Origin of the sequence: Martinezella rhizogenes (genome assembly GCF_007002745.1) — a bacterium.
Lineage (GTDB): Bacteria > Pseudomonadota > Alphaproteobacteria > Rhizobiales > Rhizobiaceae > Agrobacterium > Agrobacterium cucumeris.
Map to the genome: position 1 here is coordinate 287,014 of NZ_SGNY01000005.1, position 57,671 is coordinate 344,684.

At 60.5% G+C, this 57,671-nt stretch carries 52 protein-coding genes (2 of these 52 only partly in view); 30 read left to right on the forward strand and 22 right to left on the reverse strand.

What is annotated here, in order from left to right:
- The 3 genes in view from EXN68_RS17025 to EXN68_RS17035 are tightly spaced (at most 56 nt apart) and all read right to left on the reverse strand, a layout consistent with a single transcriptional unit that may run on beyond the window.
- Positions 1–818: the 5' portion of a dihydrodipicolinate synthase family protein gene (locus EXN68_RS17025; RefSeq protein ID WP_142841992.1), read on the reverse strand. 79 nt of this gene lie to the left of the window's left edge; 818 of the gene's 897 nt are visible here — the first part of the coding sequence; the start codon lies at positions 816–818; its stop codon lies off the left edge, out of view.
- A 29-nt stretch (positions 819–847) separates the two neighbouring features.
- Complete coding sequence (locus EXN68_RS17030; RefSeq protein ID WP_142841993.1) at positions 848–1,729, reverse strand: SMP-30/gluconolactonase/LRE family protein; 882 nt, start codon at positions 1,727–1,729, stop codon at positions 848–850.
- 56 nt (positions 1,730–1,785) lie between these two features.
- On the reverse strand, positions 1,786–2,505 hold the full coding sequence (locus EXN68_RS17035) for a FadR/GntR family transcriptional regulator (RefSeq protein WP_142841994.1): 720 nt from the start codon (positions 2,503–2,505) through the stop codon (positions 1,786–1,788).
- A 302-nt stretch (positions 2,506–2,807) separates the two neighbouring features.
- Between EXN68_RS17035 and EXN68_RS17040 the strand changes: the two genes are divergently transcribed.
- The 13 genes from EXN68_RS17040 (at position 2,808) to EXN68_RS17100 (ending at position 19,597) form a co-directional block, all read left to right on the forward strand.
- Positions 2,808–4,757: an ABC transporter substrate-binding protein gene (locus EXN68_RS17040; protein ID WP_142841995.1), complete on the forward strand. Its 1,950-nt coding sequence runs from the start codon at positions 2,808–2,810 to the stop codon at positions 4,755–4,757.
- Positions 4,758–4,879: 122 nt separating this feature from the next.
- Complete coding sequence (locus tag EXN68_RS17045) at positions 4,880–5,866, forward strand: ABC transporter permease (protein ID WP_142841996.1); 987 nt, start codon at positions 4,880–4,882, stop codon at positions 5,864–5,866.
- A 9-nt stretch (positions 5,867–5,875) separates the two neighbouring features.
- A complete protein-coding gene (locus tag EXN68_RS17050; protein WP_142841997.1) occupies positions 5,876–7,000 on the forward strand; it encodes an ABC transporter permease in 1,125 nt (374 codons plus the stop codon).
- 8 nt (positions 7,001–7,008) lie between these two features.
- On the forward strand, positions 7,009–8,733 hold the full coding sequence (locus EXN68_RS17055; RefSeq protein WP_161991370.1) for an ABC transporter ATP-binding protein: 1,725 nt from the start codon (positions 7,009–7,011) through the stop codon (positions 8,731–8,733).
- A 44-nt stretch (positions 8,734–8,777) separates the two neighbouring features.
- The gene (locus tag EXN68_RS17060; RefSeq protein ID WP_142841998.1) at positions 8,778–9,965 is read left to right on the forward strand and encodes a galactarate dehydratase; all 1,188 of its coding nucleotides are present in this window, start codon (positions 8,778–8,780) and stop codon (positions 9,963–9,965) included.
- Entirely contained in the window at positions 9,952–10,818 is an 867-nt protein-coding gene (locus tag EXN68_RS17065; RefSeq protein WP_142841999.1) for an aldose epimerase family protein, read from the forward strand. Before EXN68_RS17060 ends, EXN68_RS17065 begins: the two co-directional genes overlap by 14 nt.
- 135 nt (positions 10,819–10,953) lie before the next feature.
- Complete coding sequence (locus tag EXN68_RS17070; RefSeq protein WP_142842000.1) at positions 10,954–11,754, forward strand: FadR/GntR family transcriptional regulator; 801 nt, start codon at positions 10,954–10,956, stop codon at positions 11,752–11,754.
- A gap of 78 nt (positions 11,755–11,832) precedes the next feature.
- Positions 11,833–13,341: an ABC transporter substrate-binding protein gene (locus tag EXN68_RS17075; RefSeq protein ID WP_142842001.1), complete on the forward strand. Its 1,509-nt coding sequence runs from the start codon at positions 11,833–11,835 to the stop codon at positions 13,339–13,341.
- A gap of 67 nt (positions 13,342–13,408) precedes the next feature.
- Positions 13,409–14,356 carry an ABC transporter permease gene (locus EXN68_RS17080; RefSeq protein WP_006311351.1) on the forward strand — a complete coding sequence of 316 codons (948 nt, stop codon included), beginning with the start codon at positions 13,409–13,411 and terminating at the stop codon, positions 14,354–14,356.
- Between the two features lie 10 nt (positions 14,357–14,366).
- Positions 14,367–15,239, forward strand: coding sequence for an ABC transporter permease (locus EXN68_RS17085; protein ID WP_003505690.1), 873 nt, complete (start codon positions 14,367–14,369; stop codon positions 15,237–15,239).
- Between the two features lie 20 nt (positions 15,240–15,259).
- Complete coding sequence (locus EXN68_RS17090; protein ID WP_142842002.1) at positions 15,260–17,044, forward strand: gamma-glutamyltransferase family protein; 1,785 nt, start codon at positions 15,260–15,262, stop codon at positions 17,042–17,044.
- A 4-nt stretch (positions 17,045–17,048) separates the two neighbouring features.
- A complete protein-coding gene (locus tag EXN68_RS17095) occupies positions 17,049–18,860 on the forward strand; it encodes an ABC transporter ATP-binding protein (RefSeq protein WP_142842003.1) in 1,812 nt (603 codons plus the stop codon).
- Positions 18,861–18,985: 125 nt separating this feature from the next.
- Entirely contained in the window at positions 18,986–19,597 is a 612-nt protein-coding gene (locus tag EXN68_RS17100) for an ankyrin repeat domain-containing protein (RefSeq protein WP_237681423.1), read from the forward strand.
- A gap of 30 nt (positions 19,598–19,627) precedes the next feature.
- Here EXN68_RS17100 and EXN68_RS17105 read toward each other — a convergent pair whose 3' ends face one another.
- Together EXN68_RS17105 and EXN68_RS17110 are read right to left on the reverse strand one after the other, a co-directional pair.
- The gene (locus tag EXN68_RS17105; RefSeq protein WP_142842005.1) at positions 19,628–21,745 is read right to left on the reverse strand and encodes a sensor histidine kinase; all 2,118 of its coding nucleotides are present in this window, start codon (positions 21,743–21,745) and stop codon (positions 19,628–19,630) included.
- Positions 21,742–22,488, reverse strand: a complete 747-nt coding sequence (locus tag EXN68_RS17110) for a response regulator transcription factor (RefSeq protein ID WP_142842006.1) — start codon at positions 22,486–22,488, stop codon at positions 21,742–21,744. Before EXN68_RS17110 ends, EXN68_RS17105 begins: the two co-directional genes overlap by 4 nt.
- Before the next feature lie 240 nt (positions 22,489–22,728).
- Between EXN68_RS17110 and EXN68_RS17115 the strand changes: the two genes are divergently transcribed.
- The 4 genes from EXN68_RS17115 (at position 22,729) to EXN68_RS17130 (ending at position 28,242) form a co-directional block, all read left to right on the forward strand.
- Positions 22,729–23,727: an ABC transporter substrate-binding protein gene (locus EXN68_RS17115; protein ID WP_065116807.1), complete on the forward strand. Its 999-nt coding sequence runs from the start codon at positions 22,729–22,731 to the stop codon at positions 23,725–23,727.
- A 114-nt stretch (positions 23,728–23,841) separates the two neighbouring features.
- On the forward strand, positions 23,842–24,867 hold the full coding sequence (locus EXN68_RS17120) for an ABC transporter substrate-binding protein (protein ID WP_046801267.1): 1,026 nt from the start codon (positions 23,842–23,844) through the stop codon (positions 24,865–24,867).
- An 85-nt stretch (positions 24,868–24,952) separates the two neighbouring features.
- Positions 24,953–27,184 carry an ABC transporter permease gene (locus tag EXN68_RS17125; protein WP_142842007.1) on the forward strand — a complete coding sequence of 744 codons (2,232 nt, stop codon included), beginning with the start codon at positions 24,953–24,955 and terminating at the stop codon, positions 27,182–27,184.
- Entirely contained in the window at positions 27,181–28,242 is a 1,062-nt protein-coding gene (locus EXN68_RS17130) for an ABC transporter ATP-binding protein (RefSeq protein WP_142842008.1), read from the forward strand. The genes EXN68_RS17125 and EXN68_RS17130 overlap by 4 nt, the downstream gene beginning before the upstream one ends.
- 6 nt (positions 28,243–28,248) lie before the next feature.
- Here the strand turns inward: EXN68_RS17130 and EXN68_RS17135 are convergent, their stop codons facing one another.
- Complete coding sequence (locus tag EXN68_RS17135; protein ID WP_142842009.1) at positions 28,249–28,449, reverse strand: hypothetical protein; 201 nt, start codon at positions 28,447–28,449, stop codon at positions 28,249–28,251.
- A gap of 185 nt (positions 28,450–28,634) precedes the next feature.
- Here EXN68_RS17135 and EXN68_RS17140 point away from each other — a divergent pair, with 185 nt between their 5' ends.
- The 4 genes from EXN68_RS17140 (at position 28,635) to EXN68_RS17155 (ending at position 34,159) form a co-directional block, all read left to right on the forward strand.
- A complete protein-coding gene (locus tag EXN68_RS17140) occupies positions 28,635–28,973 on the forward strand; it encodes a GCG_CRPN prefix-to-repeats domain-containing protein (RefSeq protein WP_046801270.1) in 339 nt (112 codons plus the stop codon).
- A gap of 175 nt (positions 28,974–29,148) precedes the next feature.
- On the forward strand, positions 29,149–30,138 hold the full coding sequence (locus EXN68_RS17145; RefSeq protein WP_142842010.1) for a Bug family tripartite tricarboxylate transporter substrate binding protein: 990 nt from the start codon (positions 29,149–29,151) through the stop codon (positions 30,136–30,138).
- Between the two features lie 463 nt (positions 30,139–30,601).
- The gene (locus EXN68_RS17150; RefSeq protein ID WP_142842011.1) at positions 30,602–32,392 is read left to right on the forward strand and encodes an ABC transporter ATP-binding protein; all 1,791 of its coding nucleotides are present in this window, start codon (positions 30,602–30,604) and stop codon (positions 32,390–32,392) included.
- Between the two features lie 180 nt (positions 32,393–32,572).
- Complete coding sequence (locus EXN68_RS17155; RefSeq protein ID WP_142842012.1) at positions 32,573–34,159, forward strand: ABC-F family ATP-binding cassette domain-containing protein; 1,587 nt, start codon at positions 32,573–32,575, stop codon at positions 34,157–34,159.
- Here EXN68_RS17155 and EXN68_RS17160 read toward each other — a convergent pair.
- The gene (locus EXN68_RS17160; protein WP_142842013.1) at positions 34,140–34,469 is read right to left on the reverse strand and encodes a tetratricopeptide repeat protein; all 330 of its coding nucleotides are present in this window, start codon (positions 34,467–34,469) and stop codon (positions 34,140–34,142) included. The two genes, EXN68_RS17155 and EXN68_RS17160, sit on opposite strands and share 20 nt — an antisense overlap.
- A gap of 117 nt (positions 34,470–34,586) precedes the next feature.
- Positions 34,587–35,666 carry a LacI family DNA-binding transcriptional regulator gene (locus tag EXN68_RS17165; protein WP_142842014.1) on the reverse strand — a complete coding sequence of 360 codons (1,080 nt, stop codon included), beginning with the start codon at positions 35,664–35,666 and terminating at the stop codon, positions 34,587–34,589.
- Positions 35,667–35,903: 237 nt separating this feature from the next.
- Between EXN68_RS17165 and EXN68_RS17170 the strand changes: the two genes are divergently transcribed.
- The 8 genes from EXN68_RS17170 to EXN68_RS17205 all read left to right on the forward strand — a co-directional run bounded on the left by EXN68_RS17170 (position 35,904) and on the right by EXN68_RS17205 (position 44,151).
- Complete coding sequence (locus EXN68_RS17170; protein WP_046801275.1) at positions 35,904–36,881, forward strand: substrate-binding domain-containing protein; 978 nt, start codon at positions 35,904–35,906, stop codon at positions 36,879–36,881.
- Between the two features lie 119 nt (positions 36,882–37,000).
- Positions 37,001–38,491 carry a sugar ABC transporter ATP-binding protein gene (locus EXN68_RS17175; protein ID WP_142842015.1) on the forward strand — a complete coding sequence of 497 codons (1,491 nt, stop codon included), beginning with the start codon at positions 37,001–37,003 and terminating at the stop codon, positions 38,489–38,491.
- Positions 38,484–39,500: an ABC transporter permease gene (locus EXN68_RS17180; RefSeq protein ID WP_142842016.1), complete on the forward strand. Its 1,017-nt coding sequence runs from the start codon at positions 38,484–38,486 to the stop codon at positions 39,498–39,500. Before EXN68_RS17175 ends, EXN68_RS17180 begins: the two co-directional genes overlap by 8 nt.
- On the forward strand, positions 39,497–40,492 hold the full coding sequence (locus tag EXN68_RS17185; protein WP_142842017.1) for an ABC transporter permease: 996 nt from the start codon (positions 39,497–39,499) through the stop codon (positions 40,490–40,492). The genes EXN68_RS17180 and EXN68_RS17185 overlap by 4 nt, the downstream gene beginning before the upstream one ends.
- A gap of 1 nt (position 40,493) precedes the next feature.
- Entirely contained in the window at positions 40,494–41,342 is an 849-nt protein-coding gene (locus EXN68_RS17190; protein WP_142842018.1) for a sugar phosphate isomerase/epimerase family protein, read from the forward strand.
- Positions 41,343–41,371: 29 nt separating this feature from the next.
- Positions 41,372–42,037 (forward strand): nucleoside triphosphate hydrolase, encoded by a 666-nt coding sequence (locus tag EXN68_RS17195; protein ID WP_142842019.1) that lies wholly within the window; start codon positions 41,372–41,374, stop codon positions 42,035–42,037.
- A 64-nt stretch (positions 42,038–42,101) separates the two neighbouring features.
- Entirely contained in the window at positions 42,102–42,971 is an 870-nt protein-coding gene (locus tag EXN68_RS17200) for a D-psicose 3-epimerase (protein WP_142842020.1), read from the forward strand.
- A gap of 184 nt (positions 42,972–43,155) precedes the next feature.
- Positions 43,156–44,151 carry a hypothetical protein gene (locus tag EXN68_RS17205; RefSeq protein ID WP_142842021.1) on the forward strand — a complete coding sequence of 332 codons (996 nt, stop codon included), beginning with the start codon at positions 43,156–43,158 and terminating at the stop codon, positions 44,149–44,151.
- Between the two features lie 95 nt (positions 44,152–44,246).
- Here EXN68_RS17205 and EXN68_RS17210 read toward each other — a convergent pair whose 3' ends face one another.
- From EXN68_RS17210 to EXN68_RS17220, 3 genes are all read right to left on the reverse strand, one after another.
- The gene (locus EXN68_RS17210) at positions 44,247–44,645 is read right to left on the reverse strand and encodes a hypothetical protein (protein WP_142842022.1); all 399 of its coding nucleotides are present in this window, start codon (positions 44,643–44,645) and stop codon (positions 44,247–44,249) included.
- 214 nt (positions 44,646–44,859) lie between these two features.
- Positions 44,860–45,138 (reverse strand): Atu4866 domain-containing protein, encoded by a 279-nt coding sequence (locus EXN68_RS17215; RefSeq protein WP_404944527.1) that lies wholly within the window; start codon positions 45,136–45,138, stop codon positions 44,860–44,862.
- A 51-nt stretch (positions 45,139–45,189) separates the two neighbouring features.
- On the reverse strand, positions 45,190–45,915 hold the full coding sequence (locus tag EXN68_RS17220) for an SDR family oxidoreductase (RefSeq protein ID WP_142842024.1): 726 nt from the start codon (positions 45,913–45,915) through the stop codon (positions 45,190–45,192).
- Positions 45,916–46,028: 113 nt separating this feature from the next.
- On the opposite strand from EXN68_RS17220, the gene EXN68_RS17225 reads away from it, so the two are divergent.
- Complete coding sequence (locus EXN68_RS17225; RefSeq protein ID WP_142842025.1) at positions 46,029–46,937, forward strand: LysR family transcriptional regulator; 909 nt, start codon at positions 46,029–46,031, stop codon at positions 46,935–46,937.
- A 33-nt stretch (positions 46,938–46,970) separates the two neighbouring features.
- Here the strand turns inward: EXN68_RS17225 and ehuA are convergent, their stop codons facing one another.
- From ehuA to EXN68_RS17280, 11 genes are all read right to left on the reverse strand, one after another.
- Positions 46,971–47,750, reverse strand: coding sequence for an ectoine/hydroxyectoine ABC transporter ATP-binding protein EhuA (gene ehuA / locus EXN68_RS17230; RefSeq protein WP_142842026.1), 780 nt, complete (start codon positions 47,748–47,750; stop codon positions 46,971–46,973).
- Complete coding sequence (gene ehuD / locus EXN68_RS17235; protein ID WP_142842027.1) at positions 47,747–48,439, reverse strand: ectoine/hydroxyectoine ABC transporter permease subunit EhuD; 693 nt, start codon at positions 48,437–48,439, stop codon at positions 47,747–47,749. The genes ehuA and ehuD overlap by 4 nt, the downstream gene beginning before the upstream one ends.
- 12 nt (positions 48,440–48,451) lie before the next feature.
- Entirely contained in the window at positions 48,452–49,117 is a 666-nt protein-coding gene (gene ehuC, locus EXN68_RS17240) for an ectoine/hydroxyectoine ABC transporter permease subunit EhuC (RefSeq protein WP_142842028.1), read from the reverse strand.
- A 60-nt stretch (positions 49,118–49,177) separates the two neighbouring features.
- Positions 49,178–50,029, reverse strand: a complete 852-nt coding sequence (ehuB, locus tag EXN68_RS17245; protein ID WP_142842029.1) for an ectoine/hydroxyectoine ABC transporter substrate-binding protein EhuB — start codon at positions 50,027–50,029, stop codon at positions 49,178–49,180.
- Between the two features lie 61 nt (positions 50,030–50,090).
- A complete protein-coding gene (gene doeB / locus EXN68_RS17250; protein WP_142842088.1) occupies positions 50,091–51,104 on the reverse strand; it encodes a N(2)-acetyl-L-2,4-diaminobutanoate deacetylase DoeB in 1,014 nt (337 codons plus the stop codon).
- 4 nt (positions 51,105–51,108) lie between these two features.
- Positions 51,109–52,287, reverse strand: a complete 1,179-nt coding sequence (gene doeA / locus EXN68_RS17255) for an ectoine hydrolase DoeA (protein WP_142842030.1) — start codon at positions 52,285–52,287, stop codon at positions 51,109–51,111.
- Positions 52,284–53,297: an ectoine utilization protein EutC gene (gene eutC, locus EXN68_RS17260; protein WP_142842031.1), complete on the reverse strand. Its 1,014-nt coding sequence runs from the start codon at positions 53,295–53,297 to the stop codon at positions 52,284–52,286. The genes doeA and eutC overlap by 4 nt, the downstream gene beginning before the upstream one ends.
- Entirely contained in the window at positions 53,294–54,313 is a 1,020-nt protein-coding gene (gene eutB, locus EXN68_RS17265) for a hydroxyectoine utilization dehydratase EutB (RefSeq protein ID WP_142842032.1), read from the reverse strand. Before eutB ends, eutC begins: the two co-directional genes overlap by 4 nt.
- Positions 54,314–54,383: 70 nt before the next feature.
- Positions 54,384–55,832, reverse strand: coding sequence for a MocR-like ectoine utilization transcription factor EhuR (ehuR, locus tag EXN68_RS17270; RefSeq protein ID WP_142842033.1), 1,449 nt, complete (start codon positions 55,830–55,832; stop codon positions 54,384–54,386).
- Positions 55,833–56,000: 168 nt separating this feature from the next.
- Entirely contained in the window at positions 56,001–57,404 is a 1,404-nt protein-coding gene (locus tag EXN68_RS17275) for an aspartate aminotransferase family protein (RefSeq protein WP_142842034.1), read from the reverse strand.
- A 14-nt stretch (positions 57,405–57,418) separates the two neighbouring features.
- Positions 57,419–57,671 carry the final stretch of an NAD-dependent succinate-semialdehyde dehydrogenase gene (locus EXN68_RS17280; RefSeq protein ID WP_142842035.1) on the reverse strand. The gene runs 1,226 nt beyond the window's last position, so only the last 253 of its 1,479 coding nucleotides appear in the window; its start codon lies beyond the right edge, outside the window; the stop codon is at positions 57,419–57,421.

The window sequence follows — 57,671 nt, forward strand, 5'->3', positions numbered from 1 at the left end:
GGACCGACAGCGAGGCCGAGGATTTCCATCGCCTCTTTCACCACCGTCACATTTGCGCCATTGCGATAACGTGTCCGCAACCGTTCGAACAACTCGATCTTTTCGACGATCTTGCGCGCCGCGTCAAAATCCCCTGATGTCAGTGCGTCGAGGACCTGCAGTGAGAATTGCGGCGCAACGTTCACCAGACCGGATGTGAAGCCGCGTGCACCGGCGGCGCAAAAGGCGGGTGCCCAGCTTTCAGCCAATCCGCAGACATATAGTGCGCCGTTCGGATCGGAGGCGGCGATCGCGCGCGACAGAAGCATGATATCCGTCGTTGCGAATTTGATGCCGGCGACATTCTGGTGGCTGGAAAGCCTTACCATGTCATCGACCGAAAAACCGTCGGCCCTGACATAGGCCACCAGCGGCAATTCGCTGCCCTCTGCGAGGCCGAGAAAGTAGTCGATCTGCGATTGCGGGGCTGCAAACGGGTCGACCGGCTGATGCGACATGACGGCGGAAGCCCCCATGTCCTTTGCCTGCCGCGCCATGGACAGCGCTTCGCGCTGCGAGCGTCCGATCGCCGCCGTCACCGGGGCCTTCCCGTTTACGCCTTTTATCGCGGCCTCAAAAACCCGTAGAATTTCAGCCGGCGTCAGGGCGTAGAACTCGCCGGTATTGCCCGCCGCGACGATGTTGTGGATGCCTGCCTTTGCCACGCGGGCGTAAACCTCGGCGGTGACACCGGCGTCCACTTCGCCGCCTGCATCATAAGCCGTCACGGGAACGCCGGAGATACCCTGCAGGGCCTGGCGAAAATCGAATGTCGTCATCAATTTGTTCCTCAAGGTAAAAGGGCGTCTCAGATGGAGAATGTGTGAACGGGCGTGCCGGCGACAGGCGCATCGAACGCAACGACGGTGCCGGCCGTGGAGACACCGTCGGTTTCGGTCACCAGACTGGTGAGATAGATCGTCTTAAGGCCCGGACCGCCGAAACACGGCATGGTCGGCCCCTTGAAGGGCAGCTTGTATATCTCGAACAATTCGCCTTCAGGCGTAAAGCGGTTGAGCCGTCCGCCCTGAACGCCGGCGCTCCAGTAGCAGCCCTCGCTATCGGTCGCCGCGCCATCCGGCCTGCCTTCGTCGGGCGCAAAATCGTGAAGGCGTTCGGCCGGGCCGAGCCTGCCGGTTGCGACATCGAAATCGAACGCCTGATACATGAGCCCGCTGCTGTCGGAGTGATACATCCGCTTTCCATCCGGGCTCCAGGCAAGGCCGTTTGATGTGAACATATTGCCGTCGATGATACGCTCGATGCCGCCGTCAGGTGCCACCCTATAGAGGCGCGCATTGCCTGTGGGCACGGCGGCCTCGTCGCGGGTTCCCACCCAGAAATGCCCGTCCGGGCCAACCTTGCCGTCATTGAGGCGGCTATCGGGTCGTCCTTCGTCGGGGTCGCACAGAAGGTCGAGCCTGCCGCTTGCGGGGTCGAGCAGATGCACGCCCGTCTTGAGGCCCGCCACAACAAGGCCATTGTCGCAGAGACCAAGACAGCCCACCTGGGCGGGCATGTCGAACCGGTCCAGCTTTCCGTCCGGATGCAGGCGGAAAATCGCCGGGGCGAGAATATCGACGAACCACAGATTGCCCGTCCGCTCGTCCCATGCGGGCGATTCGCCAACCTTCAAAGGCGTATCGACGAGGGGACGGAGTTTTGGTTCTATGATGCGCGGCTGGCTCACTGATTATTCTCCATCGCCCCTTCAGGCCTCGTTTTCTTAGGATTGCGGGATTGGTTCTAGCCGCCGACGCCCTGAAACATGCGGGCGCGGGCTTTGAGGATGTGGTCTTTCATAGCGTCATGGGCCGCCTGCTCGTGGCGCGCAAAAATCGCTTCGACGATGGCGGTGTGCTCGTTCTGCACTTCACGCACATGCTGCGGTGTACGTTTGAGGCTGAGACTGCGTGTCACCGACTGGCCGATGGCGAAATGCGGTTTGAACCAGATGCGTACGGTGATGTGGAACTGGTTATGGCTTGCCCTGGCAATGGCTTCGTGCAGGGCGAAATCTTCCTCTGCGCCAAGATCGTTGCGCTCGAGACATTGTTCCAGCGCTGCGATGGCCTGCTCGATCCGCGTCTTGTCGGTCGCCTGCCAGTTGCGCGCCGCAAGTTCGGCTCCCGAGGCCTCAAGGCCGGCCCGGAACTCGAAGAAGCGCTGCACGTCGGCAAGCGAACCGACCGGCACCTGCTGCAACACCGAAGAGTCCGGTTGCTGGCGCACATAGGAGCCGGAGCCTTTTTGCGAAACGATAAGCTCGTCATTGCGCAGCCGCTCCAGCGCTGCGCGCACCACCGGCCGGGAAGCCCCGAACAGCGACGCCAGGCTTTGTTCGGACGGTAGCCGCTCGTTTATGGGAAACCGCCCGTCCGAAATCATGCCGACGATCTTTTCGTAGACGATGTCGCTGAGCCGGGTCTCGCCGCGTGCGGCCGACGATGTGGTCGTATTGTCCATCAGCACACCTTTCGTTGCAAATCGCTGAAGTTGAACGGTTTCCTGTATGTCATCCGCAACAGAAATACCGGGGTTTTATCAGCGTGGAGCGCTGCCGTTCCGATCTTTATCGTCAAACCTGTCTTCGAAAATCGCTCTACGAATAAAAAATATGTAAAAAGCTGTCAATACTTGTAATCATCTGAAAACGCCCATATGGTCTGCCCCTGCCGGTGGAGGATCGGCGTGCTGGCTGGCCGGGAGGGCCGCTGCGACACAGTGAAGGCTGTTTTGCTGCCGGTGATTTTTTGGGAGGATAATCGATGCGCGATGGGGATAAATTTTCGCTTGGCGTGACGCGCCGGACCTTTATGGCGGGGCTTGGCGGCGTCGCCGCCCTTTCCGTCATCGGGACTTCGGCGCGGGCCGCCACCGGCAAGGAAGCGCCGGAACTGGCTGCCTTGGTAAAAGACGGCAAACTGCCGCCCTTGGCCGAGCGCCTGCCGAAAAATCCGATGGTGGTGACACCGCATGAAAAGATCGGCACCTATGGCGGCACCTTGCGCCGTGGCCTGCGCGGTTCGTCGGACCATAACGGCATTCTGCGCATGGTCGGCAACCAGGGGCTGGTCCGCTGGAACATGGATTTCACCGAAGTTCTGCCGAATCTCGCTGAAAAATGGGAGGTCAATGACGACGCCTCGCAGTTCACCTTCCATCTGTTGCAGGGCGCGAAATGGTCTGATGGTCATCCCTTCACCGCAGATGACGTGGTGTTCGCCATCGAGGACTGCATCAAGAACAAGGAGCTTTACAGCGCCACCCCGGCCCAGCTTTCCGTTGCGGGTGAGGCCGTCGACGTCGAAAAGGTCGATGATTTCACGGTAAGGTTCAAATTCGCAGCGCCGAATGCCCTCTATCTCGAGAACCTCGCCACACCGCTCGGCCAGCATCCGACACTGTTTGCCAAGCATTATTGCAGCAAGTTCCTGCCGAAATACAACACCTCGCTCGATGCCGATGTGAAGGCAGCCGGCGTATCCAGCTGGACGGAGCTGTTCCGCGCCAAGTGCGGTGATATCGAAATCCCGTCGCGCTGGTCGAATGTCGACAAGCCGACGCTTGATCCGTGGGTGGTGAAGGAACCCTATTCCGGCGGCGCGACCCGCGTGGTCATGACCCGTAACCCTTACTTCTGGCAGGTCGATACCGAAGGCAACCAGCTTCCTTACATCGACGAAGTCAATTTCGGCATCTCGCAGGATGTCGAATCGCTGATGCTGAACGTCATTTCCGGCAAGATCGACATTCAGGAGCGCCATATCAGCGTTCTCGCCAACAAGCCGACGCTGTCGCAGAACATGAAAAAAGGCGATTATCGCCTGTTGACGCTGGTGCCGTCTGCTTCACAGCAGTGCCAGATTTACCTGAACATCACCCATAAAGACCCGGCAATGCGCAAGATGTTTGCCGACAAGTCCTTCCGCCAGGCGCTGTCCATTGCGCTCAACCGGCAGGAAATCATCGACATCGTCTATTTCGGCCAGAGCGAGGGATATCAGGCCGGGCCACGCCCGACCCACCCCTGGTACAATGAAAAGCTGGGGCGCCAGTACACCGAATATGATGCCGCCAAGGCGAATGAACTTCTCGACAAGGCCGGTTACGACAAGAAGAACGGCAATGGCATGCGGCTTCGTCCCGACGGCCAGCCGATCTTCTTCTCCATCGATGTCATCCCGACGCTTTATCCCGATCTGGTCGATGCGCTGGAACTGGTGAAGGCGCAGTGGGCGCAGATCGGCGTCGATATCAAGGTCAACACCATCGAACGCGCGCTCTATTACACGCGCGGCGATGACAACGCCCATGATGCGGCGGTCTGGCCTGGCCCGGGTGGCCTCGATCCAATGCTCGATCCGCGCGATTTCTTCGCCTTCCACCCGCAGGGATCGCGTTACGCCATTCCATGGGCGCTCTGGTATACGTCCAACGGCCAGAAGGGCGAGGAGCCGCCGGAAAGCCAGAAGAAACGCTTCAAACTGTTCGATGAGGCGCGTTCAACGGCCGACCTTGCCAAGCGCGGTGAGAAGATGAAGGAAATCTTCGATATCGCGGCGGAAGAGTTCGAGACGATCGGCCTCTGCCTTGCTGTCGGTGGTTTCGGCATCATTCGCAACAATCTGCGCAACGTGCCCGAGACCGAACCCGACAGCTGGTCGTGGCCCAATCCCGGCCCGGCGCTGCCGCAACAGTTCACCTTCACAAGCTGACACCACCATATGGGCGTCGCTGCCTCATCGCGGCGACGTCTCTCAGGTTGTTTCCACCGCCCACAATTCGTCTCCCTGGTTGGAAGGCGGCGGGTGCGGTCCAATGTGATTGCGAGAACGACATGCTGCTTTTTATCGTAAAACGCCTGCTGTGGATGATACCGTCCCTGTTTGCCGTCAGTTTCCTTGCCTTTGTCCTGATCCAGCTGCCACCCGGCGATTATGTGACGACCTATATCGCCACCTTGGCGGCTTCCAACGAGGTCATCGACCACAATACGGCGGCGCAGCTGCGTGAACGCTTCGGTCTCGATGACCCGATGATCGTGCAATATCTGAAATGGATATGGGGCATCATCAGCCGCGGTGATTTCGGCATTTCGTTCGAATGGCAGCAGCCGGTTTCCGGCCTCATCTGGGAGCGCATGGCGCTGACGCTGGTTCTGGCCGTCGCCAGCCTTCTCGCCACCTGGGCCATCGCCCTTCCGATCGGCGTTTTCTCCGCCGTGCGCAAATATTCGATCGGCGATTATCTCTTCACCGCCTTTTCCTTTTTCGGCCTGTCCATACCGTCGTTCCTGCTGGCGCTGGTGCTGATGTATGTCGCGGCGGTGGAGTTCGGGGCCGATGTCGGCGGGCTGTTTTCGGCGGAATATGAAACGGCGTCCTGGAGCATCGCCAAGATGATCGACCTGATGGCCCATATCTGGCTGCCGGTCGCCATCCTTGCCGTGTCATCCACCGCAAGCCTCATCCGCGTCATGCGCGCCAATATGCTGGACGAATTGCCCAAGCCCTATGTGACCACGGCGCGTGCAAAGGGATTGTCCGAGTTCAAGCTGCTGACGAAATACCCGCTCAGAATTGCGCTCAACCCGTTCATTTCCACCATCGCATGGCTGCTGCCCAATCTCATTTCGGGCTCCGTGGTGGTCGCCATCGTGCTCAATCTGCCGACGGCTGCACCGCTGCTTCTGCAGTCGTTGATGGCGCAGGACATGTATCTCGCCGGCGCTTTCGTGCTGTTGATCTGCGCGCTGACGCTGATCGGTTCGCTTATCAGCGACATCCTGCTTGCGCTGGTCGATCCGCGCATCCGTCTCGAATAGGAGGGCGCCATGAGCGATATCACCATGACCACCAATGCCCGGCAGGACCGCGCCGCCGTCGCTTCGCAGTGGCAGCTCATCTGGTGGGCCTTCAAGCGCCACAAGCTGGCCATGGCCGCCCTGTTCATCACCATCGCCATGTATATCGTCGCGCTGGTGCCGGGCTTCTTCGCCATCAACGATCCGGTGCTGCAGAATGCCCGCGCCACCTTCCATCCGCCGCAGCGCGTCCACTTCATCGATACGACCGACGGTTTGTCGCTCGGGCTGCATTATTATCCGCTGAAACTAACGCGCAATCCCGAGACGCTGGCGGCGGTGTTCGTCGAAGATACGGCAACGAAAATCCCGGTCCAGCTTTTCGGACGTGGTTACGAATATTCCGTGTTCGGCCTGTTCACCACGGATATCCACCTGCTAGCTTCCACCGACAAGACACGGCCGCTGTTTCTTTTCGGCGCGGATCGTCTCGGCCGTGATGTCTTCAGCCGCGTCGTGCAGGGGTCGCAGATTTCGCTGTCGATCGGTCTTGTCGGTGTGTTCTTCTCGCTGCTGCTTGGTGTCGTTCTCGGCGGCATCTCCGGTTATTATGGCGGACGCATCGATTTCGTCATGCAGCGTGTGATCGATTTCGTGCTCTCGCTGCCCACAATTCCCATCTGGCTGGCGATGGCCGCCGCGCTGCCGCAGGGTTGGCCGGCGACGCTGCAATACATGATGATCACCATCATCCTGTCCTTGACCGGCTGGGCGCAGCTTGCCCGCGTCGTGCGCGGCCGTTTCCTGTCGCTCAGAACCGAGGAGTTCGTGGCCGCGGCCCGGCTGGATGGTGTGCCGGAAGGGCGCATCATCTTCCGCCACATGCTGCCGAGTTTTTCGAGCCATATCATCGCCTCCGTCACGCTTGCGGTTCCGGCGATGATCCTTGCGGAAACCTCGCTGTCCTTCCTTGGCCTCGGCCTTCAGCCGCCGACGATTTCCTGGGGCGTTTTGCTTCGCGAGGCGCAGAATATCCGCTCGATCGCAACCGCACCCTGGCTGTTCCTGCCCGGCGTCGCTGTTGTCGTTGCCGTCATGGCGCTCAATCTGCTCGGTGACGGTCTGCGCGACGCAGCCGACCCCTATAACAAGTGAGGCCCCGGATGAGCGATATTCTCTCCATGAAGCCAGCAAAGCCGCTGCTTGAAGTCCGCAATCTGGTCACCGAGTTTCCGGTCAGAAACGGGGTATTCCGGGCGGTCAACGATCTGTCTTTCTCCATTGATCGTGGCAAGACGCTCTGCGTTGTCGGCGAAAGCGGTTCGGGCAAGTCCGTCACCGCCCGCTCGATCCTGCAGATCATCGACAGTCCCGGCTCCATCGCATCCGGGTCGATCATCCTCAACCGCGCCGATGGGACGTCGCTGGATCTCGCAAAGCTCGATCCGCGTAGCCGGGCGATCCGCTCGGTGCGCGGCGCAGATATCGCGATGATCTTTCAGGAGCCGATGTCGTCGCTTTCACCCGTGCACACCGTGGGTGACCAGATCACCGAGGTGCTGCGGCTGCATCTGAAGATGAGCAAGGCGCAGGCGCGGGCCGAGGCTATCGAGCTGTTGCGGCAGGTGGAAATCCCCAATCCTGAAAAGGCGCTGGATCGCTATGCCTTCCAGTATTCCGGCGGCATGCGCCAGCGCGCCATGATCGCCATGGCGCTGGCCTGCAAGCCGCAGCTTCTGATCGCCGACGAACCGACGACGGCGCTTGACGTGACGACACAGGCCGAAATCCTCGACCTGATATCGCGGCTGCAAAAGGCGCATGGCATGGCGGTGCTGTTCATCACCCACGACATGGGTGTGGTGGCGCAGATTGCCGATGACGTGCTGGTCATGCATCACGGTGTTGCCAAGGAATATGGCACCGTCGAGCAGATATTCCACAGCCCGCAGGACCCCTATACCCGCATGTTGATCGGCTCGGTGCTGAAACTGGAGCAGAAAGCGGAAATCCGGCTTGCCCGCCCGCCGCTCGATCTTGCCGCAGCGCCCATCCTGGAGGTCAACGACCTCTCCATGCATTTCGGCGAGATGAAGGCGCTGGATGGCGTCTCGATCAAGCTGTTGCCCGGCGAGACGCTCGGCATCGTCGGCGAAAGCGGTTCCGGCAAGACCACGATGGGCCGCTCCATCATGCGCCTTTACGATCCGACCAGCGGCGAAATGCGCTATCGCCGGGCGGATGGCACGGTGGTCGATTTGGCCAAAATCGAAGGTGCCGAGCTGAAAGCCGCACGGCGCGAATTGCGCATGGTCTTCCAGGACCCGTTCGGCTCACTCAATCCGCGCATGACGGTAGCGCAGGTGATCGGCGAGCCGTTGCTGGTCAATGGCATTGCCAGGGGCAGGGAACTGGATGAACGCGTCTGTGCGCTGATGGAGCAGGTGGGGCTGGACCCGACCGGGCGTGAGCGTTACCCGCACGCCTTTTCGGGCGGCCAGCGCCAGCGCATCGGCATCGCCCGCGCCATCACTCTGAAGCCGCGTATCATCGTGGCTGACGAGGCGACCTCGGCGCTGGATGTTTCGGTGCGGTTCCAGGTGCTGGATCTGCTCATGCGGCTGCAGGACGAGCTGGGGCTCGCTTACATCTTCATCAGCCACGATATCGGCGTCATCAGATACATGTGCGACCGCGTCGGGGTGATGTATCGCGGCAAGCTGGTGGAAGTGGGAGAGGCGGAAAAGGTCTGCAACGCGCCGGATCACCCTTATACGCAGGCGCTTCTTTCCGCCATTCCGCGCCCCGACCCACGCGACCGGGATCGCACCCGAAGGTTCCGTTATGTCGAGCCATCCGAGATCAAGAACGGGGTTGCGGCCCGATAACATCGCGGCCGTTGCATCCTGCAATTCATGAGGAAGACTAAAGCATGAAAATCGATCGCATGCGGGTATTCGTCACCCGCGACAAGGACCGTCCCCGCGTTGTCGTCGCTCTTGATACCGATGACGGTCTGACCGGCTGGGGCGAATGTTACAATCACGGCCCGGATCTCGCCCTGCCGCCGTTACTGGATTATCTCTATGGTTTCCTTGCCGGGCAGGATCCGACGCGGGTTGAATATCTCTACAATCTCCTTCTGCAGCAAAACCGTTTTCCGCCCGGCGCGCTCGGTCTCTCGGCCATCTCGGCGCTGGACCATTGCCTCTGGGACCTTGCCGCCAAGGCGGCGGGGGTGCCGGTCTACAAGCTGCTGGGCGGTGAAGTGCGCGACCGTATCAAGGTCTATGCCGGGGTCTACACGGCTCCGGACGCGCCGGCTGCAAAGGAAGAGTTCGATCGTCTGAATGAGGACTGGGGCTTCACGGCCTTCAAGCTCAGCCCGTGGCGCCTCGATATCCACGCCCATCGCTGGGGCGAGGTGGTGCGCAGTTCTGCCGAATATTTCCGCTCGCTGCGTGAAACCGTGCGGCCCGACTACGATATCGCCTTCGATGCCCATGCCAAGATTTTCGAACCTGCGGCCGCCCGCCAGCTCGGCAACGCGCTTGCCCCTTATGATCCGCTGTTCTTCGAGGAGCCGTTGCGTCCGGAAAACATCGAGATGTGGGGAGACCTGAAGCAGGGGCTGAACTGCACGCTGGCAACGGGGGAAAGTCTCTATCATCGCAATGAGTTCCTGCGTCTTCTTCAGGTAAAAGGTGCGGATATCATCCAGCCTGATATCTGCGTCGTTGGCGGCATTTCTGAGATGCGCCGCATCGCTACGCTTGCGGAAGCCCACTTTGTCAGCATCGCGCCGCATAACCCGATGGGGCCGCTCGCCACCGCCGTCAATGTGCATTTTTCCGCTGCCCAGCAGAATTTCCGAATTCTCGAATACCGGCTGCCGAAAGGGCAATGCTACGTCTATGGCGGCACCGATCTGGAAAAACGCGAGGATGAAACCCGTTATGTCGTCGACCCCTATCTGCCGAAGGATGGATATCTGGAACTGAGGCCGGATCGCCCCGGCTGGGGTGTCGAGATGGATGAAAAAGCCATGCAGGAAGATGGTTATGTTCACTGGCAAAGACGGGTGCCGAAACGGCCTGACGGATCCTATGCCTTTGCCTGAAACGGTTGCAATAAGCTGCGGGCCGTTTTCGGCCCGCCTGCGACCCGCATGGGGCGGCAGGATGACCCATCTGCACCATGCCGACCACGGCGATATTCTGGTGCCTACGGGCGAGGACGGTTTCGAGCCGCTCAACTGGCCGCGCGCCGGCGCATACCCGCTGTTCCCTTATCACAACCGGCTTTATGGCGGCTCATTCGTTCATGCCGGCATCCGCCATGACCTCCTGCCACACCCTGCGCTCGCGCCGGATGCCATGCATGGACCTGCTCACCGGCGCGCATGGGAGATTTCCGATCTGGATTTCGATCGGGCCGGGCTGGTACTCGACTATGAGGCTGACGGGGAATGGCCCTTTTCCTTCCGCGCCAAACAGTCTTTTCTGCTTGAAAACACTGGCCTCACCGTGGACCTGTCGATCACCAATCTGGCGGACGTGCCCGCGCCTATGGCGATTGGATGGCATCCCTATCTGGCTGCCGGCCTTGGTTGCGACGCGCGCACGGATGCAAGGCTGCAATATCCGCTGGACCCGCAGAACGTGCCGACTGGCCAGCCGGCAGTCCCTCGCCACAACACCGCCATTCCCGCCGCAACGGGATACACGTTGCATTACACCGACTGGTCAAATGCGCATGTGCAATTTGACAGGTTTTCGCTGCGGATCGAGGCCGATCCCGTTTTTGGCCATCTCGCCGTTCACCGCATGGACCGCTATCTTTGCCTCGAGCCCGTTTCCATGGCCGCCGGAGCGCTCGGTCTGCCGGAGATGCAGCGGGAAGTGTTTGGTGTGAGGATCATCCCGCCCGGAGAGCGCCTATCGGGACGCATCCGGCTTTCCATCGGGCCTTGAGGAGCACAGGGCGCGTGAGAACGTCATGCGCCTGCGACGCACTTCACTCTCAAAAAAACGCCACATGCCCATATTTTGAGCGTGAAAAATCGTCGCTCAAAAATGCGCTTGACGTCGGCAAAAATTTCTCACCAAATGAACCAATATCAGATTGGTTCAGACAAATGGTGCGGCGTGGCAGCAGGCCCTAACGACAATTCCAACTACGCCTTGGCGCGGTTGCGTGACTATATTCAGGCGAATCATCTCGCGAGGGATGGGCGTCTGCCGACGGAGCGGGCCTTTGCGGAGACTTTTAGCGTCGGCCGCCGTTCGATCCGTCGGGCGCTGGAGGTTCTGGAAGCCGAAGGCCTGATCTGGCGGCGGCAGGGGGCCGGAACCTTTGTGGGTGAAAAACCGGATGATTGGTCCGCCCAAGTCACGGAACTGGTTGCCGGAACGGATTTCATGGAAATCATGGAAGTGCGCCTGCGCATAGAACCGCAGCTGGCGCAGCTTGCGGCCATGCGCGCCAAACCGGCCGAGGTGGAACGCATGCGCGCGCTTGTTCAAAAGACCGGCCAGAGCACGGATGCCGACGCCAAGGAATTATGGGATGGCTCGCTCCATCGCCAGATCGCCCAGAGCGCCGGCAACAAGCTTTTCCTGTCGATCTTCGATGTCGTCAACCGCATTCGCCAGGACGATGCATGGCAGTCGATCCGCGAGCTTGCCCGGCGCAGCGGCACGAATGGCAGGGCGTCTTTCGAACAGCATATGGCCATTGTCGAAGCCATTGCCGACCGTGATCCGGCGCGTGCCGGTGAAGCCATGCGCCAGCATCTTCTCATGCATCAGGAAAGGCTGATCCGCGCCACCTCGCTCGGCTTTCTGGAGGAAAACACCGGGGAGGGCAATGCGGCCGAGGCCGATAATTCGCTGACTGAGGCCTCCTGAGGCCACGGATGAAAACTGTCGTCCCGCAAGGGGCGGCCAATGACAAAAAGTCAAAATAACCAGACCAGAGGAACGAACATGAAAAAGATCCAGACACTGACTGCGGCGCTGCTCGCCAGCGCATTGCTCGCCGCGCCGGCGCTATCATCCGAATTGCGCATCGGCCTCAATGACGATGCCGATGTGCTCGACCCCGCGCAATCGCGCACCTTTGTCGGCCGCATCGTCTACACCGCCATGTGCGACAAGCTGGTGGATATCTCGCAGGACATGAAGATCGTGCCCCAGCTTGCCACCGAATGGGCGTGGTCCGAAGGCGGCAAGGTGCTGACCATGAAAATCCGCGATGGTGTCAAATTCCACAATGGCGAGACGCTTGATGCGGCTGCCGTGGTCGCGACCATCGAGCGCAACATGACGCTGCCGGAATCGCGTCGCAAAAGCGAGCTCTCCTCGGTCGAAAAGGTTGAGGCGACGGGACCGCTGGAGGTGAAATTCAAGCTGAAGACGCCCGATGTTACCCTTCTGGCGCAGCTTTCCGACCGCGCCGGGATGATCGTTGAACCCAAGGCGGCCAAGGAACTGGGCGCGAATTTTGGTTCGAAACCGGTTTGTGCCGGGCCGTTCAAATTTGTCGAGCGTATCCAGCAGGACCGTATCGTGCTCGAGAAATTTGCTGACTATTGGGACAAGGACAAGGTCCTCGTCGACAAGGTCGTCTATCTGCCGATCCCAGATACGACCGTGAAGCTTGCAAACCTTCGCGCCGGCGACCTCGATATTGCCGAACGCATTTCGGCGTCCGATGCGGAATCCGTCAGGAACGACTCCAAGCTGACCTATGCCGATATAATCGGGCCGGGTTACATGGCCATGTATGTCAACATGAACAATGGCGCGCGTGCGGATAATCCGCTCGGCAAGGACAAGCGCCTGCGGCAGGCGTTCTCCTATGCCATTGACCGCGAGGCGATCGGCCAGATCGTCTTTGAAGGCACCTCCAAGGGTGGCAATCAGGCCTTCCCGCCCACAAGCCCCTGGTTCAACCAGAGCCTGCCGGTGCCGCCGCGCGATATCGACAAGGCCAAGCAGCTGATGAAGGAGGCGGGTTACGAGAAGCTTGACGTCGAGCTGCAGCACGCCAACAACACCACGCAGACGCAGATGATGCAGGTCATCCAGTCCATGGTGGCCGAGGCCGGTTTCAACGTCACCCTGAAGGCGACCGAATTTGCCACGCTGCTGTCCGAACAGACCGCCGGCAATTACCAGCTCAGCCGTTCCGACTGGTCGGGGCGTATCGATCCCGATGGCAACCTACACCAGTTCGTCACCTGCAAGGGCGGCATCAACGATGTGAAATACTGCAATCCTGAAGTCGACAAGCTGCTGAACGAGGCCCGCGCCTCGACCGAAGATGCGGTGCGCAAGGAAAAATACGATGCCGCAAGCGTCATCCTCAACGATGACATGCCGATCATCTATCTTGGCCACCAGCCTTATGCCTATGCCATTTCCAACAAGGTCAAGGGCTGGGCGCCGTCGCCCGATGGCATGATTCGCCTTCTCGGCGTTTCCAAGGACTGACAGCTTTGAACAGGTCGCACGGCTTGCCGTGCGGCCCCCAGCACCGGACTCAAACGGGGGCAATGCCATGCCTGTTTACATCGGCAAGCGACTGCTGGTCGCGATCCCGACGCTTCTCATCATTTCCATCTTCGTTTTCTCGCTGCAGAAACTCCTGCCGGGCGATCCGGTTCTTGCCATGGCGGGTGAGGAACGCGATCCCGCGACGATTGAATTCCTGCGCGAGAAATATCGCCTCAACGACCCCGTGCCGCTGCAATATCTCAACTGGCTGGGCGGTGTGGTGACGGGTGATTTCGGCATTTCGCTGCGCACCAACCAGCCGGTGCTGGAACTGATCGGCCAGAAGCTGCCGGTCACCATTCAGCTGGCTGTCATGGCGATGTTCTTTGCCATGGTCATCGGCATTCCCATCGGCATCCTGGCCGCCGTTAAGAAGAATACGTGGATTGATTATACGGCCAATATCGTGGCGCTTTCCGGTCTGTCCATCCCGAATTTCTGGCTCGGTATCATGCTGATCCTGCTGGTGTCGGTGAAGCTTGGCTGGCTGCCGGCGTCCGGTTATGAATCGATCTTCGTCGACCCTGTTCGTTCCATCGAAACGATGATCATGCCGGCCTTCGTGCTGGGCAACGCGCTTGCGGCAACGTTGATGCGTCATACACGTTCGGCGATGGTGGCGGTCTTGAGTTCCGATTATATCCGCACCGCCCGGGCCAAGGGGCTTTCGCCGCGTGAGATCATTCTGTCGCACAGTTTCCGCAACGCGCTGCTGCCGGTCATCACGCTGCTGGCGCTGCTCTTCGGCGAGTTGCTGGCCGGCGCGGTCCTGACGGAGCAGATTTTCACCATTCCCGGCTTCGGCAAGATGACGGTCGATGCGGTGTTCACCCGCGATTATGCCGTCGTTCAGGGCATCGTGCTCTGCACCGCAGTTGGTTTCATTCTCATGAACCTTCTGGCCGACATTGCCTATGTCCTGCTCAACCCCCGCCTCAGGGCGACGATCTGAGGCTGATATCATGACCGTTCTCGATCAAAACCTATCCGTACCGGCGACACGGCAGGAAAGCCGCGCCTGGAAAAAAATGAAGCGCAACAAATCGGCGCTTGTCGGCATGATCATCGTGCTGTTCTTCGCCGTGCTTGCCATAGCCGCGCCGATCCTGCCGATTGCCGACCCGGTTGCGACCAGCTGGTCGGCCATCCGCAAGGCGCCATCGGCGGCCCACTGGCTCGGCACCGACGATCTCGGCCGCGACATTCTCTCGCGCATGATCTATGGCGCCCGCGCCTCGCTGATGGCAGGTGTCGTCTCGGTGATGATCGCGGTGGTCATCGGCGTGCCCTTCGGCCTGATTTCGGGCTATTTCGGCGGCTGGGTGGATATGGTCATCTCGCGCATCACCGAAGCGCTGCTCGCGATGCCGTTCCTGATCATGGCAATCGCGCTTGCCGCCTTCCTCGGCCCGAGCCTTACCAATGCGATGATCGCCATCGGCCTTTCCGCCATGCCGATCTTCGTGCGGCTGACGCGCGGGCAGGTGCTGGCGGTCAAGATGGAGGATTATGTCGAAGGCGCGAGGTCGATCGGCCTCAACCATATCGACATCATGACCCGTTATATCCTGCCGAATGTCTTTGCCCCCATCATCGTGCAGGCGACACTGACGGTGGCGACCGCCATCATTGCGGAGGCGAGCCTTTCCTTCCTCGGTCTCGGCCAGCAGGCGCCGGCGCCGTCCTGGGGTTCGATGCTGAACACTGCGAAGAATTTCCTCAGCCAGGCGCCATGGATGACGATGTGGCCCGGCATCGCCATCTTCCTCGTCGTCATCGGTTTCAATCTTCTGGGTGATGGCCTGCGTGACGCGCTCGATCCGCGCGAAGCATGATTTTTACAAGGAATATCGGAATGACTGAATTCACCACACGCCCTGAAATCCTTGGCACCTTCGGCGTCGTCACCTCAACGCACTGGATCGCCTCGGCCGTTGGCATGGCCATTCTCGAAAAGGGCGGCAATGCTTTCGACGCCGCCGTCGCCACCGGCTTTGTGCTGCAGATTGTCGAGCCGCATCTCTGCGGTCCGGGCGGGGATATGCCGGCCGTGTTTTATTCGAAGCAGAAGGACAAGGTCGAAGTCATCTGCGCACAGGGTCCGGCCCCGAGCGGTGCGACGATCGAACATTACACTTCGGAAGGGCTGAAACTGATCCCCGGCGACGGGCTGCTGGCCACCGTCATCCCCGGTGCCTTCGACGGCTGGATGCTGATGCTGCGCGATTATGGCACGATGAGCGTGCGCGACGTGCTGGAACCCGCCATCTATTATGCCGAGCAGGGGCATCCAACGCTGCCGCGTGTCTCCGCCACCATCAAGGGGCTGGCTGATTTCTTCGAGAAGGAATGGCCGACATCCCATGAGACATGGCTGCCGGGTGGTGCCGCACCCGAGCCTCACGCCAATTTCCGTAACCCGGTTCTGGCTGCGACCTATCAGCGGATCATCACCGAAGCCGAAGCGCACACCGGCCGCGAAAACCAGATCGAGGCGGCGCGGGATGCCTTCTACCGGGGTTTCGTTGCGGAAGCTATCGACAGTTACGTAAAGACGGCGGAAGTCATGGATGCGAGCGGCGCACGGCACAAGGGCGTGCTGACGGCGCAGGATATGGCCGGGTGGAGCGCGACCGTCGAAGCGCCGCAGACGCTTGATTATCACGACTGGACGATTGCCAAGACGCCCGCCTGGGGACAGGGTCCGGTTCTGCTGCAATCGCTTGCGCTGCTGAAGGGCTTTGACATTGCAGCGATGGACCCGTCCGGGCCTGATTTCATCCACACCATCGTTGAGGCCATGAAGCTCGCCTTTGCCGACCGTGAGGTCTATTACGGCGACCCGGAATTTGGTCAGATACCAACGGAATATCTTCTCTCCGAGGGTTATAATGCCGGACGCCGGGCGCTGATCGGCCGCGAGGCCTCGCTGGAGCTGCGCCCCGGCACCGTGCCCGGATACGAAAATCAGGTGGACGCCACCATGGCGATGCTGGCCGAGATGAGCGGCAAGGGCACCGTCTACGAGCCGACCATGTCGCACCTGACGGAGAAGCGCGGTGACACGGTGCATATCGACGTCATCGACCGCTGGGGCAACATGGTGTCCACCACGCCATCGGGTGGCTGGCTGCAATCGTCGCCGGTCGTGCCGGGCCTCGGTTTCGCGCTCAATTCCCGCGCCCAGATGTTCTGGCTGAAGGAAGGCCTGCCGACCTCGCTTGCGCCGGGCAAACGCCCGCGCACCACGCTGACGCCGTCGCTTGCGCTGCATCAGGGCCGGCCCTCGATGGTCTTCGGCACGCCGGGGGGTGATCAGCAGGACCAGTGGCAGCTGCCTTTCTTCCTGCGTTATGCGCATCACGGCAAGAACCTGCAGGCGGCCATCGACATGCCTTTGTTTCACACCTCGCATTTTCCGGGCTCGTTTTATCCGCGCACCAGCTCGCCGGGTGAAATCATGGTGGAAAGCACAGCGGGTGAGGCGACGCTCGATGAGCTTCGCCGTCGCGGCCACCGGGTCACGGTTGCCGATGCCTGGTCAGTCGGGCGACTGACGGCAGCAAGGCGGGATGCGGACGGCCTGCTGCGCGCGGCCGCGACACCGCGGCTGATGCAGGCCTATGCGGTGGGGCGGTGAGACCATGGAAACAAAACCCGTCCTCTCCGTCCGTAACCTGACCACGTCCTTTCTCGTTGATGACGAATGGAAAAGCGTCGTGCGCAACGTCTCCTTCGATGTTGCGCCCGGTGAAACCGTTGCGATTGTCGGCGAATCCGGTTCCGGCAAGTCCGTCACTTCGCTGTCGCTCATGCGTCTGCTTGCGCCGTCCTCCAGCCGGATCGAAGGCGAAGTGCTGCTCAATGGGCGCAATCTGCTGGCGCTTTCCGAAAAGGAGATGCGCGGCGTGCGTGGCAACGATATTTCGATGATCTTTCAGGAGCCGATGACCTCGCTCAATCCGATCTTCACCATCGGCCGCCAGATTTCCGAGGTCCTCATCAGGCACAAGGGGCTTTCGAAACAGGAGGCGCGGGCGGAGACGGTGCGGCTTCTGGAAAAGGTGCGTATTCCCAATGCGGCCAGCCGTTTTGACGAATATCCGCATCAGTTTTCCGGCGGCATGCGGCAGCGGGTGATGATTGCCATGGCGCTCGCCTCGCGGCCGAAGCTGCTGATCGCCGATGAGCCGACGACGGCGCTCGACGTCACCATTCAGGGCCAGATCCTCGATCTCATCAAGCTGCTGCAGGAAGAGGAGGGCATGTCGGTTCTCTTCATCACCCACGACATGGGTGTGGTGGCCGAAATTGCCGACCGGACGATCGTCATGTATCGCGGCGACGAGGTCGAGACCGGCCCGACCGAGGAGATATTCAAACGCGGCAAGCACCCCTATACGCGGGCGCTGCTTTCGGCGGTGCCGAAGCTCGGCTCGATGCGCGACCGGCAATGGCCGACGCGTTTTCCGGTGCTCGACATGAAAACCGGTCTTTCAACCGAGCCTCAGGAGGTGGCCGAGACCGTGGCGAGCGGTCAGACGCCGGTCCTGTCGGTCAAAAACCTTGTCACGCGTTTCCCCATCCGCTCCGGACTGCTGGCGCGGCAGACGGGTGCGGTTCATGCCGTCGAAAACGTCTCCTTCGATCTGTTTCAGGGCGAGACGCTGGCGCTGGTCGGTGAATCCGGCTGCGGAAAATCCACCACCGGCCGCTCGATCATGCGCCTCGTGGAGCCGTCGTCCGGCGATGTATCGCTCGATGGCTACGATGTGATGCGGCTTGATACCACCGGCCTGCGCAACATGCGCAAATCCGTCCAGATGATCTTTCAGGACCCGTTCTCGTCGCTCAATCCGCGCATGACGGTGGGCACGGCGATTTCCGAACCCTTCATCAAGCACAGGCTGGGCACCACGAGACAGGCGAAGGAAAAAACCGCCGATCTCTTGGAAAAGGTCGGCCTGTCGGCCGATATGGCCGGCCGCTACCCGCATGAATTTTCCGGCGGCCAGCGCCAGCGCATCGCCATTGCCCGGGCGCTGGCGCTTGATCCCAAGGTCATTGTTGCCGATGAAAGCGTCTCGGCGCTTGACGTCTCGATCAAGGCGCAGGTCTGCAACCTGTTGCTCGACCTGCAGCAGAGCCTCAACCTCGCTTTCCTGTTCATCTCGCATGACATGGCGGTGGTGGAACGCGTCAGTCACCGCGTGGCGGTGATGTATCTCGGCGAGATCGTCGAAATCGGCCCGCGGGCGGCGGTCTTCGACAATCCGCAACATGCCTATACGAAAAAGCTGATGGCGGCGGTGCCGGTGCCCGATCCGGCGCGGCGCGGTATAAGACGCAGCGTTTCCAATGACGAGCTGAAAAGCCCCATACGGGCAATGGGTTATGAAACACCGGAGCGGACTTACAGGACCGTTTCACCCGGCCATTTCGTTCAGGTGGCCTGAGGCGGCAAAAAGCGGGTCTTGAAGCGAATGCCGGTCGCCTGGAATAATGCTGCTGCCCGCACCACCGGTGCCGGCATTCTTTCGAGGTGGTGATGCGACGACTGGTTTTATGTGGAGTGCTGATGATGACCCTTGGCGCAAATGCTCAGGCTGCCGTTCTGGAAGCGGTAACGGCGAAGGATCACGTGCGGCTTGAACAACTGCTGAAAAACAGTGGCGCCACCGAAGAGCGGAACGCGCAGGGCCAGACGCCTCTGCTGGTGGCGGTTTGGCAGAACGACGTGGCGTCGGCGCGACTGCTTCTCGATGCCGGTGCCGATGTCAATGCTCGCGACAGCATCGAGGATAGCCCGTTTCTGGTGGCGGGTGCACAGGGCAGAACCGAAATCCTGCGGATGATCCTGAAAAAGGGCGCAAATCTTGAAAGTACCAATCGCTTTGGTGGCACGGCGCTCATTCCGGCTGCCGAAAAGGGACATCCCGAAGCTGTCGATATGCTGCTTGCAGCCGGTGTGGATGTCGATCACGTCAACCGGCTCGGCTGGACGGCCCTGCTTGAAGTCACAATCCTGAGAGATGGCGGCGCGGTATCGCAGCGGATCGTCCGGTCGCTTCTTGCCGGTGGCGCTGACGTTGCGGTGGAGGATTTTGATGGAAGGACCGGGCTTGCCCATGCCCGCGAAAGAGGGCTGACGGAAATCGTTGCACTGCTGGAGGCCGCCGGCGCGAAAGACTGACCGGCCGACTGACCCGGCGTGGAAGCCGCTTCAGGCCGACCTTTGCGCCAGCCCGGTGCCTGCCGGAAATGTCAGCTGCACCTTCGCCCCTTCACCCGGCTTGGAACTGATATGCGCCTCGCCGCCGCTCTGGCGCACGAAGCCATAGACCATGGCAAGGCCAAGGCCCGCGCCGCCATGGTCCCCACGGGTGGTGAAATAGGGCTCGAACGCCTTGTCCACTGCCTCGGGTGTCATGCCGATGCCTTCGTCGGTGACCGATATCACCAGTGCATCCTTCTCGCAGGCCGCCTCGATTGAAATCAGGCCGCCATCTGGCATAGCGGCCGCCGCATTGAGGCAGAGATTGAGGATGGATTGCTCGAAAAGTGCCGGGTCGAGCGGGATTGTGGGAAGATTGTCGTCGAGATCGAGCGCGATCCGGCATTTGGGGCCGACCGCAATCTCGAGAATATCGGCCATGCCGCGCAGCAGGTTGGCGACATTGATTGAGCTTGGATGGATCGGCTGCTGGCTGCCGATGGTCAACATGCTGCTGGCGAGAGACCGGCCGCGATCCGCCGCCTTGCGGATGCGGGCGATGTGGCGGTTCTGGCGGTCGTTGAAACCCGCCTCGCGCTCCAGCAGGCCGAGACTGCCGGTGATGATGCCGATCATGTTGCCCACCTCATGGCTGACCTGGTGGGTCATGCGCATGATGCCGTCCAGACGCTGGGCCTTTACGGCTTCTGCCTCCTGCCGGTCGAGTGCTGTGACATCGCGGGCAAGCAGCACGATGCCGCCATCCGGCTGGCGCGACATCGATACTTCGATCACCCGCTCGTCCGTGGTGCGGTGGCGCACGACGGCGCGCTCCATCAATTCGCCCTTTTCGCTCTCGAAGGGCAGCAGCATGGGATCGATTTCCGGGACCGGCTCGACAAACCGACGAATCGGCAGTTTTCGCGACGAGCCGGAGCGCCCAACCAGTTCGATGATGCGGCGGTTCATGGTGATCGGCCGGCCGGTTGCATCAAACAGTGCTATGCCCTCATTCATGTTGCGGAAGGTGGAGCGGATGGTGCGGGCCGCCGCTTCCGCCGTGCGCCTGAGGCGCGAGACGCGGTCGACGCTGTCGTGAAAGGCGCGGAATGCGTCGAGCAGGCGGATCAACTCCGTTTCCGAGCCGCTATAAGAGGGCGGGCCGACATCCTTTTCGCCTTTGGCAAGCGCATTCATGCCATTGGAGAGCGCCGCGATCCCGCGTGACACCCGCATCACCGAGCGGATGGAGAGGATCGCCACCACCAGAACCAGAAGGGAGGCGACGGCCACGATGACCAGCAGGCGACTGAGCGCATCGGAGGTGGAGATCAGGTCTTCGTTCAGGCTGCGGGCAACCGCATCGCCCTGGGTTTCCGTGACATGGGAAAGATCGCGCGACACGGTGTGAAGCCGCGATACCGAGGCGCGGATGGCAAACATTTCGAGGAGATAACGGCTCTGGGCTGCAAAGACCCGTTCATAGGGCTGCATTTCGGCCAGAGGCAGCCGCTCGCCGGGGTAACCCTGCTGGCGGGCCGTGGTTTCTGCGACATAACGGCGGCGCAGTTCGCCCAGCTGGAAAAGACTGTCGGATGCGGATGCGGCCTGTACGATGCCGTTCATTCGCCGGCGCAGTTCCGGATCGAGGATGCCCTGACCGGTGGCGATTTCGCCGAGCGCCGCCGCCGCTTCCGCCTTGTGCGCCTGCGCGGCATCGGCATCCTTCGCAAGATCGAGCGTCTGCGCCCGGATAAGCTGGAGCAGTTCAACGATGCGTTCGCTCGCAAAGCCGCGCGCGGCCCGTTCGCCGCTGCCCGGCCCGGTCATTTCCAGCAGCAGGTCGACCTGCTGGACGACGGAGCGGCTTTCGCTGGAAACGCGATAGGGCGAGGCGGCATTCATCAGGAAAGGTGCACTGGAGACGAGATCGGAGACCTGCCGCGAGACCAGCGATGCCTTTGCTAGACTGGAAAAGGCCTGCAAGCCATAGGCCGCCATCTCATCGCGGGCGCGCTGCAGGCCATAGATGGCGATGGCCGACAGGCTGAAGACGAGGACGCAGGTAAAGACGATCGCAAAGGGCAGGCGAAAGGCAATCGAGGAAAGGAAGGAACGGCTGATCACGGGGAAAGCTCGCCCTCATCGGTATGGAGCACATATCCCTTGCCGCGCCGGGTCTTGATATGGCGCGGCAGATCGGGGTTTATCTCGATCTTGCGCCTCAGTCGCAGCACCAGCACATCGACATTGCGGTCGATATAGCGGTCGCTTTCCGAACCCAGCCGGTCGAGGATCTGCGAGCGGCTGACCGGCTGGTTGGGCGTTTCGGCGAGAATTTCCAGCAGCGCGAATTCGGCACTGGTCAGCGTGCGGCTGCGATCCGCGAGGCAGACCGCCCGGCGGGCATCGAGATCGATCGCCCAGTCACCGAGTCGCAGCGCCGTGCGGCCATGATCACGTTCGCTGTCCTTGTCCTGTTTCAGCGAGGGGATCGTCCGGCGCAGAACGGCCTTGATCCGCGCCGTCAGTTCGATGGGTTCGAAGGGTTTGACGACATAATCGTCGGCGGCGGTTTCCAGACCGAGAACCCGGTCGGCGGCGCTGCCGGCGGCCGTAACCATGACAATGCCGATATCACTATCGACCTTGCCGCGCAGCCGCTGGGCGAAGGTGCGGCCGGATGTGCCGGGCAGATTATGGTCAACGAGCACCAGCTGCATCCGGTCCCGCGCCAGTATCTCGTCCGCTTCCTCGGCGGAGCGGGCGCAGGTGGGCAGCCAGCCCTCGGCCTCGACGAGGTCCGAGATAAGCTCGGCCATATCAGGATCGTCCTCGACGATCAGAATGCGAACCTTCTGATTAAGCACTGCATCTTCCTCCCGCCGTCATCATAGGCGCGGCTGCGGCGATCTTCAAAGGCTCGCTGGTTATCTCCCCTGTCATAATTGTAATATCTGTAATCTTGTTCGGCGGTGCGGTGAAAGATTGGTAACCATTCTTCGATTGCGGTACGGGCCGAATGTGACATGCTGTTGGTGGAGACTGGAACGGGGAGGTTCCAGGCAGGGAGGCTTTAAGTGAAACGATTGACCGCACTTGCGGCGAGCATGGCTTTATGGCTGTGCGGCGCAGGGCATGGCATGGCCGAGCCGAAGTTGAACGTCCTGTGCGGCGTCGACGAAGCCTGGTGCGTGGCCATGCAGCGGGCTTTCGAGGCAAAAAGCGGCCTTGAGATTTCGATGGTTCGCAGGAGCACAGGCGAAATTCTCGACCAGATTCGTGCCGAACGCTCTCACCCGACAGTCGACGTCTGGTGGGGTGGCACCGGTGATACCCATCTGCAGGCCGGCTCGGAAGGGCTGCTGGACGAATATCAGCCGCGGCATCCGCAGGATCTGTTGCCCTGGGCGCAGAATTTTTATGCGATGTCCGGCTCAAGGTCCGCCGGCATTTATGCCGGGGCGCTGGGCTTTGCCTATAATTCTGAACTGCTCGCCAGAAACAATCTGCCGGCTCCCACCTGCTGGAAGGATCTGGCCAAGGATATTTATCGCGGCCATATCCTGACCGGTAATCCGAACTATTCCGGCACGGCCTTCACCATGCTCGCCACGCTGGTCCAGCTGTTTGGCGAGGAGGAGGCCTTCGGTTTCATGACGAAACTGAACCAGAATGTCGTGGGCTATACCAAGGTGGGTGCCGCGCCCGTCAAGGCGGCGGCGCGGGGCGAGGTGCTGATCGGGATTTCCTTCATGCATGACGCGGTGACCCAGAAGATCGAAGGATTTCCGCTGGTCATCGTCGCTCCCTGCGAAGGCACCGGTTACGAGATCGGGGCGGTCAGCATCGTCAAGGGCAACCGCAATACGGCCCTTGCGCAGGATTTCGTGGAATTTGCGCTGAGCCCGGAAGGGCAGGCGACCGGGGCTGCGGCCGGCCAGAACCAGGTGCCTTCCAATGCCCGGGCGACACTGCCGCTGACCGCCCCCGATATATCGATGATCAAGATGGTGGATTACGACTTTGCCACTTTTGGCCAGCCCGAAGAGCGAAGTCGGTTATTGAGCCGCTTCGACAGCGAAATCCACCCGAGCCAGACCCAGTAGGGGTCAGAAAACCGACATCCCAAAAGACAGCGTGCGCGCCGCAGGGCGCCGCGACCGGCAGCGCCATGTCCGCGCGTGCCCAGGAATTCAGACGCAAGCTACAGGAGGATAACCATGCGACTGACGATACTTTCCACCCTGCTTTTTGCCGGCACGGCACTGAGCGCCGTTTCCGCGCAGGCGGCGGGCGAACTGAACCTCATCTGCTCGGCCGATGTCGTCATCTGCGAACAGATGAAGGGCGATTTTGAAAAGTCGCACGACATCAAGGTCAATATGGTGCGCCTGTCTTCGGGTGAAACCTATGCCAAGGTGCGCGCGGAAGCCCGCAACCCGAAGACCGATATCTGGTGGGCCGGCACCGGCGATCCGCATATGCAGGCGGCCTCGGAAAACCTGACGCTGGAATACAAGTCGCCGATGCTCGACCAGTTGCAGGACTGGGCCGTGAAACAGGCCGAAAGCACGGGTTACAGGACTGTCGGCGTTTATGCCGGTGCGCTGGGCTGGGGCTACAACACCGAAATCTTCAAGTCGAAGGGTTACAAGGAGCCGAAGTGCTGGGCCGACCTGCTGGCGCCGGAACTGAAGGGCGAAATCCAGATCGCCAATCCGAACTCTTCGGGCACCGCCTATACCGCGCTTGCCTCGCTCGCGCAGATCATGGGTGAAGATCAGGCGATCGACTATCTGAAGAAGCTCAACGTCAATATCTCGCAATATACCAAGTCGGGTTCCGCACCGGTCAAGGCGGCGGCGCGTGGCGAGACGGCGCTCGGCATCGTCTTCATGCATGATGCGGTGGCGCAGACGGCGGAAGGCTTCCCGGTGAAGTCGATCGCGCCTTGCGAAGGCACGGGTTACGAGATCGGCTCCATGTCGATCATCAAGGGCGCACGCAACCTCGACAATGCCAAGACCTGGTACGACTGGGCGCTGAAGCCGGAAGTGCAGTCGCGCATGAAGGACGCCAAGTCCTTCCAGCTTCCCTCCAACAAGACGGCGGAAGTGCCGAAGGAAGCACCGAAGTTCGAGGACATCAAGCTCATCGACTACGACTTCAAGACCTATGGCGATCCGGCCAAGCGCAAGGCGCTTCTGGAGCGCTGGGACCGCGAAGTTGGTGCGGTCGCCAACTGATCTTAACTCCGGCGACAGGCATCCCGGCTTTTAAAGCCGGGGTGTCCGCCACTCTTTCATCGGCATGAAATAAGCGAGGTCGGCCATGACACGTGGCAATCGCAGGCTGGACATCGTCCTGGCGCTCGGGGCTTTTGCCCTCATTCTTCTCCCCTGGTATCGCATCGAAGGCGGCTTTTTCAGCTTCCGCTGGCTGTCCGGATTTTTCTCCACCGCCAGCAATGCGCCGGGCGTGCTGCAGATACTGTCCTATGGAAAACCATGGCTTGTCGGCATCGTTCTTTTCTTCCTCGCCGCATGCCTTGTCCGGCCGATGCGTGATCCGATGCGCCGGGGCGGGTTGCTTGCCTTTATCGGTGCTGCCGGTCTCGTTTTCCTAGCCTTGCAGGGGCTGGCGATCGGCTTTACCGGCTGGACATGGACGGTGAGTGAAAACCTCTTCGGCATGCTTGCCGATGGTCAGGCGTCGATGGGGGCGGGTGCCGTCGTCATGTCGTTCGTCTTCGTGCTTCTTTTTGCCTTCGGACTTGCCGAACGTGGCGTCATGAAAGGCGACGCCTTTGTCGTCGGCGCCATTTCCGTTCTGGTCTTCCTCGTTGCGGTTTTTGTCTTTTATCCGATCGGCAGCATGTTGATCGCCTCCGTTCAGGATTTCGACGGCTCCTTCAATGCCGATGGCTTTATCCGCAATATCAAGGATCCCGGCATCTGGAGCCTTGGCTGCGTCACGGGTGAAGAGCGTTGCGGCGTTGCCTGGCGCACATTGTTTCTCGCCCTGATGACCGCCTTCGGCTCGACCGTGCTCGGGCTTGGCTTTGCGCTGATCGCCACCCGCACCCGCTTTCCTTTCAAGAAGGGCCTGCGGCTTCTCACCGTTCTGCCGATCATCACGCCGCCTTTTGTCATCGGCCTTGCGCTGACGCTGCTGTTCGGCCGCGCCGGCGTCGTCACCGAATGGCTTTCCTATCTCTTCGGCATCGAACCCGGTCGGTGGCTTTATGGCATGACCGGTATCTGGATCGCGCAGGTTCTTTCCTTCACGCCCATCTCGTTTCTGGTGCTGATCGGCGTGGTTGAAGGCGTCAGCCCGTCGATGGAAGAAGCCTCGCAGACATTGCGTGCCGATCGCTGGCGCACCTTCTGGCGGGTGTCGCTGCCGCTGATGAAACCCGGTCTCGCCAATGCCTTCCTGATCGGCTTCATCGAGAGCATGGCGGATTTCGGCAATCCGCTGGTGCTTGGCGGCACCCATGGCGTGCTGTCGACGGAAATCTTCTTTGCCGTCGTCGGCTCGCAGAACGATCCGTCCCGCGCTGCGGTTCTGGCGATCATCCTTCTGTGCTTCACGCTTTCGGCCTTCCTTGCCCAGCGCTTCTGGCTGGCAGGCAAGAATTTCGCCACGGTGACCGGCAAGGGCGACAGCGGCGCGCATATCGCCCTGCCGCGTGGCCTGTCCATCGGTGTTCACGCCATCGTCGTGCCGTGGATGGTCTTCACCATCGTCGTTTATGGCATGATCCTTGTGGGTGGTTTCGTGAAGACCTGGGGTCTCGATAACTCCCTGACCTTCGATCACTACATCCGCGCCTTTTCCGTCAGCTTCTCGAACGGCTCTATTGCCTGGACGGGCGTTGCCTGGAACTCGTTCTGGACGACGATGGAGATCGCGCTGGTTTCGGCGCCGCTCACCGCTGCCGTTGGCCTGCTGACCGCGTACATCATCGTGCGGCAGAAATTTGCCGGGCGGAACCTCTTCGAATTCGCACTGATGATGAGTTTTGCCATTCCCGGCACGGTCATTGGCGTCAGCTACATCATGGCCTTCAACCTGCCGCCGGTGGAAATGACCGGTTCGGCACTCATCCTCATCGCCTGCTTCGTCTTCCGCAACATGCCGGTCGGCGTGCGCGGCGGCATCGCAGCGATGAGCCAGCTCGACAAGAGCCTCGACGAGGCCTCGCTGACGCTGCGGGCCAATAGTTTCCGCACCATCCGCAAGGTCATCCTGCCGCTCTTGAGGCCCGCGATCACGGCCGCACTGGTCTATTCCTTCGTGCGCGCCATCACCTCCATCAGCGCCGTCATCTTCCTTGTCAGCGCCCAGTACAACATGGCGACGTCCTACATCGTCGGCCTTGTCGAAAACGGCGAATATGGTGTGGCGATCGCCTATTCCTCGATGCTGATCGTGGTGATGATCACCGTCATTACCGGCTTCCAGCTCATTGTTGGTGAGCGACGCCTGCGGCGCGAAAACCGCGTCGCCGGCCTGCCATCCGCTTCCTCCGTTCCTCTTGCCCAGGAGAAAACCACATGATTTCCGTAAAACCCGGCTCCGTCACCTTTCAGAATGTCCGCAAGACCTTCGGCGCCTTCACCGCCATTCCCGATCTGTCGCTCACCATCGAGCCCGGCACGCTGGTAACCCTGCTTGGCCCCTCCGGCTGCGGCAAGACGACGACGCTGCGCATGCTGGCGGGTCTCGAACATCCGACCTCCGGCCGCATCCTCATCGGTGACAAGGATGTGACCATGCTGCCTGCCAATGAGCGCGATGTCTCGATGGTCTTCCAGTCCTATGCGCTTTTCCCCCACATGACGGCGCTCGACAATGTCGCCTACGGGCTGCAATCCTCGGGATTGCGCAAGGCGGAAGCGCGGGAAAAGGCGGAAGAGGGGTTGAAGCTCGTCGGCCTGGCCGGCATGGGCCACCGCCTGCCTGCCGAACTTTCCGGCGGCCAGCAGCAGCGCGTGGCGGTCGCCCGCGCTTTGGTGCTGGAACCGCAGGTGCTGCTGCTGGACGAGCCGCTTTCCAACCTCGATGCCCGCCTTCGCCGCCGGGTGCGTACCGAAATTCGCGAATTGCAGCAGCGGCTCGGTTTTACCGCCGTTTATGTGACCCATGATCAGGATGAGGCGCTGGCGGTTTCCGACCGGATCATCGTGATGAAGGATGGCGAGATCGCCCAGTCGGGTGCACCGCGCGATCTTTACGAGGCCCCGGCCTCCGCCTTCATCGCCGATTTCATGGGCGAGGCGAATGTCGTCGGCTGCGAGGTGATCAGCATTGAGGGGCCCGATGCGCTGATCCGCGTCGGCGGTGTCGATCATCGCGTTTCGGCGCGCAATGCCCGGCCCGGTCCGGCCAAGCTTGCCGTGCGTCCGGGTTCGATTGCCATCGGCCAGCCGGGCGGGCAAGGGGTTGCCGGCCGGGTGCTGCACAGCGCCTATCTCGGTGGTCATGTCGAATATGAAGTCGAGACCGATATCGGCACGCTCTTCATCGTCGACCATGCGGTCGAGACCAGCCTGCCGCCGCAAAGTGATGTCACCCTCGGATTTAAGAACCGCGGCATTGCGCTGATCCAGTCCTGACGGGCGTCAGTCCTGCGGATCGGGCACGATCCACCAGAATAGCTGCACGAGGTCGCTCCAGGTGCGGGCGAGATCGTCGATCGCGGCATTCACCTCCATATAGAGGTGAATGCCGAGCAGCGTGAAAAGCCCCAGCAGCAGCCATGGCCAGATCGGGCGTCTGCCCGCTGGCTTCGGATCGTGCTTCTCGTCCTGATTGATGTCCAATCGCTGTCTCCCCGTCGCCTTGAGACCTAGGGCCAAAACCACGCGGCCGCAACCATGCATCAGGCTGCGTGGCCTCATCCTCGCCATGAAGTGCGATTTCCTGCCACGAAAACACCCAGATTCATTCAGCCGCAGTTCACCCGCCGGAGCGCTAAATCCCCCCATCCCATAAGGAGGGAGATGACATGCGTAAGATGATTTTTGGCGCAGGAATGATTCTCAGCGCCCTGTTCGGCACCGGCGCGAACGCCATGCCCGTGGGTCAGCCATCGGCACCCGCGACATCTAATGTTCAGACCGTCGACTATGCCTGCGGACGCGGCTTTCATCTGTCGCCGCGCGGATATTGCCGTCCGAACGGCCCGCCGCGTTACGAGCGTGGCTGGGACAGGCGCGACCGCTGGGAAGGTCGCCGCGAATGGCGCGAACGTCAGGCCCGCAGAGAATGGCGGGAACGGCGAGACCGCCGCGACTGGCGGGAACACCGTGAATGGCGTGACCGTCGCGATTATTATCGCTGGTAACAAGATAAGGCCCTTCCTTAACCGGGAGGGCCTTTTTAGTTGTGATCCGCCCGCAAAAACGGTGCACGGCGATCCCCCCGAATCACTTTTGCTGCGGCGGCGGCCATGGCTTGCTCTCGAGGGCTTTTGAGCTACTATGCCGACATGGCGGGGAGGCCATGTTAAAGGAGGGTTCATGAATTACCGGTTTTCGAAACGACGTATGGTGTTGAAGCTTGCCGCTACGGCAGCTTCTTTTTGCATGCTGGGAATGACGGCGAGTGCCGAAGGTTTTCCCGATCGGACCATTACGCTGGTCGTGCCTTTCGCGGCGGGCGGCTCCACCGATGTGGTGGCGCGCGTCATCGCGCAGAAGATGGGCGATGAGCTTGGCCATCAGATCGTCGTTGAAAATGTTGCCGGTGCCGGTGGCAATCTCGGTGCCGACCGTGTCGCCCGGGCCGAGCCAGACGGCTATACGATCCTGATGGGCACGGTTGCGACCCATGCGCTCAACCCGCTCATCCTCAAAACAAAGCCTTACGATCCGGAAAAGGATTTCGCCCCGGTTTCCTTGCTGGTGGTGGTGCCGAATGTGCTGGTCGTCAATCCGAAGCTCAACGTCAACAGCGTTGCGGAACTGATTGCGCTTCTCAAGGCCGAGCCGGACAAATATGCCTATGCCTCTTCCGGCAATGGCACGCCGCTGCATCTTTCAGGCGAGTTGTTCAAGAGCATGGCTGGTGTCAGGATGCAGCATGTTCCCTATAAGGGAGCAGGCCCGGCGCTCAACGATCTGCTTGGCAACCAGATTTCGATCATGTTCGACAATCTGCCGTCGTCATCAGGCCACATCAAGTCCGGCACGTTGCGGGCACTTGGCGTAACCACGGCCGAGCGCGCCTCATCTTTCCCGGACCTGCCGACCATTGCCGAGACCGTGCCGGGTTATGAAACCTATACCTGGAATGCGCTCTTTGCGCCGGCAGGCACACCGGCCGAAGCGATCGACAAGCTGAATGCCGCCGCCAAGAAAGCGCTTGCCGATCCGAACGTGGCCGCGCGCATGGCGGAGTTCAGCGCCAAGATCGTCGCGTCGTCACCCGATGAGCTGAAGACCCACGTTGCGGCCGAAATCGCCAAGTGGGAACCGGTCGTCAAGGATGCAAATGTGCAGATGGACTGATCAGGAACGGTAGTCCCGCTCCTTTGCTACCTCGCTGCGCACCCTGTCCTGGGATGCGCAGTATCACGTGCTGCTGAAGACCATACCGAAGCTGCCATCATGGTTCGTCCTGAGACGGGCCTGTCGCATCGGCCAATGTGTCGTTTCCGCATCACTTGCCACAAGGTTGCAAAAATCGGCTTGGCAAGCTCAAATCACTCAGCTACAAAACGTATCACCGCGTCAGATCAAACAAAGGGAGGCGTTGCATGACACCAGCATTCACCGAAATCCTCCCGCAGGGAATGACCCGACACTAGGTCATATCCATTCGCGGCCCGCCCTGCGCGCGCCCGACATGCGGTTTATTTTCCTTCATGGCCCGATTGATCTGACGGGATCATTTCGTCTCCCGTCCGGGCTGTGCCATCCAACTTCCGTTTTGAGGACCGGTTGCCGATTTTCTGGCGCCGTGCTGGTTAAAATGTCTCGCAAGAAGCTCGATTTCCGCGCCGATGCCTATCGTCATGTGCTCGGCTTTGTTTTTCACCACTGGAGCCACCGGCCGGCACTGGTGGGTTTCATCATCGTGCTGGTCATTGCCAGCACGCTGGCTGAAGTCATGGTGCCGGTTTTTTCCGGTCAGATCGTTGATGCCATTGCCGGCGGCAACGGGGCAGACAAAGCGCTGCACGCCTTTGTCATCATGGTGTCGCTTGGTCTCACCAGCGTGGTGCTGCGCTGGTTCATCTTTAACGGCATCATCAGGCTCACGCTGAAAACCATGGCTGACGTCACCAATAACGGCTTCCACAAGGTGCAGCGTTTCTCCACGGACTGGCATGCCAACAGCTTTGCCGGCTCCACGGTGCGCAAGATCACGCGCGGCATGTGGGCGCTGGATTCGCTGAACGACCTGCTGCTCATCGCCCTTCTGCCGTCGCTGGTGATGCTGGTCGGCGCCACCATCGTGCTCGGCAGCTACTGGCCGGTCATGGGCCTCATCGTCGGCCTCGGCTCGCTGATTTATGTCGGTGTCACCGTGGCTCTTTCCATGGGTTATGTGTCGCCTGCGGCGCGGCTTGCCAATGCCTGGGATACAAGGCTTGGCGGCGCGCTGGCGGATGCCATCAGCTGCAACTCGGTCGTCAAGGCCTTTGGCGCTGAAACGCGTGAGGAAACGCGGCTGGGTCACGTGCTGGTGAAATGGGATAACCGCACGCGCAGAACATGGCGGCGCGGCACGCTGAATGGCACCATTCAGAGCTTCATGATGGTGTCCATGCAGGCCGGCATTCTCGGCACCGGCCTCATCATGTGGCGGCAGGGGCTGGCGACGCCGGGTGATATCACCTTCGTGCTTGCCATGTTCTTCGTGCTGCAGGGTTACCTGCGTGATGTGGGGCAGGATATCCGCAACCTGCAACGCGCCGTCAACGACATGGAAGAGCTGGTGCTGCTGGACAAGATGCCGCTTGGCGTCGAAGACAGGCCGGATGCCGCGCGGCTTGATATCGGCAAGGGCGAGATCGTCTTCGATCACGTCACATTCCAATATGGCGCGCATCCCACCCCGCTTTATGATGACTTCTCGGTCACCATCAAGCCGGGCGAACGTGTGGGGCTGGTCGGCCATTCCGGTTCGGGCAAGACAACCTTCGTCAAGCTCATCCAGCGCCTTTATGACATCAGGTCGGGTGCAATCCGCATCGACGGGCAGAATATTGCCGATGTGACGCAATCGAGCCTGCGCGGCCAGATCGCCATCGTGCAGCAGGAACCCATCCTGTTCCACCGCACGCTGGCGGAAAACATCGCCTATGGTCGCCCAGGTGCCTCGCGGCGTGAAATCGAGCAGGCGGCAAAACAGGCCAGTGCCCATGAGTTCATCATGTCCCTTCCAAAAGGATATGAAACCATGGTCGGCGAACGCGGCGTCAAGCTCTCGGGCGGGGAACGCCAGCGCGTCGCCATTGCCCGCGCATTCCTTGCTGATGCGCCGGTGCTGATCCTTGACGAGGCCACCTCGAGCCTCGACAGCGAAAGCGAAGTGCAGATCCAGCAGGCCATGGAACGGCTGATGGTTGGCCGCACGACGCTGGTCATCGCGCACCGGCTCTCCACCGTCAGGGCGCTGGACCGGCTGCTGGTGTTCGACAGGGGCAAGATTGTCGAAGAAGGCGACCATCAGGCGCTTATCCGCCTCAATGACGGCATCTACCGCCGGCTGTTCGAGCGGCAGGCGCTGGAACTGACCAAGGGCCTGGTGGCCTGAAACAACGAGACGCCGGAGTTCATCCTCCGGCGTTTCATCCGCAACTTCTAACCAGTGCCACGAACGCGCCGCTTTTTTCCATTATTAGCGTTCTCTCCGCAATACCAACAGGATGGTGAACCATGGATTTCAACCCGATCACAAAGCCGCAACGCCTTGTCATCAGGGGAAACCATATCCATGCCTTGTTCCATCACCCTTTCAGACCTCTCATGGTCCACGCCTGACGGTCATCCGCTTTTTTCCAATATCAATCTTCGCTTCGGTCCCGAACGGGCCGGGCTTGTCGGGCGCAACGGCGTCGGCAAGACCACGCTTCTGAAGCTGATTGCCGGTGAATTGTCGCCGTCCGCCGGCACGGTCTCCGTCTCCGGCAGGATCGGCGTTCTCAGGCAAATCGTGCAGGTCATGCCCGGGGAGACCGTCGCGGATATTTTCAACGCGCGTCAGGCGCTCAAGGTTCTTTCCAGCGCCCAGGCGGGGCTGGCCACACTCGAAGAGCTTGGCGACGTTGACTGGATGCTGGAGGAAAATATTGCCGATGCGCTGGCTGCGGTCGGGTTGGACGCTTCGCCGTCAACGCTGCTTTCGGCACTGTCCGGCGGGCAGCGCACACGGGCGGCACTTGCAGCCCAAATCCATGCCGCCCCGGACTTCCTGATCCTCGACGAACCGACCAACAATCTCGACCGTGACGGTCGTCTGTTCGTCGCCGATTTTCTGGCGGGTTGGCGTGGCGGAGCGATTGTCGTCAGCCATGATCGCGAACTTCTCGATACACTTGATGCGATCGTCGAAATGACGACGCTGGGCGCAACCCGTTATGGCGGCAACTGGAGCCATTACCGCGCGCAAAAGGCACTGGAACTGGCCGCCGCCGAACAGGATCTCGCCAGCGCCGAGAAGCGCCTTGCCGAGGTAAAACGTCGGTCGCAGGAAGCACTGGAACGCAAGGCAAGGCGCGACGCAAAGGGCGCCGCCAAAGCGGCAAAGGGGGATATGCCCCGCATTGCCGCCGGCGGCATGAAGAGGCGAGCCGAGAAAACCAGCGGCGACAATGCCAATCTCGCCAGTCGCCTGAAAGCCGAAGCGACCGAGGATTTGCAGACGGCGCGCCAGCGGATCGAAATCCTTCAGGACCTTACTGTCACCCTGCCACCCAGCGGGTTGCACAAGACCAGGACCGTGCTGAGCCTGCAAAACCTGACCGCGGGCTATTCGGGAAAACAGCCCGTATTCGCCGATCTGTCCTTCGAAATCACCGGCCCGCAGCGCGTGGCCGTGACAGGCCCGAACGGATCGGGAAAAACGACGCTGCTTTCCGTGATCAGGAATGAACTGATGCCATTGTCAGGAACGGTCCACGTCGGTGTGACGTCCGTCTTTCTGGACCAGCAGGTCAGCCTGCTGGATCCGAAGCTGTCGATCCGTGACAATTTCCTTCAGCTCAACCCGCAGGCCGGGGAGAACGCCTGCAGGGCAGCGCTTGCCCGTTTCATGTTTCGTGCCGATGCCGCCTTGCAGATCGTCGGAACACTTTCGGGTGGCCAGATGCTGCGCGCAGGTCTCGCCTGCGTTCTTTGTGGCCCGCAGCCGCCGCAACTGCTGATTCTCGATGAACCGACAAACCATCTGGATATCGATTCCATTGCGGCCGTGGAGGCCGGCCTGCGGGCCTATGACGGCGCGCTCCTGGTTGTCAGCCATGATGAAGCGTTTCTCGACAAGATTGGCATCGACCGGCGGCTTACCCTTGGGCGGCCGTGAGGCGCCGTGATTGCGCACGCCGAAGCCGGACATCCATCTGCCGTTTCGCCTGGATGTCTCCTTTTTTTATGGCGACCGCGCTGCCTTCAGTCCACGCGGCAACGGCACCCTCGTCGTCTTTGAGATGCGTAAGGCATTCGCCAAGTGCCGCCCAGGCGGCCGAGTAATCGGGGTCCTGGTGAACCGCCTCGCGCAGATGTTGCGCCGCATCGTCGAATTGCCGCGCGGCCATCAGCGCCTTCGCCAGTGAAAAGCGCAGGAGCGGGGCATCTTTACCGTCTTCCAGCATCTTCAGGAGTTTCTCGATCATCGTCATTCCATTGCAATGGTGGGCTTCATGCAAATCGATACGATGTCAAGCGCGGTTGAGGTCAAGCGAAGATTGGCGCTTCCCCGGAGTAAACCTCCGCCGATGGAGCGGAGTGTTTCACCTTGCTATGCGGCGTACCGCGACCGGATCCCAGATATCATCAAGCGGCCCTTCAAGGGCGGTGCGCGGGGGAATGAGCTGCGGTTCGATAATGGTGACTTCGGGCTCTGCGCGGTTCTCTTCCAGCAGTTCGAACCCTTTTTCGAGCATTTGCGCAATATCGGGTTTGATCATGTAAACGGGAAAGGGAAGAAATGATGCGAAGGGGTCGTAGTCAAAACAGCCGACGACGATGTCGCCGAACGCTTCCCCGTCATGACGCCCCATGAAACGAAGCAACCCTTCGAAGTTGATCGATGAATTGACGAAGAAACAGCGGGGAAGACGGCCCCTGCGCTCGAAGAAGCGTTCGAAGGCCAGTTCGGTCATGTGCGGCGAATAACCGGTGATCTCGATATCGTCACCACTCTGCACGCCGAAATAATCGGCTTTCGCGGCATGAAAGCCGTCAATTCGCTCGCGGCTGGCGTGGTCGTCATGACCACCGAACAGGATGACGTCGTCAGGGCCGAGCGACCCACCCTTTGCCGCATGGGCAAGGATTGCCGATGTCAGGATTTCCGCGCCGTGCCGGTTGTTGGAAATGACGGACGACGCAAATTTGCCGGGCAGGTCGATATTGACGTGCGGAAGGGCGGCGCGGGCGCAGACCTGGTGAACGCCATCGGGATCGGTGACGCCGGCAATGAACAGGGCATCAATCGAATAGGCGATCAGCGTCTCGACGGTGCGACGTTCCTCCTCGGGATCGCGCCGCCCGGAAACCACCATCGGCGACAGGCCGCGTTTGCGTGCCTGCCCCTCGAAGGTCTGCGCCATGGATGAAAAGAACCGGTTGTCATAAACCGGCACCAGAAGCCCGACGAGACCGGATTTTGAGCTCCTGAGGCCACGGGCCTGCAGATTGGTGGTGTAGCGCTGTGCCTTGGCGAGCGAGAGTATCTTGTCTGCGGTTTCCTCCGAAATCCGCCGTTTGCGCCACGATCCATTCAACACTGCGCTCACTGTCGAGGCTGACGCGCCAGACAAGAGCGACAAGTCATAAATGGTGGCTTTCTTGGAACTTATGCCTGTCACTTCGATCTCCCCAGCTGATTCCGATTATTAGAGCACGCATCCCCTTGACGGAAGGGAGCTTCATGATATGGTTATTGCACCATCGATTGTGCAGTTTGGCAATATCGATTGTGCAGGATGGTTGCTATGGGAGTGGCAAGGGAGAGTCTCGAATAAGCGAGATGAGAGATTTGAAGCGCGGCAGGGAAAAACTGGCTGCGGCGGATTTCGTTTGCCGATTTTTTGAGGAGGAACATCATGAAGAAAATTATTGCCGCGGCGCTCGGCCTGTCGCTTGCGCTGCTCTCATCCGCGGCCTTCGCCGAAGGGCCAAAGGTTGGCGTCGTCGTCAAGATCGGCGGTATTCCGTGGTTCAATGCCATGGAGGCCGGCATCAAGGAACAGAGCAAGAAGCTCGGCGTTGACGGTTTCATGGTTGGCCCGACCAGCGCCGACCCGGCGCTGCAGGTTCGTGCCATCGAAGACCTGATCGCCCAGAAGGTCGATTTCATTGGTGTCGTGCCGAATGATGCGAAGGTGCTGGAACCGGTGCTGAAGAAGGCCCAGGCTGCCGGCATCAAGGTCATCACCCATGAATCACCCAAGCAGCTCGGCGCCGACTGGGATTTCGAACTGGCTTCCGCCAAGGGCTTCGGTGAAGCGCATGGCAAGCTTCTGGCGGAAAAGATGGGCGGCAAGGGTTCTTATGCCGTCTTCGTCGGTTCGCTCACCGTGCCGCTTCACAATGCCTGGGCCGATGCCGCCATCGCCTATATCAAGGCCAATTATCCGGACATGAAGCTTGTCGGCGATCGCTACGGCGTCGCCGAAGATCTCGACAAGAGCCGGTCGACGGCGCTCGATCTGATGTCCGCCAATGCCGACCTGAGCGGTTTCCTTGCCTTCGGTTCGCAGGGGCCGATCGGTGCCGGACGTGCTGTGGAAGAGCGGCGCAAGGATGGCAAGGTCTTCGTCATCGGCCCGTTTTCGCCGGGGCAGGGCGCCAAGCTGATCAAATCCGGCGCGCTGACAGGCGGCTTCATGTGGAACCCGAAACAGGCCGGTGAGGTCTTCATCACGCTCGCCGACCGCATCGCCAAGGGCGAGACACCCAAGGCCGGCGATAATATCGAAGGTCTCGGCACCATCAATCCCGAGGGTAACACCATCGTCGTCGATCAGCTTTTGAAGATCGACAAGGAAAGCATCGACAAGCTCGTTTCCATGGGCCTCTGATCCTCCCCGGAGCCGCAGGCGTCGCGCGAGACGGAATGCTCGCGCGACGCCGCATCCCAAGAAACATGCCGAGCGCCACGTCTGCGATGCTTTCGCGGCGAAAGGAGAGATACGCTATCATGAGCGCAGAACCGCTCCTGTCCCTCAAGAATGTCAAAGTCACCTTTGGCGGCGTGCGCGCCCTGAAAGGCGTTTCTTTCGAGGTCAATCCCGGTGAAGTGCATTGCCTGGCCGGCGAAAACGGCTGTGGCAAAAGCACGCTGATCAAGGTCATAACAGGCGTTTATACGCCCGAAAATGATGCTGAACTGTATTTCGACGGCAAGCCGATAGCCGCAATGACCCCGACGCTTGCGCAAGCGCTTGGCATTCAGGTGATCTGGCAGGATCTGGCGCTGTTTGATGAAATGTCGGTGGCGGAAAATATCGGCTTTCAGTACGCGGTGAATGGCAGATACGGGCTGGTCGACAAAAGCGCAATCGCGAAAGCGGCCGAGAAGGCTTTGGCCCGGCTCGGCGTTGAGATCGACCTTCACCGGCCGCTGAAGGAACTGCCCATTGCCCAGCGTCAGATCGTGGCGATTGCCCGTGCACTGGTCGGGGAAGCGCGCCTCGTTTTCATGGACGAGCCGACCGCGTCGCTGACGCAATCGGAAACGGACTACCTGACCGACATCGTCCGCAACCTCTCAGCCTCGGGTGTCGCGGTTGTGTTCGTCTCGCACCGGCTGGCGGAAGTGCTTGAGATTTCAGATCGCATCACCGTGCTGCGCGATGGGTCGCTTGTCGGGGTCTTCCCGGTTGAAGGCATGACCCAGTCACGCGTGACCGAACTGATGACCGGCCGCAACTTCGACAGCGCCGTCATTGCTGCCGATCACGATGACAAGCCGGTCGTTCTGTCCGTGCGCGGGCTCAGCCGGGTCGGCGAGTTTGAAGATGTGTCTTTCGATCTGCGGCAGGGCGAAACGCTGGGGATTACCGGCCTGCTGGGAGCCGGACGCACTGAACTGGCCTTGACCCTTTTCGGCATGCATCGGCCGCAATTGGGTGAAATCCTGATCGACGGGAAGAAGGTGAATTTCCACTCCAACCGGGATGCGATCCGGGCCGGCGTTGCCTATCTTTCCGAAGACCGGCTGGCGCTTGGTCTCAATCAGCCCCAGTCGATTGCCGACAATCTCGTCATGGCCTCGCTGGACCGGTTGCTGACGGGCGGCCTTATCTCGCCATCGAAAAAGGCGGATGTGGTTTCTCGCTGGATTTCAGGGCTCGGTGTCAAGATCGGCCTGCCGGAGGACCCGATCCGTACGCTTTCGGGCGGCAACCAGCAGCGCGTGGCGATTGCCAAGTGGCTGGCCATCGGGCCGAAAATCCTCATTCTGGATGCGCCGACCGTGGGGGTCGATGTCGGCGCGCGCGCCGGCATTTTCGAAATCGTCCGCAAGCTCGCGGCCGAAGGTCTTTCGATCATCGTCATCTCCGATGAACCGCCGGAAGTCTATTTCAACACAGACAGGATCATTCACATGGTCGAAGGCCGGTTCCACGCCACCCATGATCCGCGACATGTGTCGCTTACCGAACTGGAGTCCGCCATCTATGCGTAGGCTCATCCTCGGACATACGACCGAATTCACGCTGCTTGTGGTCATGGTGCTGCTCTGCACGGGCCTGTCTTTTGCAACCGACCGTTTCCTCACCATCTCCAATGCCTTCGATGTGCTGAATGTCTCGGCGGTCAACATCATCTTTGCGGTCGGCCTGCTTGTCGTGCTGATTTCGGGCGGTATCGACATCTCCTTCGCGGTTGCCGCTTCCGTCGTGCAATACGTGACGGTGCTGGCGCTCAATGCGCTCGGCGGCGGCAACTGGGCGGAAGGTTTCATCATTGCCGGCGCCGTCGGCCTTGGTCTCGGCTTCGTCAACGCCTTTCTGGTCTGGCGGCTCAATATCATTTCCATTGTCGCGACCATTTCCACCTTCAACATCTTCTTCGGCCTGCTGATGTTCTTCACCAAGGGCGTGTCGATCTATGATCTGCCGGAATGGCTTTCGACCCGCGTGGTGTTTTATGAGCGCGAGATGCCGGATGGTTCCTGGGTCGAGCTGACATTGCCGGTCGTGGTCATGATCCTCTGCTGCTTCGCTACCTGGTTCATGATTTCTCGCACCACGGTCGGCCGCAAACTTTATGCTTTCGGTGACAATCCGGAAGGCGCACGCCGTTTCGGCATCAATATCGGCGCCATGCATTATATTTCCTTCGGCTGGCTCGGCCTGATGGCGGGCATTGCCGGGCTCATGCAGGCGCATTACGCGCAGGAGGTCGTGCCCAACGCGCTTTATGGCCGCGAGCTGGATGTTCTTGCTGCCACCGTGCTTGGCGGCGCGCGGCTTGGCGGCGGCAAGGGTTCGGTCATCGGCTGCGTGCTCGGTGTGTTGATGGTGTCCATCACCCAGAACGGTCTCAACCTGATGGGCGTCTCTCCCTTTGCATTCAAGATGATCGTCGGCGCCATCATTCTCATTGCAATCACGCTTTCCTCCACCCGGTTCGACAAGCTGCTGCCGGCAGCCTTGCGGACCTCCGCTAAAAAGGGGAGTGCGCAGCGATGAGCAGCTTCGTTCGGAAATTCAACTCGATTTTCGGTGCCGACATGGCCGGGCCGGTGATTGCCTTTGTCGCGGTCATGCTCATCTTCGGGACGCTGGCGGATAATTTCCTGTCGCTCGCCACATTCGGTTCGGTCGCCTTCCAGCTGCCCGAACTCGGTCTTTTGACACTGGCGATGCTGCTGCCGCTGCTGACCGGTGGGATCAATCTTTCCGTCACATTCGCCGCCAATCTGTCGGGGCTGGCGGCAGCCTGGGTGCTGCAGGCCCATGGCGGCGTGGACGCACCGCCGAGCGCCTTCCTGCTCGCCTGCCTTGCCGCCCTTGCCACCGGTGGTGCTGCCGGCGCCATGACCGGCGCGGCGATTGCCTATACCCGCGCGCACCCGATCCTCGTCACCCTGTCGATGATGATTTTCCTGCGCGGGCTCGGGGAGTTTCTGACGCGTGGCGGCGATGTTTCCGGTTTTCCGGCCTATATGGCGCCGCTTGGTCACGGCACGCTGTTCGGGCTGCCCATCCCGCTGCTGATCTTTATCGCCTGCGTCGGGCTGTGGCATGTGCTCCTCACCCGCACGAAGCTCGGTTTCGGTCTGCTGATGATCGGCTCCAATATCGAGGCGGCGCGTTATTCCGGTCTCAATACCCGCAAGATCCAGGTACTCGTCTACACGCTCTCGGGACTCATGTGTGCCGTCGCCGGCATCATCATGCTTGCCCGCTTCAACTCGGTGCGTGTGGGACACGGTGAATCCTACCTGCTGATCACGGTACTGGCGGCGTTTCTCGGCGGCATCAATCCATTCGGCGGCTTCGGCCGTGTGCTGCCCGTCTTCGTCGCGCTGATCGTGCTGCAGCTCCTGTCGTCCGGGCTCAACCTTCTCGGCGCCAACCAGCATCTGGCAACGGCGCTTTGGGGTGTGCTGATGATTGTCGTCATGGCGGCGCGCGGCCTGTTTTCAGGTTACTTCGCATCTCTCAGAAAGAAGGTATGACGTGCAAGGCTTCGGTGTTCACGCAATGATGTGGTCCCTTAACTGGGATCATGAAAGCGCCAGGCGGGCCATTGCCGGTGCTGCGGATTATGGGCAGGATTTCATCGAGATTCCGCTTGTCGATCTCCCATCCGTCGATACGGCGCATACCCGCGCCCTGCTGGAGAAATACGGTCTGCGGGCCGCTTGCTCGCTGGTTCTGCCGGAACCTGCCTGGGCCTCCGTCCGCCCGGAAGCAGCCATCGCGCATCTGAAGGCCGCGCTGGACAAGGCCTCCGAAATGGGGGCGGAAGCGCTGACCGGCGTCACCTATGGCGGCACCAGCGAGCGTACGGGTATCCCGCCGACACAGGCTGAATACGACAATCTGACACGCGCACTATCTCAGGCTGCCGGCCACGCGAAGACGCTTGGCCTGCAATTCGGTATCGAGGCCGTCAACCGCTACGAAAACCATCTGGTCAACTCAGCCGAGCAGGCCGTGGCGCTGGTTGAGCGTATTGGCGCCGACAATATCTTTATCCATCTCGATACCTTCCACATGAACATGGAAGAGAAGGGCATCGCCAGTGGCATCATCGCTGCCCGTAACCATCTGAAATACATGCATATGTCGGAAAGCGACCGCGGTACGCCGGGCTTCGGCAACGTTGCCTGGGACGCGGTGTTCGCCGCACTCGCGGGCATCGGCTTCAAGGGCGTGCTGACGCTTGAGAGTTTCGCCGCGATGCCGGAGGAGATGGCGGGTGCGATTTCCACCTGGCGGCCGGTTGCTTCAGGCGCAGACGAGGTCCTCGACAAGGGGCTGGCCTTCCTGCGCGACAAGGCCAGCCAGTACCGGATTTTCTGACCGCAACCATTATCGGGGCGAGGAACACCTTGAGCACAATTGACGATAATGCCCGTGAGATTGCGGGCTTGGCCCTCCAGCGTCTGGAAAGGGCAAAAGGCCGACGCGTGATGATCGCGATTGCCGGTGCCCCGGGATCGGGAAAATCGACCATTGCCGAAGGTGTGGTGGATGTGTTGAACGCAGGCGGAGGCGAGCCCGCCGCGCTTTTTCCGATGGATGGTTATCACTATGACGATGCCGTGCTCGAAGAGATGAACCGCCGACCGTTCAAGGGCGCCATCGATACTTTCGATGCCCACGGGTTGCGACACATGCTCGAGCGCCTCAAGGCCAATGAGGATGATGTCATCGCCGTTCCGGTCTTTGACCGGGCGATTGAAATTGCCCGCGCAGGCGGCCGGCTGATCCCGCAATCCGTCGATATCATCGTCTGTGAAGGCAATTATCTCCTCGCCGGCCAGTCGCCGTGGAACCGCCTCAAACAGATATTCGATCTGACGGTTTTCGTCGATGTCGGCGAGGACGATCTGCGTGCGCGGCTCAGAAACCGCTGGCTGGGCTTCGGCCTTGCCGAGGACGAGATCAACCGGAAGGTCGAGGAGAACGATCTTCCGAACGGCCGTTTCATCATCTCGACGAGCACCGAACCCGATCTTCGCATCGGCAATCCTGGAAGCGGGGCCGCTTCCTGAGACGCCCCGAACGACCGCGTGCGCCACATCCCAACCAAGTGAAACAGAAGCGAAAGAAATCCCCATGAAACACGGCATCTATTATTCCTACTGGGAACATGAGTGGAGCGCCAAGTTCGGCCCCTATATCGAAAAGGTCGCCAAACTCGGTTTCGATATCATCGAAGTCGCCGCCCACCATATCAACGAATACAGCGACGCCGAACTCGCCGCGATCAAGCAGAGCGCGAAGGATAACGGCATCATCCTCACTGCCGGCATCGGCCCGTCGAAATCAAAGAACCTGTCGTCGGAAGATGCGGCCGTGCGCGCAGCGGGCAAGGCGTTTTTTGAACGGACGCTCACCAATGTCGCCAAGCTCGACATCCGCACCATCGGCGGCGCATTGCATTCCTACTGGCCGATCGATTATTCGCAGCCGGTCGACAAGCCGGGTGATTACGCGCGTGGTGTCGAGGGCATTCACGGCATTGCCGATTTCGCCAATGATCTCGGCATCAACCTGTGCATCGAAGTCCTCAACCGTTTTGAAAACCACGTGCTCAACACGGCGGCCGAAGGCGTTGCCTTCGTCAAGGATGTCGGGAAGAACAATGTGAAGGTCATGCTCGATACCTTCCACATGAACATCGAGGAAGACAGTTTCGGCGAAGCCATCCGCACGGCCGGCCCGCTGCTGGGTCACTTCCACACTGGTGAGAGCAATCGCCGTGTTCCCGGCAAAGGCAGGATGCCCTGGCAGGAAATCGGCCTTGCTCTTCGCGATATCAACTACACCGGTGCCGTCGTCATGGAGCCCTTCGTCAAGACCGGCGGCACCATCGGTTCTGATATCAAGGTGTGGCGTGATCTGAGCAACGGCGCTGATGTCGCCAGAATGGACGAGGATGCCCGCAACTCCCTGGCATTTTCCCGTTTCGTCCTCGGCGGCTGATGTCCGGTACGTGGCGCTGACCATGCGGCCGCCATATGGCGACCGCATGGTCTCGCAGGGATAACGCATGAGCGCCGGCGGCTGGGAGAGATCGCAATCCGCGAGTTGAAGAAAACACCTCTTATGCGCTAAAGCTCCGGGATATCCCGGCATCGGAAACGATCCGCCCAAGGCCATTATTCGCATGATCCCTGTCGCACTCCCGTCCGTCGAAGCGGTGCTTCTTGTCGCCTTCCTTCTTGCCACGACCTTTGTCTGGGCCGTCTGGACGCTGGGGCTGCTCATTCGATATGCGAGCGGCCGCTGGAAGCGCCCGGTGATCCTGCCCTACGGGCTGGTGACCGCCATCGCGGTTTTCACCCTGTGGCAGGTCGCTGGTTTTTGGCTCGAGATGCGGGCCTATGACAGGGAGAGGACGGCAAACTACCTGCCGGAACTGCTTGAACCAACCCGGCTTGGCCAGATCGATATGCCCAAAGGCACGAAACTCGAACTGGCCATTGCCAATAACAGGGATGCCTTCAGCCGCGCGGTGTTTCCGCATCCCGTGCGGGTTGCAGATATCGATGCCGTCGAAATCGCCCGCTATATCGCGATAAAAACCAACGACAACTACGAAACCATTGGCTTCACCCCCGACAACATGCGGATAACCGGCAATGGCGTAACCACCCAGAGCGGCTGGCGTTGCGACGCGACCCAGCCGGTGGAGTTTGATCTGCGGCCCGATGGCGGCATATCCGCCTTCAGCAGATGCATTCTTGCCGGTGGCAATGTCGTTGATGGCATCACCCTGCCGATGGGCACCTCCTTGTACGCCTCTACCGGCAATGTCTATATCGACGGCTTCGTTGATTCCGACAGATGGGTTCTCGGCACGCCGCAGGGTCAGGCCATCCACGTCGATAATTTCGATCTCTCCGATGCGACGATTGCCCTTGATGACGAACGAAAACTCTACGAAATCAAAAGCGCGGTCCTTTCAAAGGAGGCGATGCTCGGCACGCGCCGCCATGCGGCCGGAACCCATGTTCGCTATAATGCCCGGCACCTTCGGAAAGATTACCCAGCCGCATGGCTGCTCACCCCACCTCTGCCCGATGTTGATCCTCAGCCGGCATCGCCCGCAAGCCTCGTGCAGAACAGGCAAGGAGACGTTCTGGCCACCCCGGCGGATTGAACAGGACCGGGCAGGGATGCGGCGAAATGGCCCGCCCGCGAGCACGCGCTGAACGCTGGGATGAAGGAAAATCCAGTCCTGTTAAAAGGCCGTGGTCATGCCTTCTTGCGATTGGCCGTTGCCGCTTCGATACCCGACGCCAAATGGCTATCGAACCAGGTGATCATTTTCCGAAGCTTTTCTTCGGCGGGCGTGACGTCACCTGCGTTTACGAGTTCAGCCGCAGCTTGAGACATGGCAAGCAGAATGCGCGCGGTTTCTGGCACATAGGGCAGATCGACCCCCGCATCGTGGCGTTCGCGTATAATCTGATAACGTAGCTTCTCAGGGTAAGTCCATGCACTCACAAGCAAATCCTGGACGCTGACCTCTTGGCCTGCGATATCGATCACCGCGTCGCGGTCAGCCTCGACATATCCTGACGCCTCTATGCGCTCGCAGGCATTGATTGCGGCATTCATCAGGTCCCTGACCACGTTCCAATCTGTTTTCATCGCATCCTCCTTACCAACTGCGCAGGCCGGTCGACGGTATGTCGATGGTCCGTCGCATGCAATGTCCACGGAAAGTGACCGGCGAAATCGCTTTTCCCACGTGTATCGCGAACGATCTCAAACGCCGCGAACAGCTGTCAAAAATACTGCGATGTCGCAGGTGTCTGCCGGTGATGGATCGCGGGCGGGCGCGATCCATCATTGCGATCCTGTTTCACCGCTCCCGGTAAAAGATCATGCCGCCATGGTGGAGGACATCATCTATGAACGTTCCATCTGCGGTAAAGCCGGTATCGTCCCGGTAATCGATGTGATTGCCGGTCACGACGTAACGGCCCTGATAGGCGCTTTTGCGGTTGCCGCGGGCTTCATCATAACGCCCGTTGGCCAAAAGCTCCTGGCGGACATGGCCGTCACCTGTCACCCACATGCCGATATAGGGGTGAGTTTGCGGGGGCGTGGAGCCGGCGCTGGTTTCGCTCCCCGTCAGCATGGCGATGGCAGCGGCAACGGGTATTGTCATGTTTTTCATCTGTTTTCCTCCTCAGGCGGCGGCCGTTGGGCGAACAACGATCTCGTTCAGATCGACGTCATCAGGCTGTTCGATGGCGAAACGCACCGCGCGACCGATGGCATCGGGCTTCAGCGCAATGGCGCGGTAGGTTTTCATGGCCTCGGCTGCTGCCGGATCGGTGATCGTTTCCGCCAGTTCGCTTTCCACCACACCGGGATGAATGCAGGTGACGCGCAGATCCTGCCGTTCCTGCCGCAACCCGTCCGAAATCGCCCGGACGGCAAATTTCGTGGCGCAGTAGACGGCCGCGGTTGGCACCACCGACAGTGCCCCGATGGACGCGATATTGATGATGTGGCCGGAACCGCGCGACGTCATTTCCGGCAGCACGGCCGCGATGCCGTGCAATACGCCCTTGATGTTGACGTCCACCATGCGGTCCCATTCGTCGACCTTCATCGAGGCCATCAGGGAAAGCGGCATGACGCCGGCATTGTTGATCATGACATCGACCCGGCCGAAGGTTTCGCGGGCCTTCTCCGCGAAGTCGGCCACGTCGGCACGGTTGGTGACATCCAGTCGGCTGACCGCCACCTGCCCGTTGCCCGCTTCCCGGATCTCCTTTGCGAGTTCTTCCAGCCGCTCCGTGCGGCGGGCGCCGAGCATGAGTTTTGCACCAGCCTTGCCGAGTTCACGCGCGATACCCGCGCCAATGCCGCTGGAGGCTCCCGTGATGAGAACAACCTTGTCCATCATTCTGTCTTCCTTTTTGAAACCACCGCTCGATTGCGGTTGCATGCAAGATAGACAGGCAGCATTGTTGAGATAAGATGCCTATTAATTTCCATAGTGGTAAGGAGAACTAAACAGTGACGCCCGATCTGAACGCTCTATCGGTCTTTGCGCTGGTGGCGGAACTGAAGAATTTTAGCGCTGCGGCCGACCGTATGGGTGTGTCACGTTCCGCCGTCAGCCAGACAATTCGGCGGCTGGAGGAAATGCTCGGCCTGGCGCTGGTGCTGCGCACCACCCGCAGCGTCAGTCTCACCGAGGCGGGTGAGGGGCTTTATGCCAATATCGCGCCGGCCATAGCCGAAATGTCGGCGGCGGTGGAACAGGCGGGCGAATTGCGCGAAAGTCCGAACGGGCTGTTGCGGCTTGCCGTTTCTTCCATTGCCGAAAACTTCCTGTCCGGCCCGCTTCTTGCAGGCTTCACCGCCGCCTATCCCGACGTTCACCTCGATGTCGTGGTGACCGATGAGGAGTTCGATATTGTTGCCGAAGGCTATGACGCCGCCGTGCGGTTGGGCGAAGTGATCGATGAGGACATGATCATCGTGCCGATATCCGGGGATGTGCGGCAGCTGGCAGTCTGTTCGCCTGATTATCTCAAAGGCAGCAGCAAGCCCGCTCACCCGAAGGAACTGGCGCATCACCGGTGCATTGGCTGGCGGCCGGCCCCGCGCAGCGCACCCTATCGCTGGGAGTTTGCGGAGGCCGGGCGGGAATTCAGCGTCGCGGTAGCGCCGGAGATCACCACCAACGACATGGCACTGATGATCCGGATGGCGGTGGCGGGAGCGGGGATCACCTTCGGTATCGAAGATACATTCCGCAGCTGGATCGATCGCGGCGAACTGGTGCCGCTGCTTGAAGATTACTCGCCTTATTTTCCCGGCTTCTACCTCTATTATCCGAACAGGCGTAATCTGGCGCCCAAACTCCGGGCGCTGATCGATCACGTCAAGACATCAAGGCAACGCACGCGGTCGCTTTAAACGGTTATGGCCTGCCTTGGCGTGGATGCTGCTTTATCGCAAAACCGATGACAGAAATTCGCGGGTCCGCTCTTCTTTCGGCCCGCCGAAAATTTCCTCCGGTGCTCCCTGCTCGCAGATGCGGCCCTTGTCGAAAAAGCAGACCCGGTCTGACACTTCGCGGGCAAAGCGCATCTCATGGGTAACAAGCAGCATCGTCAGATCGTGTTCATGAGCCAGATCACGAATGACGGAAAGCACTTCGCCCACCAGCTGCGGGTCAAGCGCCGAGGTCGGCTCATCAAAAAGCAGGACACGCGGACGCATGGCAAGCGAGCGGGCAATGGCGACGCGCTGCTGCTGACCGCCGGAAAGCTGCACCGGATAATGATCCTTCTTGTCGGCCAGCCCGACCATCTTCAGCAATTCGATTGCCCGCGTTTCCGCTTCTGCGCGGGCGATGCCCAGCACCCGCACCGGCGCTTCCACGATGTTGCGAAGCACCGTCATATGCGGAAAGAGGTTGAAGCTCTGGAAGACCATGCCGACGTGATTGCGGATCTGGCGAAGGTGCTTCTCCGAAGCCTGAAAGGGGCCTTTGCCGCCCTGTTCATGATAGGAGATGTCGGCAAGGGTGAGTTTGCCCTCCTGGAACGGTTCCAGTGTCATGAGAATGCGCAGAACCGTCGATTTGCCGGAGCCGGAAGGGCCGATAAGCGTTACTTTCTCGCCCTTTGTCACGCTGAAATTGAACTGGTCGAGAACCGTCAGAATGCCGAAACGCTTCGTGACGTCGGAAAATTCGATCAGCGGCTGATTGGTGGTGTTGGTCATCGCAAGGGTATTCCTGCTTTTGGAAGCGCCCTTTGCAGGCGGCTGAGGCCTGCCGAGCAGATTATTGTCAGAAGGAGGAAGATCAGGCCGACTAGCGTCAGCGGGACCAGATATTCGAAGGTGCGCTCGCCGATCATGTTGGCAAGCCCCATCATCTCCAGAACCGTGACGACGGAAAGCACCGGCGTTTCCTTGATCATGGCGACGAGGTAGTTGCCCATGGCCGGAACGATGCGCGGAATGGCCTGAGGAATGATGATATCCCGATAGGTCTGCATGCGTGTGAGATTAAGTGCGGTGGCCGCTTCCCACTGGCCGTGATGCACGGCCTCGATGCCGCCGCGATAGACCTCGGACGTGTAGGCCGCATATTGCAGGCCGAGCGCCAGCGCGCCGGTCAGGAAGGCGGGCAGCACGATGCCGAAATCCGGAAGCACGTAATAAAGGAAGAACAGCTGCACCAGAAGCGGCGTATCGCGAAGGAACTCGACAACCAGCGCAGTTGGCCAGGAGATCAGCTTGACCCGGCTGCGGCGCAGCAGCGCAAAAACGAGCCCCAGAACCAGCGCGATGGCGAAGCCGGCGGCTGCCGCCTTCAACGTTACCGTCAGGCCGATCAGGATGATCGGCAGGATCGAGGTTGTGTAGGTGAGCCAGGTGGTGGTGTCCCATTCGTAGCCATACATCATGAGAAGATATCCTTACGAATGGCGGGTGCGCGGAAAGACGTTGCCGCGCCTGACGAAATGTTCGATCACCCGGATGATGACCATCAGGATCAGGGACATCGCGAAATAGCAGAGCAGCGTGATCGAATAGATGCTGGTGCTATCCAGCGTCAGGTTGCGGATCGACTGCGCCGCGAATGTCAGGTCGGCAATCGAGATCAGCGACACGAGCGAAGAAAGCTTCAGTGTTTCTATCGCCAGATTGCCGAATGCCGGCATCATCTCGACGATTGCCTGCGGCAGCGAGATGCGAAACAGCGTCTGCATCCGCGTAAAATTCAGCGCACGGGCCGCTTCCAGCTGCTGCACGGAAACGGAGGACAACGCACCGCGCACGATCTCCGCGCCATAACCGCCGGCATGGGCGGCAAGCACCAGAATACCCGTGGTGATCGGATCAAAGCTCAGCCCCACCAACGGCAGCGCGTAATAGAACCAGAAGAGCTGAACCAGCAACGAGGTGCCGCGAAACACCTCCGTATAACAAAGCGCGACCCTGGACAGGATCGGTCCGCCCTCGACACGCAGAATCCCGAAAAAGAAGGCAAGCAGCGTGCCGACCACAAGCGCTGCGAGCGTGATCGTCATGGTGACGACGGCACCTTGCCACATCATCGGCAGGTAGGCGGTCATGTCCATCTGGAGTTTTCCCAAGTTCCTGACGAGCGGCGCCCGGCGAAGACCGGGCGCCGCTGAGCTTTATTTTCCGGCGCAGAGATCGGCGACCTTCTTTTCGGCCGCTGCCGCGATACTCTGTTCGGACAGACCGTATTTGGACAGGATTTTCTTGTAGTCATCCGTCTTGCGGAACTCGACCAGGGCGGCGTCAAAGGCGTCGCGCAACTCCTTGTCTTCGGGGCGGAAGGCGAAGCCGCCATAGTTGCGGACCGGGTTACCCTTTACCACCGGATCCTCAAATGGCGTGACCTGCTCGACATTGGCCTGGTTCTTGGCAAGTTCGGAGACGGTGAGCTCCGTGGCCGCATAGGCGTCTGCGCGGCTCTGGACGGTGGGGATCGCGTCGGCATTGGCCGGAATGAAGACGATCTGCTCGTCCTTGACGCCGACTGCCCGCAGGAAGTCGACATTGTTGGCGCCTGAGACGACGGCCACCTTCAAGGATGGATCCTTGGCGATATCGGCATAGGTCGTCAGCTTCTTCGGATTGCCCTTCTTCACCAGCAGGCCTTCGCCGTAGGAAGAATTCGGCTCTGTGAAGGAGACCTGCTTGCAGCGTTCGGGCGAGATGTTCTGTTCTGCCGCGGCGAAATCGAAACGGCGGGCCTTGAGGCCGGGGATCAGCGTGCCGAAGGGCGTCACCGTCCAGTTGACCTCCTCGATACCCATCGATTTCAGCACCGCATTTGCCACATCAGGACCGATCCCGGCAGATGTGCCGTCGGGCTGCATGTAGGAATAGGGAACTTCGTTTGCCGTGGCGGCACGAATATATCCCTGGCTTTTGACCTCCTCGAGGGTCAAGGCGCTGGCCGATGTCATGCCGATGGCAAGGGCAAGAGCGGAAAGCCCGGCGATTTTGGTGATGTGCATGGTATTACTCCTCTGGTTGGGTTGCGTGGTCCGTTTTCGGATCTCACGTGGGTTCGTTTGACTATGTGTTCTCCGTTACCGTGGCGATGACGGAGAGGCAGTCGCCGGCCTTGATCAGGCCGGGAACGTGGCGTGCCGCGAGCACGCCATGCATGGATGCGCGATAATCGACTGGCGCGAGGCCGGTTTTTCCAACCGGATAGACCCGGGCGATGATTTCACCTGCCGTGACCGCGTCTCCCAGATCGCGGACAAAGGCGACGAGCCCGTCATCTTCGGCAAAGGTGAAGCAATCGCTGGAGGGCATGTCCAGCCAGCGGCTTGGTTGAACATCCGGCGAACCGGCCAGTATGCCGGCGTGGCGCAGCAGGTTGAGGCTGCCTTTTCGGGCGATGTCGATCGATCTTGCGCTCGCCGTGCCGGCCCCGCCAAGTTCGGTCGTGACAAAGACCTTGCCGAGTTCCTCGACCGTCGTATCGAGCATGCCGACGGCGTCGATTTCCAGCATCTTCATCGAATAGGGCGCTGCAAAGGCAGCCACCGCCTCAAAACAACGGGTCTCCTGCGCCTTGTCGGACAGTTCGTGAGCGGCGGCATAGGGCAGGAAGTCAAGTGTCCTGCCGCCGGAATGGAAATCGAGAACGATATCCGCAAGCGGTATCAGATGGCGGGTCACGTAATCGGCGATCTTCTCCGTCACCGTTCCATCAGGGCGGCCGGGAAAACTGCGGTTCAGGTTTCCCCGGTCGATTGGCGACGTCCGTGTGCCGGCGCGAAAGGCCGGATAGTTAAGCGCCGGCACGATGATGATGCGCCCGCTCACCTCACTCGGATCAAGCGTATGGGCAAGCTCGAAAAGTGCCGCCGGGCCCTCATATTCGTCGCCGTGGTTGGCGCCGGTCAGAAGTGCTGTCGGCCCTTCGCCATTGGCGATGATGCAGATCGGTATCATCACCGAACCCCAGGCGCTGTCATCGCGGCTATAGGGGAGCCGCAAATGACCGTGCTGCACGCCTTTCGCGTCGAAATCGACGGAGGGCGTGATCGGCGAGGGGCGAGGAGCGGTGCTCAACATCATCTCAGCCCTTCACGAAGAGTTGCCGCGGCACATTCGACAGGCACTCGACGCCCGTTTCGGTGATCGCGATGCTTTCGGTGATTTCGAGCCCCATGTCCTCAAGCCACAGACCCGTCATGAAATGGAACGTCATGCCGGGTTTCAGCTCGGTGCGGTCACCGGGCCGCAGGCTCATGGTGCGCTCGCCCCAGTCAGGCGGATAGGACAGGCCGATCGGATAACCGGTACGGTTGTCCTTGATGATCCCGTATTTTTTCAGCACGGCGAAAAAGGCATTGGCGATGTCTTCGCAGGTGTTGCCCGGCTTCGCTGCCGAAAGTCCGGCTTCCATGCCTTCGAGCGTTGCTTTTTCCGCATCGAGAAACGCCTGTGTCGGCTTGCCGAGAAAAACGGTGCGCGACAGCGGGCAATGATAACGCCTGTAGGCGCCGGCGATCTCAAAGAATGTCCCTTCTCCAAGGCGCATGGGTTTGTCGTCCCATGTCAGATGCGGCGCCGATGCGTCGGCTCCGGACGGCAAAAGCGGAACAATGGCGGGATAGTCACCGCCGAATTCGGCGGTGCCGCGAATGCCGGCATCGTAAATCTCGGCAACAAGATCACATTTGCGCATGCCGGGCTCCACCACGTCGACGATGCGCTTGTGCATCAACTCGACGATCTTGCCTGCCTTGCGCATATAATCGAGTTCGGTCGGGCTCTTGACTGCGCGCTGCCAGTTCACGAGACCCGCCGCATCATTGAAGCGGGCGTTCGGCAGATGTTTCTGCAGCGACGCAAAGGCGGCGGCGGAAAAATAGTAGTTATCCATCTCGACGCCGACGGTGAGGCCGGACCAGCCCCGGTCTTCGATGATCTGCGACAGCAGATCCATCGGGTGCCGTTCGGTGGATTGAACGTAATGATCGGGATAGCCGATAATATTGTCATGGGCGAGGTAGGCCGTGCGCTTTGCGCCATTGGCGTCCTGTTTTCGGCCATACCAGATCGGCTCGCCATCCGGCGGCACCAGAACGCATTGATGCACATAAAAGGACCAGCCGTCATAACCGGTCAGCCAGTGCATGTTGGAGGGGTCGGTGACCACGAGAAGGTCGATGCCGGCCTTTTCCATGGCTTTGCGGGTTTTGGACAGGCGCGCAGCATATTCCTCGCGCGTAAAGTTCAGCGTTATGCTCACGCTGCGTCTCCCATTTTTATGCTGTTTTCGATGATCTGGCCGCTATTGGCTTCCCTTGCGCGGGTGAAGGCGAGATTGGCGATGGCGGTATCCTGCACGCCGGTGCCGGTCAGGTCGGCAAAGGTTATCTGGTCGCGGTTTACCCGGCCCTGCGCCTCGCCGGCGATGATCGCCCCAAGCTCGGCGAATTGCTGATCCGGCATGACACGCCCTGCGGCGATGGCATGGTGCAGCTCGCCGAGAATGCGGGTCTGGGTCAGACGGTCCGCGACATAGGTTGTCCGGGCAAAGACGCCCGGATCAATTTCATTCTTGTGTTCGGCGTCCGATCCCATCGCAGTCAGATGCTGGCCCGGTTCCAGCCAGTCGGCAAACAGGATCGGCTTTTCGGAAGGCGTTGTGGTGATGATGATGTCCGCGCCTCGTATTGCGTCACGCGGGTCGGGTAAGGCGGTGACCTCGATACCGTGTTTGCGGGAGAAATCGCCGGCGAGTTCCTGCGCTCTGTCATGGTTTCTTGCCCATATCCGGGCTGATCTTATCGGGCGCACCAGCATCAGGGCTTCCAGCTGCAACCGTGCCTGCATGCCTGCGCCGAAAATCGTGGCGGAGGAGGCATCCTTGCGTGACAGGTGGCGTGCCGCGACAGCGCCGGCTGCGGCGGTGCGAACATCGGTGAGATAACCATTGTCGAGAAGCAGCGCCTCCACCAGTCCCGTTTTCGCACTGAAGAGGATCATCAGGCCGTTGAGGCTCGGCAGGCCAAGCTTCGGATTATCGAAGAAGCCGGGGCTGACCTTGATGGCGAAACCTTCAAAGCCGGGCACGTAAGCCGTCTTTACATCCACTTCGCCGCGGAACTCCGGAATGTCGAGACGCAGGATCGGCGGCATGGCGACGGCTTCGGTGGCCAGTGCCGCAAAGGCCCGTTCGACGCAGTCGATGGCAGACAGGTCGAGCTTGATGATGGCGCGAAGGTCGTTTTCGGTCAGGATGGTGATGCGGCTCATGCGACAGCTCCGTCAACGATCGTCTTGTGAATGGCCGGGTCGATATTGCCGCCGGATACGATAAGGGCGGTGGGGCCGCTGATTTTGATCTTGCCCGACAGGATCGCAGCAAAACCAACGGCGCCGGCTCCTTCCACGATCAAACCTTCTTCGCGTGCCGCATGGCAGATCCCGGCAGCTATCTCGGCCTCGGAAACCAGCACGATCTCGTCAAGCAGCGCGCGGCAGAGTGCAAAAGTCACGCGGTTTCCCAGCCCGATGCCACCACCCAGCGAATCCGCCAGTGTTTCCTCCTCCCGCACGGAGACAGGCCTTCCGGCCGAGACCGATGCATACATGGCCGCGCCGCGCTCCATGGAAATGCCGATGATGCGGGCGTGCGGCCTCAAAGCCTTGATGGCCACGGCAATGCCGCCCGCCAGGCCGCCACCGGAGATGGGAATGAGGATGGTTTCCAGATCAGGCATGTCCTCGACAATTTCGATGCCGATCGTGCCCTGACCGGCCACGACATTCACATCATCAAAGGGCGGGATCGACGTCAGGCCGTGGCTGCCTGTCAGGCGTTCAACTTCCTCCTGCGCGTCGTCCTGCGATGTGCCGACGATGCGAATATCGGCACCGAGGGCACGGATTGCTTCGACCTTGTTCGCCGGCACGAGCGACGACATGCAGACCGTGGCGGGAATGCCGAGTTTGCGCGCGGCATAGGCGACAGCGCGGCCATGATTGCCCGTCGAGGCGGTGACGAGGCCCCGCCTGCGTGCCTCGTCGTCAAGTGACAGGATCGCATTCATCGCGCCGCGCAGCTTGAAGGCGCCGACGGGCTGAAGGGTTTCCAGTTTGAGGTGGACCGGCGCGCCGTGACCTTGCGACAGGACATCGGAGCGAACCAGCGGCGTCCGCTCCACGTGGCCGAGGATACGTGTGGCAGCCTGCTCGATATCCGTCAGCGAGACCGGCAGCAGGAATGTGTCAGCGGATATGGAAAGGTTTTCGCTCTTCATGATTGTCATGTTGAGAGCGAAGTAAAATCATGTCAATTATTATATTGTAATGATTCAATGATTTTCGGGCAAGGGCGTTTCAGCCGATGGAACCGATGTCATAAACCGGCGGCAGTTGTTCGAAGGCCTGGCGCACCGTCGTCAGTGCCTTGGCGAGGCTTTGATGGTTGAGGCGTCCACCGAGACATATGCGGATGCCGCCGCCATGGCCGGGGCCGGCAACAAAGGGCTCCGATGGCGTGACCGCAACGTTCTGGTTGGTCAGGGAGCGGACCAGGCCGTCTTCCGTCCAGTGCGGCGGAACCCTGAGCCAGGCGCAGAAGGAGAGAGGATGGCTTGAGGCGATATGGTCGCCGAGGATTTCCATCGCAATGGTCTGTCGGGCGCGGGCTTCGGCGCGCTGGATGTCCAGCAGCCGGCGCGCGGTGCCGTTTTCAACCCAGCGTGTGGCGATTTCGGCGGTCAGATATGTACCGCTCCAGCTCGAAACCCGCAGGATGGAGGCGGCGCGGATGGAATAGGCCGGTGGCACGACGAGATAACCGACGCGCAACCCTGTCAGGACCGTCTTGGTAAAGCTGGTGACGAAAAAGCCCAGATCCGGCAGCATCTCGGTGATGGACGGCAACCCGTCTTCGATCATCGGGCGATACACTTCATCCTCAATGACGAAGACGCCGTGTCGTTGCGCAATCGCGGCGATGTCGCGCCGGCGTTCCACGCCCGCGACGTGGCCGGTGGGATTGTTGAGGGTGGGGATGAGAACGAGCGCCCGCACCCCGCCCGCAGCGCAGGCGGCCTCCAGCGCATCGGGCAGAATGCCCTCGCCATCGGTGGGCAGTCCCTTGAGACTGAACCCCAGAATGTTCGAAAGGCCGATAATGCCGTGGTCGGTAAGGTTTTCGCACAGCACGACGTCGCTCGAACGGACGATGCAGCTGAGCGCGAGGAAAATGCCGTGCGCGGCGCCGTTGGTGACAAGGATACGCTCCGCACCGGCCGTGACGCCCATCATGCCGAGCCAGCTGCGTGCCGTCTCGCGATGACTGTCCAGTCCCGCGACCGGACGGCAGGGGCGCATGAAGCCTGAATTGTCACTATCCGCCAGTTCGCGCAGGATCGTGCGCGAGGCAGCTTCGTGCTCCTCGAGATAAACGCCGCGGATGATGGAAAGATCAAGCACCTCGGTCGGGCTGTGATCCAGCATCATGCGGCCCGCCCGGTCCGTTACCCGCGCCTTGACGAAGGTGCCGCGGCCGATTTCGCCGCTCAGATAACCCAGCCGTTCAGCCTCCTTGTAGGAGAGGCTGACGGTCTGGACGGAAAGGCCAAGATCACGGGCCAGATCGCGATGGGTCGGCATGCGGTCCATCGGCTTCAAGACGCTGGCATCGATATCGGCGATGATCCGTTCCGTCAGTGCCGAATGTTTGGTCTCGCCCTTCTGCTTGGTCAGGCTTGGCCGCCATGCCACCGGTTTTGTTGCGGGAACCGGATCGAGGCTGAGCGGATTGGCTTGACGACGCATGAAATTGTCTCGTTTTTAGCGAAGGTAATTTCATGACATTATGCACGGTTCTTCAAAAAGATGAAGCCTTATGCATCACCAGTGACGATTGCACGGCGAATATGCGCAATCGTCACGCTGTTGCCGCTCAAACAGGCATTGATGGCGGAAGCGGGATGGCGCGGATCCTCAGATTTTTTCGCCCGCCTGTACCAGTTCATCCATGACGCTGCGAACAGCAGCTTCGGCGATGGCGATGATCTCGTCCACCTCTGCTTTCGTCGTGACGAGTGGCGGCGCAAAACCCAGAATATCGCCATGCGGCATGGCACGGGCGATGAGACCGCCGTTGCGCGCCGCCTTGGAAACGCGCGCGCCGACCGCAAGACCGGGGGCAAAGCGGGTTTTCCTGTCACGATCGGCGACAAATTCGATTGCGCCCATCAGGCCTACACCGCGCACTTCACCGACGATTGGCAGCTGGGCAAACTTCGCCTTGAGCTGTTCCTGGAAGTAGCTGCCGACGGCCCGTGCATTGCCCGGCAGGTCTTCCTTTTCCACGATGTCGAGCACGGCATTTGCCGCTGCCGCACCGATTGGATGGCCCGAATAGGTATAGCCGTGGGAGAAGGCACCGACGCGATCAGCGCCTTCCTCCATCACCTTGTAAACCTTCTCGCCGACGATTGCGCCGGAGAGCGGGAAATAGGCGGAGGTCAGGCCCTTGGCGACGGTAATCAGATCCGGTTCGATGCCATAATGCTGCGAGCCGAACATGGAGCCGGTACGCCCGAAACCGGTGATCACTTCATCGGCGATCAGCAGGATGTCGTACTTCCTGAGGACAGTCTGTATCGCCGCCCAGTAACCTTCCGGCGGCGGTGTGATGCCGCCGGTACCGAGCACCGGTTCGGCAATGAAGGCGCCAATCGTATCGGGATTTTCCCGAAGGATAAGGGCCTCGAGCTCGTCGGCGCGCCGTTTTGAAAATTCGAGTTCGGTTTCACCTGCTTCCGCGCCCCAATAATGATGGGGAGCGCCGGTGTGCAGAATGCCCGCACGCGGCAGGTCCATATGGTCGTGATAGAAGCTCATGCCGGTCATGGAGCCGGAGACGACGCTGCAGCCGTGATATCCGCGCTCGCGCGAGATGATCTTCTTCTTTTCCGGCTTGCCGCGCAGGTTGCTGTAATACCAGACAAGCTTTGCCTGGGTCTCGTTGGCATCCGAACCGGACATGCCATAAAAGACCTTGCTCATCCTGCCTGGCGCCATTTTCACCAGCCGGTCAGAAAGGATTGCCAGTTCGTCGGTCGTGTGGGCGGCGTAGGAATGGTAATAGGCAAGGCGATAGGCCTGACGGGAAATAGCTTCGGCCACCTCGGTGCGGCCATATCCGACATTGACGCAATAAAGCCCGGCGAAACCATCGATCAGTTGTTTGCCATGCGCGTCCTGAATGCGAATGCCCTTGCCGGTTTCAACGATCGTCGGTTCGCCGAGCTTGCCGCTGGCGAAATCCTTCAGCTGCGTAAAGGGGTGCAGAACTGCGTTGCGATCCATTTCGGCGATACGTTTGATGTCGATGGTCATGACAGAAATTCCTTTCAGGCAGCAAGATTGCCGAAGCAGACATATTTGGGTTCGAGATATTCCAGGAGACCGTGGCGCGACCCCTCGCGGCCCAGCCCGGATTGTTTCCAGCCGCCGAATGGAATAGGCGCGCCGGTGAATTTCGGCGTGTTGACGGCCACCATGCCGTATTCCAGCTGGTTGGTGAGACGCATCGCGCGGCCGAGGTCGTTGGTGTAGAGATAGGCTGCGAGCCCCATTTCCGTCGCGTTGGCGCGGCGGATCACC

What these genes read in the sequence shown, in the direction of transcription:
- EXN68_RS17035 (WP_142841994.1), bottom strand. Translation starts at nt 2,505, where the DNA reads ATGGACAATACGACCACATCGTCGGCCGCACGCGGCGAGACCCGGCTC.
- EXN68_RS17040 (WP_142841995.1), top strand. Translation starts at nt 2,808, where the DNA reads ATGCGCGATGGGGATAAATTTTCGCTTGGCGTGACGCGCCGGACCTTT.
- EXN68_RS17045 (WP_142841996.1), top strand. Translation starts at nt 4,880, where the DNA reads ATGCTGCTTTTTATCGTAAAACGCCTGCTGTGGATGATACCGTCCCTG.
- EXN68_RS17050 (WP_142841997.1), top strand. Translation starts at nt 5,876, where the DNA reads ATGAGCGATATCACCATGACCACCAATGCCCGGCAGGACCGCGCCGCC.
- EXN68_RS17055 (WP_161991370.1), top strand. Translation starts at nt 7,009, where the DNA reads ATGAGCGATATTCTCTCCATGAAGCCAGCAAAGCCGCTGCTTGAAGTC.
- EXN68_RS17060 (WP_142841998.1), top strand. Translation starts at nt 8,778, where the DNA reads ATGAAAATCGATCGCATGCGGGTATTCGTCACCCGCGACAAGGACCGT.
- EXN68_RS17065 (WP_142841999.1), top strand. Translation starts at nt 9,952, where the DNA reads ATGCCTTTGCCTGAAACGGTTGCAATAAGCTGCGGGCCGTTTTCGGCC.
- EXN68_RS17070 (WP_142842000.1), top strand. Translation starts at nt 10,954, where the DNA reads ATGAACCAATATCAGATTGGTTCAGACAAATGGTGCGGCGTGGCAGCA.
- EXN68_RS17075 (WP_142842001.1), top strand. Translation starts at nt 11,833, where the DNA reads ATGAAAAAGATCCAGACACTGACTGCGGCGCTGCTCGCCAGCGCATTG.
- EXN68_RS17080 (WP_006311351.1), top strand. Translation starts at nt 13,409, where the DNA reads ATGCCTGTTTACATCGGCAAGCGACTGCTGGTCGCGATCCCGACGCTT.
- EXN68_RS17085 (WP_003505690.1), top strand. Translation starts at nt 14,367, where the DNA reads ATGACCGTTCTCGATCAAAACCTATCCGTACCGGCGACACGGCAGGAA.
- EXN68_RS17090 (WP_142842002.1), top strand. Translation starts at nt 15,260, where the DNA reads ATGACTGAATTCACCACACGCCCTGAAATCCTTGGCACCTTCGGCGTC.
- EXN68_RS17095 (WP_142842003.1), top strand. Translation starts at nt 17,049, where the DNA reads ATGGAAACAAAACCCGTCCTCTCCGTCCGTAACCTGACCACGTCCTTT.
- EXN68_RS17100 (WP_237681423.1), top strand. Translation starts at nt 18,986, where the DNA reads ATGACCCTTGGCGCAAATGCTCAGGCTGCCGTTCTGGAAGCGGTAACG.
- EXN68_RS17115 (WP_065116807.1), top strand. Translation starts at nt 22,729, where the DNA reads ATGGCTTTATGGCTGTGCGGCGCAGGGCATGGCATGGCCGAGCCGAAG.
- EXN68_RS17120 (WP_046801267.1), top strand. Translation starts at nt 23,842, where the DNA reads ATGCGACTGACGATACTTTCCACCCTGCTTTTTGCCGGCACGGCACTG.
- EXN68_RS17125 (WP_142842007.1), top strand. Translation starts at nt 24,953, where the DNA reads ATGACACGTGGCAATCGCAGGCTGGACATCGTCCTGGCGCTCGGGGCT.
- EXN68_RS17130 (WP_142842008.1), top strand. Translation starts at nt 27,181, where the DNA reads ATGATTTCCGTAAAACCCGGCTCCGTCACCTTTCAGAATGTCCGCAAG.
- EXN68_RS17140 (WP_046801270.1), top strand. Translation starts at nt 28,635, where the DNA reads ATGCGTAAGATGATTTTTGGCGCAGGAATGATTCTCAGCGCCCTGTTC.
- EXN68_RS17145 (WP_142842010.1), top strand. Translation starts at nt 29,149, where the DNA reads ATGAATTACCGGTTTTCGAAACGACGTATGGTGTTGAAGCTTGCCGCT.
- EXN68_RS17150 (WP_142842011.1), top strand. Translation starts at nt 30,602, where the DNA reads ATGTCTCGCAAGAAGCTCGATTTCCGCGCCGATGCCTATCGTCATGTG.
- EXN68_RS17155 (WP_142842012.1), top strand. Translation starts at nt 32,573, where the DNA reads ATGCCTTGTTCCATCACCCTTTCAGACCTCTCATGGTCCACGCCTGAC.
- EXN68_RS17160 (WP_142842013.1), bottom strand. Translation starts at nt 34,469, where the DNA reads ATGATCGAGAAACTCCTGAAGATGCTGGAAGACGGTAAAGATGCCCCG.
- EXN68_RS17170 (WP_046801275.1), top strand. Translation starts at nt 35,904, where the DNA reads ATGAAGAAAATTATTGCCGCGGCGCTCGGCCTGTCGCTTGCGCTGCTC.
- EXN68_RS17175 (WP_142842015.1), top strand. Translation starts at nt 37,001, where the DNA reads ATGAGCGCAGAACCGCTCCTGTCCCTCAAGAATGTCAAAGTCACCTTT.
- EXN68_RS17180 (WP_142842016.1), top strand. Translation starts at nt 38,484, where the DNA reads ATGCGTAGGCTCATCCTCGGACATACGACCGAATTCACGCTGCTTGTG.
- EXN68_RS17185 (WP_142842017.1), top strand. Translation starts at nt 39,497, where the DNA reads ATGAGCAGCTTCGTTCGGAAATTCAACTCGATTTTCGGTGCCGACATG.
- EXN68_RS17200 (WP_142842020.1), top strand. Translation starts at nt 42,102, where the DNA reads ATGAAACACGGCATCTATTATTCCTACTGGGAACATGAGTGGAGCGCC.
- EXN68_RS17205 (WP_142842021.1), top strand. Translation starts at nt 43,156, where the DNA reads ATGATCCCTGTCGCACTCCCGTCCGTCGAAGCGGTGCTTCTTGTCGCC.
- EXN68_RS17210 (WP_142842022.1), bottom strand. Translation starts at nt 44,645, where the DNA reads ATGAAAACAGATTGGAACGTGGTCAGGGACCTGATGAATGCCGCAATC.
- EXN68_RS17215 (WP_404944527.1), bottom strand. Translation starts at nt 45,138, where the DNA reads ATGCTGACGGGGAGCGAAACCAGCGCCGGCTCCACGCCCCCGCAAACT.
- EXN68_RS17220 (WP_142842024.1), bottom strand. Translation starts at nt 45,915, where the DNA reads ATGATGGACAAGGTTGTTCTCATCACGGGAGCCTCCAGCGGCATTGGC.
- ehuA (WP_142842026.1), bottom strand. Translation starts at nt 47,750, where the DNA reads ATGACCAACACCACCAATCAGCCGCTGATCGAATTTTCCGACGTCACG.
- ehuD (WP_142842027.1), bottom strand. Translation starts at nt 48,439, where the DNA reads ATGATGTATGGCTACGAATGGGACACCACCACCTGGCTCACCTACACA.
- ehuC (WP_142842028.1), bottom strand. Translation starts at nt 49,117, where the DNA reads ATGGACATGACCGCCTACCTGCCGATGATGTGGCAAGGTGCCGTCGTC.
- ehuB (WP_142842029.1), bottom strand. Translation starts at nt 50,029, where the DNA reads ATGCACATCACCAAAATCGCCGGGCTTTCCGCTCTTGCCCTTGCCATC.
- doeB (WP_142842088.1), bottom strand. Translation starts at nt 51,104, where the DNA reads ATGTTGAGCACCGCTCCTCGCCCCTCGCCGATCACGCCCTCCGTCGAT.
- eutC (WP_142842031.1), bottom strand. Translation starts at nt 53,297, where the DNA reads ATGAGCCGCATCACCATCCTGACCGAAAACGACCTTCGCGCCATCATC.
- eutB (WP_142842032.1), bottom strand. Translation starts at nt 54,313, where the DNA reads ATGACAATCATGAAGAGCGAAAACCTTTCCATATCCGCTGACACATTC.
- ehuR (WP_142842033.1), bottom strand. Translation starts at nt 55,832, where the DNA reads ATGCGTCGTCAAGCCAATCCGCTCAGCCTCGATCCGGTTCCCGCAACA.
- EXN68_RS17275 (WP_142842034.1), bottom strand. Translation starts at nt 57,404, where the DNA reads ATGACCATCGACATCAAACGTATCGCCGAAATGGATCGCAACGCAGTT.